At 70.5% G+C, this 56,182-nt stretch carries 52 protein-coding genes, 1 pseudogene and 1 riboswitch (1 of these 54 cut by a window edge); of the genes and pseudogenes, 26 read left to right on the top strand and 27 right to left on the bottom strand.

Going from position 1 to position 56,182, the window contains the following annotated elements:
- On the bottom strand, window positions 1-771 hold the 5' portion of the coding sequence (locus P3X83_RS17840) for a hypothetical protein (protein WP_277306234.1). 141 nt of this gene lie to the left of the window's left edge; only the first 771 of its 912 coding nucleotides appear in the window; it begins with the start codon at window positions 769-771; its stop codon lies beyond the left edge, outside the window.
- 115 nt (window positions 772-886) lie between these two features.
- On the opposite strand from P3X83_RS17840, the gene P3X83_RS17835 reads away from it, so the two are divergent.
- Complete coding sequence (locus P3X83_RS17835) at window positions 887-1,990, top strand: Glu/Leu/Phe/Val dehydrogenase dimerization domain-containing protein (protein WP_277306233.1); 1,104 nt, start codon at window positions 887-889, stop codon at window positions 1,988-1,990.
- Window positions 1,991-2,141: 151 nt separating this feature from the next.
- The gene (locus P3X83_RS17830; protein ID WP_277306232.1) at window positions 2,142-2,375 is read left to right on the top strand and encodes a DUF3073 domain-containing protein; all 234 of its coding nucleotides are present in this window, start codon (window positions 2,142-2,144) and stop codon (window positions 2,373-2,375) included.
- 190 nt (window positions 2,376-2,565) lie between these two features.
- Here P3X83_RS17830 and purM read toward each other — a convergent pair whose 3' ends face one another.
- From purM to P3X83_RS17810, 4 genes are read right to left on the bottom strand one after another with little or no spacing between them, the layout of a single operon-like run.
- The gene (purM, locus tag P3X83_RS17825) at window positions 2,566-3,591 is read right to left on the bottom strand and encodes a phosphoribosylformylglycinamidine cyclo-ligase (protein WP_277306231.1); all 1,026 of its coding nucleotides are present in this window, start codon (window positions 3,589-3,591) and stop codon (window positions 2,566-2,568) included.
- Window positions 3,591-5,030 (bottom strand): amidophosphoribosyltransferase, encoded by a 1,440-nt coding sequence (gene purF, locus P3X83_RS17820; RefSeq protein ID WP_277306230.1) that lies wholly within the window; start codon window positions 5,028-5,030, stop codon window positions 3,591-3,593. Before purF ends, purM begins: the two co-directional genes overlap by 1 nt.
- Window positions 5,031-5,073: 43 nt before the next feature.
- The gene (locus P3X83_RS17815; RefSeq protein ID WP_277306229.1) at window positions 5,074-5,853 is read right to left on the bottom strand and encodes an SDR family oxidoreductase; all 780 of its coding nucleotides are present in this window, start codon (window positions 5,851-5,853) and stop codon (window positions 5,074-5,076) included.
- A gap of 39 nt (window positions 5,854-5,892) precedes the next feature.
- Window positions 5,893-6,336 carry a MarR family transcriptional regulator gene (locus tag P3X83_RS17810; protein ID WP_277306228.1) on the bottom strand — a complete coding sequence of 148 codons (444 nt, stop codon included), beginning with the start codon at window positions 6,334-6,336 and terminating at the stop codon, window positions 5,893-5,895.
- Between the two features lie 156 nt (window positions 6,337-6,492).
- Here P3X83_RS17810 and P3X83_RS17805 point away from each other — a divergent pair, with 156 nt between their 5' ends.
- Window positions 6,493-7,599, top strand: a complete 1,107-nt coding sequence (locus P3X83_RS17805; RefSeq protein WP_277306227.1) for a hypothetical protein — start codon at window positions 6,493-6,495, stop codon at window positions 7,597-7,599.
- Between the two features lie 37 nt (window positions 7,600-7,636).
- On the opposite strand, the gene P3X83_RS17800 is transcribed toward P3X83_RS17805, so the two are convergent.
- Entirely contained in the window at window positions 7,637-8,092 is a 456-nt protein-coding gene (locus P3X83_RS17800) for a sterol carrier family protein (RefSeq protein ID WP_277306403.1), read from the bottom strand.
- Window positions 8,093-8,201: 109 nt separating this feature from the next.
- Between P3X83_RS17800 and P3X83_RS17795 the strand changes: the two genes are divergently transcribed.
- Window positions 8,202-10,310, top strand: coding sequence for a PhoX family phosphatase (locus P3X83_RS17795; protein ID WP_277306226.1), 2,109 nt, complete (start codon window positions 8,202-8,204; stop codon window positions 10,308-10,310).
- 84 nt (window positions 10,311-10,394) lie between these two features.
- Here P3X83_RS17795 and P3X83_RS17790 read toward each other — a convergent pair whose 3' ends face one another.
- The gene (locus P3X83_RS17790) at window positions 10,395-11,165 is read right to left on the bottom strand and encodes a SigB/SigF/SigG family RNA polymerase sigma factor (protein ID WP_277306225.1); all 771 of its coding nucleotides are present in this window, start codon (window positions 11,163-11,165) and stop codon (window positions 10,395-10,397) included.
- A gap of 250 nt (window positions 11,166-11,415) precedes the next feature.
- Here P3X83_RS17790 and P3X83_RS17785 point away from each other — a divergent pair, with 250 nt between their 5' ends.
- The 4 genes from P3X83_RS17785 (at window position 11,416) to P3X83_RS17770 (ending at window position 14,813) form a co-directional block, all read left to right on the top strand.
- Window positions 11,416-12,393, top strand: coding sequence for a histidine kinase (locus tag P3X83_RS17785; protein WP_277306224.1), 978 nt, complete (start codon window positions 11,416-11,418; stop codon window positions 12,391-12,393).
- The gene (locus P3X83_RS17780; RefSeq protein ID WP_277306223.1) at window positions 12,390-13,064 is read left to right on the top strand and encodes a response regulator transcription factor; all 675 of its coding nucleotides are present in this window, start codon (window positions 12,390-12,392) and stop codon (window positions 13,062-13,064) included. Before P3X83_RS17785 ends, P3X83_RS17780 begins: the two co-directional genes overlap by 4 nt.
- Before the next feature lie 100 nt (window positions 13,065-13,164).
- Entirely contained in the window at window positions 13,165-14,262 is a 1,098-nt protein-coding gene (locus P3X83_RS17775) for an XRE family transcriptional regulator (RefSeq protein WP_277306222.1), read from the top strand.
- Window positions 14,259-14,813 carry a DUF3368 domain-containing protein gene (locus P3X83_RS17770; RefSeq protein ID WP_277306221.1) on the top strand — a complete coding sequence of 185 codons (555 nt, stop codon included), beginning with the start codon at window positions 14,259-14,261 and terminating at the stop codon, window positions 14,811-14,813. The genes P3X83_RS17775 and P3X83_RS17770 overlap by 4 nt, the downstream gene beginning before the upstream one ends.
- On the opposite strand, the gene P3X83_RS17765 is transcribed toward P3X83_RS17770, so the two are convergent.
- Together P3X83_RS17765 and P3X83_RS17760 are read right to left on the bottom strand one after the other, a co-directional pair.
- Window positions 14,786-15,793, bottom strand: a complete 1,008-nt coding sequence (locus P3X83_RS17765; protein ID WP_277306220.1) for an NADP-dependent oxidoreductase — start codon at window positions 15,791-15,793, stop codon at window positions 14,786-14,788. The genes P3X83_RS17770 and P3X83_RS17765 overlap by 28 nt on opposite strands.
- A 123-nt stretch (window positions 15,794-15,916) precedes the next feature.
- A complete protein-coding gene (locus P3X83_RS17760) occupies window positions 15,917-16,381 on the bottom strand; it encodes a MarR family transcriptional regulator (RefSeq protein WP_277306219.1) in 465 nt (154 codons plus the stop codon).
- Between the two features lie 47 nt (window positions 16,382-16,428).
- Here P3X83_RS17760 and P3X83_RS17755 point away from each other — a divergent pair, with 47 nt between their 5' ends.
- From P3X83_RS17755 to P3X83_RS17745, 3 genes are all read left to right on the top strand, one after another.
- Complete coding sequence (locus tag P3X83_RS17755) at window positions 16,429-17,511, top strand: substrate-binding domain-containing protein (RefSeq protein WP_277306218.1); 1,083 nt, start codon at window positions 16,429-16,431, stop codon at window positions 17,509-17,511.
- A 153-nt stretch (window positions 17,512-17,664) separates the two neighbouring features.
- A complete protein-coding gene (locus P3X83_RS17750) occupies window positions 17,665-19,086 on the top strand; it encodes an APC family permease (protein WP_277306217.1) in 1,422 nt (473 codons plus the stop codon).
- Window positions 19,086-20,093 (top strand): acetamidase/formamidase family protein, encoded by a 1,008-nt coding sequence (locus P3X83_RS17745; RefSeq protein WP_277306216.1) that lies wholly within the window; start codon window positions 19,086-19,088, stop codon window positions 20,091-20,093. Before P3X83_RS17750 ends, P3X83_RS17745 begins: the two co-directional genes overlap by 1 nt.
- Window positions 20,094-20,113: 20 nt before the next feature.
- Here the strand turns inward: P3X83_RS17745 and P3X83_RS17740 are convergent, their stop codons facing one another.
- Window positions 20,114-21,538 (bottom strand): MFS transporter, encoded by a 1,425-nt coding sequence (locus P3X83_RS17740; protein ID WP_277306215.1) that lies wholly within the window; start codon window positions 21,536-21,538, stop codon window positions 20,114-20,116.
- 77 nt (window positions 21,539-21,615) lie between these two features.
- Here P3X83_RS17740 and P3X83_RS17735 point away from each other — a divergent pair, with 77 nt between their 5' ends.
- Complete coding sequence (locus tag P3X83_RS17735; protein ID WP_277306214.1) at window positions 21,616-22,314, top strand: TetR family transcriptional regulator; 699 nt, start codon at window positions 21,616-21,618, stop codon at window positions 22,312-22,314.
- Here P3X83_RS17735 and P3X83_RS17730 read toward each other — a convergent pair.
- The 3 genes from P3X83_RS17730 to P3X83_RS17720 all read right to left on the bottom strand — a co-directional run bounded on the left by P3X83_RS17730 (window position 22,295) and on the right by P3X83_RS17720 (window position 25,456).
- Window positions 22,295-22,837 carry a sigma-70 family RNA polymerase sigma factor gene (locus P3X83_RS17730; protein ID WP_277306213.1) on the bottom strand — a complete coding sequence of 181 codons (543 nt, stop codon included), beginning with the start codon at window positions 22,835-22,837 and terminating at the stop codon, window positions 22,295-22,297. The genes P3X83_RS17735 and P3X83_RS17730 overlap by 20 nt on opposite strands.
- Before the next feature lie 101 nt (window positions 22,838-22,938).
- Window positions 22,939-24,606, bottom strand: a complete 1,668-nt coding sequence (locus P3X83_RS17725; protein ID WP_277306212.1) for a cytochrome bc complex cytochrome b subunit — start codon at window positions 24,604-24,606, stop codon at window positions 22,939-22,941.
- A 175-nt stretch (window positions 24,607-24,781) separates the two neighbouring features.
- Window positions 24,782-25,456, bottom strand: coding sequence for a Crp/Fnr family transcriptional regulator (locus tag P3X83_RS17720; RefSeq protein WP_277306211.1), 675 nt, complete (start codon window positions 25,454-25,456; stop codon window positions 24,782-24,784).
- A gap of 183 nt (window positions 25,457-25,639) precedes the next feature.
- On the opposite strand from P3X83_RS17720, the pseudogene tnpA reads away from it, so the two are divergent.
- Both tnpA and P3X83_RS17710 read left to right on the top strand, forming a co-directional pair.
- Window positions 25,640-25,915: pseudogene (gene tnpA, locus P3X83_RS17715) on the top strand (IS200/IS605 family transposase); the annotation flags it as partial.
- Between the two features lie 8 nt (window positions 25,916-25,923).
- Window positions 25,924-27,117 (top strand): transposase, encoded by a 1,194-nt coding sequence (locus P3X83_RS17710; RefSeq protein ID WP_277306210.1) that lies wholly within the window; start codon window positions 25,924-25,926, stop codon window positions 27,115-27,117.
- A gap of 7 nt (window positions 27,118-27,124) precedes the next feature.
- Here the strand turns inward: P3X83_RS17710 and P3X83_RS17705 are convergent, their stop codons facing one another.
- The gene (locus tag P3X83_RS17705; RefSeq protein WP_277306209.1) at window positions 27,125-29,242 is read right to left on the bottom strand and encodes an adenylate/guanylate cyclase domain-containing protein; all 2,118 of its coding nucleotides are present in this window, start codon (window positions 29,240-29,242) and stop codon (window positions 27,125-27,127) included.
- 334 nt (window positions 29,243-29,576) lie between these two features.
- Here P3X83_RS17705 and P3X83_RS17700 point away from each other — a divergent pair, with 334 nt between their 5' ends.
- Window positions 29,577-30,452, top strand: coding sequence for a hypothetical protein (locus P3X83_RS17700; RefSeq protein WP_277306208.1), 876 nt, complete (start codon window positions 29,577-29,579; stop codon window positions 30,450-30,452).
- A 144-nt stretch (window positions 30,453-30,596) separates the two neighbouring features.
- On the opposite strand, the gene P3X83_RS17695 is transcribed toward P3X83_RS17700, so the two are convergent.
- A complete protein-coding gene (locus P3X83_RS17695) occupies window positions 30,597-31,862 on the bottom strand; it encodes a deoxyribodipyrimidine photo-lyase (RefSeq protein WP_277306207.1) in 1,266 nt (421 codons plus the stop codon).
- 220 nt (window positions 31,863-32,082) lie between these two features.
- Between P3X83_RS17695 and P3X83_RS17690 the strand changes: the two genes are divergently transcribed.
- Window positions 32,083-32,676 (top strand): RDD family protein, encoded by a 594-nt coding sequence (locus tag P3X83_RS17690; RefSeq protein WP_277306206.1) that lies wholly within the window; start codon window positions 32,083-32,085, stop codon window positions 32,674-32,676.
- 14 nt (window positions 32,677-32,690) lie between these two features.
- On the opposite strand, the gene P3X83_RS17685 is transcribed toward P3X83_RS17690, so the two are convergent.
- The 5 genes from P3X83_RS17685 to purS form a co-directional block, all read right to left on the bottom strand.
- Window positions 32,691-33,476, bottom strand: coding sequence for a hypothetical protein (locus tag P3X83_RS17685; protein WP_277306205.1), 786 nt, complete (start codon window positions 33,474-33,476; stop codon window positions 32,691-32,693).
- 105 nt (window positions 33,477-33,581) lie between these two features.
- On the bottom strand, window positions 33,582-35,837 hold the full coding sequence (purL, locus tag P3X83_RS17680; RefSeq protein WP_277306204.1) for a phosphoribosylformylglycinamidine synthase subunit PurL: 2,256 nt from the start codon (window positions 35,835-35,837) through the stop codon (window positions 33,582-33,584).
- Entirely contained in the window at window positions 35,834-36,514 is a 681-nt protein-coding gene (gene purQ / locus P3X83_RS17675) for a phosphoribosylformylglycinamidine synthase subunit PurQ (protein WP_277306202.1), read from the bottom strand. The genes purL and purQ overlap by 4 nt, the downstream gene beginning before the upstream one ends.
- 69 nt (window positions 36,515-36,583) lie before the next feature.
- Window positions 36,584-37,024, bottom strand: coding sequence for an ATP-binding protein (locus tag P3X83_RS17670; protein ID WP_277306201.1), 441 nt, complete (start codon window positions 37,022-37,024; stop codon window positions 36,584-36,586).
- Between the two features lie 173 nt (window positions 37,025-37,197).
- Window positions 37,198-37,443, bottom strand: coding sequence for a phosphoribosylformylglycinamidine synthase subunit PurS (purS, locus tag P3X83_RS17665; protein ID WP_277306199.1), 246 nt, complete (start codon window positions 37,441-37,443; stop codon window positions 37,198-37,200).
- Between the two features lie 327 nt (window positions 37,444-37,770).
- Here purS and pdhA point away from each other — a divergent pair, with 327 nt between their 5' ends.
- The 5 genes from pdhA (at window position 37,771) to P3X83_RS17640 (ending at window position 42,480) form a co-directional block, all read left to right on the top strand.
- Window positions 37,771-38,919 carry a pyruvate dehydrogenase (acetyl-transferring) E1 component subunit alpha gene (gene pdhA, locus P3X83_RS17660; protein WP_277306198.1) on the top strand — a complete coding sequence of 383 codons (1,149 nt, stop codon included), beginning with the start codon at window positions 37,771-37,773 and terminating at the stop codon, window positions 38,917-38,919.
- Window positions 38,916-39,896: an alpha-ketoacid dehydrogenase subunit beta gene (locus P3X83_RS17655; protein ID WP_277306196.1), complete on the top strand. Its 981-nt coding sequence runs from the start codon at window positions 38,916-38,918 to the stop codon at window positions 39,894-39,896. The genes pdhA and P3X83_RS17655 overlap by 4 nt, the downstream gene beginning before the upstream one ends.
- Before the next feature lie 13 nt (window positions 39,897-39,909).
- A complete protein-coding gene (locus P3X83_RS17650; protein ID WP_277306195.1) occupies window positions 39,910-41,304 on the top strand; it encodes a dihydrolipoamide acetyltransferase family protein in 1,395 nt (464 codons plus the stop codon).
- Between the two features lie 94 nt (window positions 41,305-41,398).
- Complete coding sequence (locus tag P3X83_RS17645; protein ID WP_277306193.1) at window positions 41,399-41,680, top strand: Dabb family protein; 282 nt, start codon at window positions 41,399-41,401, stop codon at window positions 41,678-41,680.
- A gap of 287 nt (window positions 41,681-41,967) precedes the next feature.
- Window positions 41,968-42,480 (top strand): hypothetical protein, encoded by a 513-nt coding sequence (locus P3X83_RS17640; protein WP_277306191.1) that lies wholly within the window; start codon window positions 41,968-41,970, stop codon window positions 42,478-42,480.
- A 6-nt stretch (window positions 42,481-42,486) separates the two neighbouring features.
- On the opposite strand, the gene P3X83_RS17635 is transcribed toward P3X83_RS17640, so the two are convergent.
- Together P3X83_RS17635 and P3X83_RS17630 are read right to left on the bottom strand one after the other, a co-directional pair.
- A complete protein-coding gene (locus P3X83_RS17635) occupies window positions 42,487-42,714 on the bottom strand; it encodes a DUF6458 family protein (protein WP_277306189.1) in 228 nt (75 codons plus the stop codon).
- Between the two features lie 125 nt (window positions 42,715-42,839).
- Window positions 42,840-44,651 (bottom strand): acyl-CoA dehydrogenase, encoded by a 1,812-nt coding sequence (locus P3X83_RS17630; RefSeq protein ID WP_277306188.1) that lies wholly within the window; start codon window positions 44,649-44,651, stop codon window positions 42,840-42,842.
- Between the two features lie 95 nt (window positions 44,652-44,746).
- Between P3X83_RS17630 and P3X83_RS17625 the strand changes: the two genes are divergently transcribed.
- The 3 genes from P3X83_RS17625 to P3X83_RS17615 all read left to right on the top strand — a co-directional run bounded on the left by P3X83_RS17625 (window position 44,747) and on the right by P3X83_RS17615 (window position 46,429).
- Window positions 44,747-45,553, top strand: coding sequence for a methyltransferase domain-containing protein (locus P3X83_RS17625; RefSeq protein WP_277306187.1), 807 nt, complete (start codon window positions 44,747-44,749; stop codon window positions 45,551-45,553).
- 8 nt (window positions 45,554-45,561) lie between these two features.
- Window positions 45,562-45,626: riboswitch (guanidine-III (ykkC-III) riboswitch) on the top strand.
- Between the two features lies 1 nt (window position 45,627).
- Window positions 45,628-45,981, top strand: a complete 354-nt coding sequence (locus tag P3X83_RS17620) for a multidrug efflux SMR transporter (protein ID WP_346742719.1) — start codon at window positions 45,628-45,630, stop codon at window positions 45,979-45,981.
- Between the two features lie 52 nt (window positions 45,982-46,033).
- Entirely contained in the window at window positions 46,034-46,429 is a 396-nt protein-coding gene (locus P3X83_RS17615; protein ID WP_277306186.1) for a VOC family protein, read from the top strand.
- A gap of 55 nt (window positions 46,430-46,484) precedes the next feature.
- Here the strand turns inward: P3X83_RS17615 and P3X83_RS17610 are convergent, their stop codons facing one another.
- Window positions 46,485-46,946: a hypothetical protein gene (locus P3X83_RS17610; protein WP_277306185.1), complete on the bottom strand. Its 462-nt coding sequence runs from the start codon at window positions 46,944-46,946 to the stop codon at window positions 46,485-46,487.
- 80 nt (window positions 46,947-47,026) lie between these two features.
- Between P3X83_RS17610 and P3X83_RS17605 the strand changes: the two genes are divergently transcribed.
- The gene (locus P3X83_RS17605) at window positions 47,027-47,518 is read left to right on the top strand and encodes a GNAT family N-acetyltransferase (protein ID WP_277306184.1); all 492 of its coding nucleotides are present in this window, start codon (window positions 47,027-47,029) and stop codon (window positions 47,516-47,518) included.
- Here the strand turns inward: P3X83_RS17605 and P3X83_RS17600 are convergent.
- The 3 genes from P3X83_RS17600 to P3X83_RS17590 all read right to left on the bottom strand — a co-directional run bounded on the left by P3X83_RS17600 (window position 47,505) and on the right by P3X83_RS17590 (window position 50,859).
- Window positions 47,505-49,556, bottom strand: coding sequence for a molybdopterin oxidoreductase family protein (locus P3X83_RS17600; RefSeq protein WP_277306401.1), 2,052 nt, complete (start codon window positions 49,554-49,556; stop codon window positions 47,505-47,507). The genes P3X83_RS17605 and P3X83_RS17600 overlap by 14 nt on opposite strands.
- 10 nt (window positions 49,557-49,566) lie before the next feature.
- Window positions 49,567-50,319 (bottom strand): isocitrate lyase/phosphoenolpyruvate mutase family protein, encoded by a 753-nt coding sequence (locus P3X83_RS17595; RefSeq protein WP_277306183.1) that lies wholly within the window; start codon window positions 50,317-50,319, stop codon window positions 49,567-49,569.
- Window positions 50,320-50,406: 87 nt separating this feature from the next.
- Window positions 50,407-50,859 carry an RpiB/LacA/LacB family sugar-phosphate isomerase gene (locus tag P3X83_RS17590; protein ID WP_277306182.1) on the bottom strand — a complete coding sequence of 151 codons (453 nt, stop codon included), beginning with the start codon at window positions 50,857-50,859 and terminating at the stop codon, window positions 50,407-50,409.
- A gap of 343 nt (window positions 50,860-51,202) precedes the next feature.
- Between P3X83_RS17590 and P3X83_RS17585 the strand changes: the two genes are divergently transcribed.
- Window positions 51,203-53,557 carry a lysylphosphatidylglycerol synthase transmembrane domain-containing protein gene (locus P3X83_RS17585; protein WP_277306181.1) on the top strand — a complete coding sequence of 785 codons (2,355 nt, stop codon included), beginning with the start codon at window positions 51,203-51,205 and terminating at the stop codon, window positions 53,555-53,557.
- 17 nt (window positions 53,558-53,574) lie between these two features.
- On the opposite strand, the gene P3X83_RS17580 is transcribed toward P3X83_RS17585, so the two are convergent.
- Complete coding sequence (locus tag P3X83_RS17580) at window positions 53,575-55,716, bottom strand: S9 family peptidase (RefSeq protein ID WP_277306180.1); 2,142 nt, start codon at window positions 55,714-55,716, stop codon at window positions 53,575-53,577.
- Between the last annotated feature and the right edge of the window lie 466 nt (window positions 55,717-56,182).

Raw genomic sequence — 56,182 nt, 5'->3', positions numbered from 1 at the left:
GGTGTCGTCGTCCATCAGGTGCACGAGCCCGCCGTAGTCCAGCTCGACAAGTGAGTGCGGGTGGAACTCCTCCAGCCAGCGCCCGATCTCCTCTACCTCCGTGGTGGTCGGCACCTCGCCGACGTGCTTGCGGATCACGTTGAGTGCCCGTGCGACCCTCCGCCGGGCCTGGGCCATGGACGTCACGTAGATCAGCGTCCGGGTCGGCAGGGTGGTGGGCGTGGTGGTCGAGGAGGCCGGGGCCACGCCGCTCTCCTGGCCGTTCTCCGGCGGGCTTCCGGGCGTGCCGTCCAGGACGAGCCAGCGCTCGGCCCCGTCGAAAGGCACCAGCCAGGACGTGGGAACGTGCCATGTCGAGGTGTGGATGTGAGTACGGAGCGCCTCCGAGCCGCCTCCCTTCTTGAAGCGGTCGAAGTCGTCGGCGGTCTGCTCCACGATGGCCTTGGGCACGAACCGGTCCATCAGCTTGACCGGGGTGCTCCCGCGAAAGCGCGAGAACGCCAGCCAGGAGCGCAGCCTGCTCTGCCAGGGGCAGATGTAGAGGACCTCGTCGACCCTCCGCAGGTAGGCGTTGTCGCTCTCCTGGGCGGGGGCGGGCAGCGGAGGCACGCCGAGCAGACGGCGGACCGACTCGACCTGCTCGGCGCGCAGGGCGCCCGCGCGGCGTGGGCGGTCGGGCGATGCCGCGTAGGCGTCCCAGTTGCGCCTGTCGGGCTCGGGGAACGCGCTCAGCGGCTCGTAGACGCGAAGGTACGCGGCATAGGGCAGCACGATGGCATCGTGTCATGAAGGACCCCTTGTTGTCCGGTATCACAGGCGCGCATGCGGTTACGCTGAGGGTGATCTCCGCCGCGAAGGCCGGCGGACCGGACCGGGAGTCACCACCGTGACCGACGTCTTCGGGGTGTCCCAAAAGGACACAAGCCCCACCAGTGGCCAGGCCGCGCACGAGCAGGTCGTCTTCTGCTCGGACGAGCGCAGCGGCCTGCGTGCCATCATCGCCATCTACAACACCGCACTCGGACCGAGCCTGGGCGGCACCAGGTTCTACCCCTACGAAAGCGAGCAGGCGGCCTTGGCCGACGTGCTCAACCTGTCCCGGGCGATGGCCTACAAGGCCGCGCTGGCCGGCCTCGACCTCGGGGGCGGCAAGGCCGTGATCATCGGCGATCCGTCCAGGGACAAGTCGGAGGCGTTGCTGCGCGCCTACGGCCGATTCATCGAGACGCTCAACGGGCGCTACATCACCGCTTGCGACGTCGGCACCTACAGCGAGGACATGGACGTCATCGCACGTGAGAGTCCGCACGTGACCGGCCGTACCCTCGCGTACGGCGGAGCGGGCGACTCCTCCATCCTGACGGCCTTCGGCGTGTTCCAGGGCATGCGCGCCGCCGCCCAGCACAAGTTCGGCACGCCGTCCCTGAGCGGCCGGCGGGTCGGCGTCGAGGGCGTAGGCAAGGTGGGACACCGGCTGGTCGACCACCTGGTCGAGGAGGGGGCCGAGGTCTCGATCTGCGAGCCGAGGAAGGACGCCGTCCAGCGCGTCCTGGCGCGGCATCCGCACGTGAAGGTGCTCGCCGACCAGTCCGCGATGATCGACGCGGACCTCGACATATACGCTCCGTGCGCGCTCGGCGGCTCGCTGAACGACGACACGGTGCCGCGGCTGCGCGCCGGGATCGTCTGTGGCGGCGCCAACAACCAGCTCGCCCATCTCGGCGTGGAGAAGCAACTCGCCGAGCGGGGCATCCTTTACGCGCCCGACTACCTCGTCAACTCCGGCGGGGTGATCCAGGTGGCCGACGAGATCGGCGGCTTCGACATGACGCGGGCACGGGCAAAGGCGTCCCAGATCTTCGACACGACTCTCAAGATTTTCGCGATAGCCGCAGAGGAGGGGGTCCCTCCCGCCGTCGCAGCCGATAGGCTAGCCGAGCGCAGAATGTCGGAAGTCGGGCGGATTAGGGCCATTTGGTTGGGCCACTGATGGCCCGCGCCCATACGGCGTACCGAGCTGAGCGCAAAACAGGTACGGTAATAGGCGAACGAGGAGCTGACGCCGGAAGTCAGGTGGCGTCAGTGCGTGGTGCGTTAGCGACGAGGGGTCGGGTACGACCCCGCATGAGGGGGTCGAGCCGATGGGGCGCGGCCGAGCCAAGGCCAAGCAGGTGAAGGTTGCCCGCCAGTTGAAGTACAACAGCGGCGGCACCGATCTTGATCGTCTTCGCGAGGAGCTCGTGACTAGCAACGACTCCGACCACGACGACGACGCTTTTGAGTCAAAGGACGAGGTCGACGATCGGTACGCCGATTACGCCGACGTCTACGGCGACGACGATGACCGCGACGGCGGGCCGTCTCGACGCGGCTAGACGAATCCTCAGCCCGCGAGAGTGAGGCACCCGGGAGGCGCAGCCACCGGGTGTCTTCCTCCATCGGCTGCGGTTTCTCCAGTGTCCTGCACACATACGGTAAACCGCGCTCCGGGATCTGCCAGGTCCCGGGGCGCGTTTCGCCGTTTTCGAAGCCCGGAACCTCGGCGGCCCGGACCACTACGGGGGCTCAGCCGTACGAAGCCCGGCCCTCGCCCGGCACGATCTCGCCGAGCACCCACGCGGGCACCCCGCGCTCGGCCAGCAGCTCCAGCGCCGGATCGACCGACGCGGGCGGCACGACCGCGCACATGCCGACACCGAGGTTGAACGTCTGGTCCATGTCCGCCTGGGCGACGCCGCCGCGCCCGGCGAGCACGCCGAAGATCGGCTGCGGGGTCCACGAGGAGCGGTCGAGCACGGCGTCGAGCCCGGCGGGCAGCGACCTGGCCAGGTTGGCGGTCAGTCCGCCACCGGTGATGTGCGCGTACGCGTGCACCTCATGCGCCCGCGTCAGGGCCACGCAGTCGGAGGAGTAGATCCGCGTCGGCTCCAGCAGCTCCTCGCCGAGCGTGCGGCCCAGCTCCGGAATCTCCTGCTCAAGCGTCAGCCCGGCCGCCTTCACGATGTGCCGGACCAGCGAGTAGCCGTTGGAGTGGACGCCGCTGGACGCCAGCGCCAGCACGACGTCGCCCGCCCGCACCCGCTCGGGGCCGAGCAGCGCGTCGGCCTCCACCACGCCGGTGCCCGCGCCCGCCAGGTCGTACTCGTCGGGGCCCAGGGCGCCGGGGTGCTCGGCCGTCTCGCCGCCGACCAGCGCGCACCCGGCCAGGCGGCAGCCCTCGGCGACGCCGCCCACGATGTCGGCGATCCGCTCGGGGACGACCTTGCCGCAGGCGATGTAGTCGGTCATGAACAGCGGCTCCGCGCCGCACACCACCAGGTCGTCCACGACCATGCCGACCAGGTCCTGCCCGATCGTGTCGTGCTTGCCGAGCGCCTGGGCGATCATGACCTTGGTGCCGACTCCGTCGGTGGAGGTGGCCATCAGCGGCCGGGTGTAGCCGCGCAGCGCCGAGACGTCGAACAGACCGGCGAACCCGCTCGGGTCGTCGACCACCTCGGGACGGCGCGACATCGCGACCTTCGACTTCATCAGCTGGACGGCGCGGTCGCCCGCCTCGATGTCCACGCCCGCGGCGGCGTAGGTGCTCATCAAGCGTCTACCTCCTCAAGCAGGTACTTGCCCAGGCTGTCGTCTTCGACGGGGATCGGGTAGGAGCCGTCGAAGCAGGCCCGGCACAGGCGCCCGGCGGGGATCGTGGTCGCCGCGGTCAGCTCGTCGAGCGAGATGTAGCCGAGCGAGTCGGCGCCGAGCGAGGCGCGGATCTCCTCCACCGACAGCGAGCCCGCGATCAGCTCGGCCCGGGTGGCGAAGTCGATGCCGTAGAAGCACGGCCAGGCCACGGGCGGTGAGGAGATGCGCACATGGACCTCGGTCGCGCCCGCCTCGCGGAGCATCCGCACGATCGCGCGCTGGGTGTTGCCGCGCACGATCGAGTCGTCCACGACCACCAGGCGCTTGCCCGCGATCACCTCGCGCAGCGGGTTCAGCTTCAGGCGGATGCCGAGCTGGCGGATGGTCTGGGACGGCTGGATGAAGGTGCGCCCGACGTAGGAGTTCTTCACCAGGCCCTGGCCGTACGGGATGCCGCTGGCCTCGGCGTAGCCGATCGCGGCCGGGGTGCCCGACTCGGGGGTCGGGATGACCAGGTCGGCCTCGACCGGGTGCTCGCGGGCCAGCCGGCGGCCGACCTCGACGCGGGTGGCCTGCACGCCGCGCCCGGCGATGGTGGTGTCGGGACGGGCCAGGTAGACGTACTCGAACAGGCAGCCCTTGGGGTCGGCGGGAGCGAACCGGCGCGAGCGCACGCCGCGCTCGTCGATGGTCAGCATCTCGCCGGGCTCGATCTCGCGGACGAACGCCGCGCCGACGATGTCGAGGGCGGCGGTCTCGGAGGCGACGACCCAGCCCTGCTCCAGACGGCCCAGCACCATCGGGCGGATGCCCTGCGGGTCGCGGGCCGCGTAGAGGGTCTTCTCGTCCATGAACACCAGCGAGTAGGCGCCCTTGACCTGCGGCAGCAGGCTGGCCGCGGCGTCTTCCACGGAGCGGTCGCGGTCTTGCGCGAGCAGCGCGGTCAGCACCTCGGTGTCGGAGGTCGCCTTGATCGAGCCGGGCGCCAGCCGCGCGGCCAGCTCGGCGGTGTTGATCAGGTTGCCGTTGTGGGCGAGCGCGAGCCCGCCCTCTTCGGTGGAGCTGAGGGTGGGCTGCGCGTTCTCCCACACGCTCGACCCGGTGGTGGAGTATCGGCAGTGCCCGATCGCGATGTGGCCGCGCAACGTGCTCAGCACGGACTCGTCGAAGACCTGGGCCACCAGGCCCATGTCCTTGTAGACGAGGATGCGGTGGCCCTCGCTGACGGCGATGCCCGCGGACTCCTGGCCGCGATGCTGCAACGCGTACAGCCCGTAGTAGGTGAGTTTGGAGACTTCCTCCCCCGAGGCCCAGACGCCGAAGACACCGCAGGCGTCCTGCGGAGCACGGTCTTGGGGGTCAAGGTCATGGCCCAACCGGCCGTCGCCTTTTAGCACGTGCTTCAGTCTAAGTCGGGCCGTTCTGAGCTCGCGCCAGGGGTCACATGGTGTGAACCGTGCGCCCGGCATTGGAACCGTCCCTGACCACCTCACCTGTGAGGTTTCCGTTGGCGGGGGAGCCAAGGTAAAGAATCAGGCCGGCCACGTCGTCGGTGGACGACAGGCGCCGGGACGGCGTGCGCGCGGCGATGGCGTCGAACAGTTCGTCGGCGAACGGCCGTTCGCGCTCGGTGTGGGTGAGACCGGCGGCGACGACGTTGACGAGCACGCCGTCGGGGCCTGCCTCCCAGGCGAGCGCGCGGGCCATGCCGTGCAGCGCGCTCTTGGCGGTGCCGTACGGGCCGGGGCCGGGTACGCCCTCCTCGGCGATGCCGGAGGAGACCAGGACGATGCGGCCGAAGCCCCGGGCCCGCATGCCGGGTAGGACGGCCCGCGCCAGCAGCGCGTTGCCCACCACGTTGGCGTGCATCGCCGCCGTCCACTCGGCGGCTGGCACATCCTCGAAGCGCATGCTGCCGGGCCTGATGGTGCCCCAGCGGACGGCATTGGCCACCAGGACGTCCACTGTGCCCCAGTGGCCCCTGACGGCCTCTACAGCGGCCTGAATGGTCTCGTGGCGCTCTAGGTCCAGATGGACGGTCAACGCCTCTCCACCGGCCTCCTGGACGCGTTTGGCGACCTCTGTGGCGCGCTCGGGGCCGGTGTTGTAGGTCAGCGCGACCCTGGCGCCCTCACGCCCGTAGGCGACGGCCGTGGCCGCGCCGATGCCCGCGGACGCTCCGGTGACCAGGACGACCTTGTCGGTGAGTGCAGTACGCACGTTTCCCCCGTATGGTGATTTAGTCGGCTAATTAGCCAGCTAACCACACGGACGGTGCGGATGGAAAGCCGAGAGGGAGGAGGCCATCTTCGGCAGGATCGTCGCCACGGCGGCCCGCTCCTGGTCACTGAGCCCGCTGAGCATGCGTTCCTCGGCCCCGCGCCAGACGGCCTCCACCGGCTCGCGCAGCTCGTGACCGCGCTCGGTGAGGAACACCCGGATCATGCGACGGCGGCCGGGGTCGGGCTCACGGCGCACCACTCCGGCTCGCTCCAGCCGCTGGAGGGTCTTGGTCACCGTCGGCGGTTCCACGCCCAGGCGTTCGATCAGCTCGCTCTGCGTGATGCCGTCCTCGCGCCAGAGCTGGTTGAGCAGCATCTCCTGGCCCGCGTGCAGATCGAGTTCGGCCAGCCCGCTCGCGATGAGGTTGCGGAAGGGCTTCATGACCTGCAGGAGCGCATAGGCCTGGGTCTCGTCGAGCATGCGTTCATCTTGCCCGCGAGGGGCCTTTCTCGCCCCTTTGGGGAGAGATGTCGAAGGATCGCCCGGGCTTTGCCGTGTCCGCGCGGGGTTCGGCGGGGGCGCGGGCGAAGGTGAGGGGTACCGGCATGCCTGTTCGAAGGTCGGGAGATCGAAGACGTGACAACACCAGGGGACCCCAACCGGCCGGAGTCCGAGCGGGACCCGGACCCCGACGAGCCCGGCCATGAGCGGCCGGAGCGTCCGGAGCGGCCAGAGGACTCGGAGGGCACGGACGAGACCCGCGCGTACCCCGTGCCCGGCACGAAGCCTCCGTCCTATCCCGGCTGGGAGGACGCCCCCAACGGCGACCACGAGAACGAACACGGCCAGGAGCCCCCGGTCTCGCAACAACCGTCCCGCTACGACCAGCCCCCACCCGCCACCTCGCCCCAACCGGACGAACCCGGCACCCCATGGACCCCACCGGGCCGCGCGGGAGTGTACGGCGGGCCCGGCACGGCCTCCGGCCGTTCCCACGAATACGGCGATTGGGGAGCACCCCCTGAAGGGCCCGGAGAGTACGGCGAGCGAGGCACGCCCGCAGGCCGTTCCGACGAGTACGACGAGGGCGGCGCCGCCTCCGATGGGCGCAGGGCCTACGGGGAGCAGGCCGAGCCACCTGACCAGCCCGGCGGCCCTGGTCAAGCCGGTGGTCCCGGTGAATCGGGGCAACCCGAGCAGGCGGGTCAGTACGGCTACCCAGGTCAGCCGAGCGCCGGTCAGCCCGGTGGTGCCGGTCAGCCGGGGCAGGGGGGGTATCCGGGGACGCCGGGTTATCCCGGGCAGGCTGGGGCCGAAGGGCATGGGCGGCCGCCCTCCTATCCGCCGCAACCTCCGTATGGCACCGGCGGCGGGGGTGCCGGGGGCGGCGGGGGTGAGTACGGGGCGCCCTACGGTGCGCCTCGGCGTGGGGGTGGGTTCGGTACGACCGCGCTGGTGCTAGGCATCATGAGCCTGTTCCTGCTCTTCCTGTGCGGGCTCGGCGTGATCGTCGCGATCGTCGGCATCATCTTCGGGATCATCGCGCTGACCCGCCGCGCCAACACCGGCCGGGCCTGGGTCGGGATCGCCCTGAGCGTGCTCACGCTGATCCTCGCCGTCGCCCTGTTCACCTGGTTCTACACGAACTTCAGCGAGTGCATGCGGCTGCCCACCCAGGAGCAGGCCCAGCGCTGCGTGGAGATCAAACTCGGTGTCCAGCCGGGCGAGATGTCGGGGGAGTAGGAACCGAAAGGCCGAAGCCCCAGACGAGACCGCCCGCTCAGCGCACCGGGAGGTACTCGGACAGGTCTGCCCGTGCCCCGCTGGCGTCGATCCGGCCCTGCGCCGTCGCGTCCGCCCAGGTCAGCGCGCCGGTGGCCAGTTCGAGCCAGGTACGCCCGTCCATTTCCACCACATTGGGCGGCGTGCCCCGCGTGTGGCGGGGGCCCTCCACGCACTGCACCGCCGCGTAGGGCGGCACCCGCACCTCGACGGATCGCCCCGGCGCGGTCGAGGCCAGCCGGTCGAGCAGGTGGCGGACGGCATAGCGCGCCGCCTCCCGTTCCGGCCGCAGCCCGCGCTCGTAGGCCCGCAGTACCGCGGGCACGCACGCGCCCAGCATCGTCCCGGCGTTGTCCGGCCCGTCGTAGGCGGGTTCGTCGAGGACGGCGAGCTGGGCGTCGAGCGCCGCGCGGACCTTGTCGGGGGCGGGCTTCAGCGGTGGCACGCCACCCATCATGCCCTGGTCCCAACGGTTCATCGATCGGGCAGGCATCGTTCACCCGAGGTTCGGACGGCGACCGTAGCGTCCCGGCGGGATAACTCGTGAAAAATTTGGAGGATCGGTGGCCAATCCCTCGCCGCGCGGGCTGCTGCCGCTGCTGACGACCCAGCATCAGGCCGGTCGAAGCGCGCTCACCTGCCAGTTCCGCTGCGGTAACGCCTGCTCGCACGACGTACCCAACACGACCGAGAACCGATACTTCGGTGACATCGTCGCCGAGGCCCTGTCCCGCCGGGGGGTTCTCCGGGCCGGGGCTCTCGGCGCGCTCGCCGTGGGCGCCGGCGCCACCACCCTCACGGCGGCGGCCGTCCCCGCCATGGCCTCCACGAACCCGGCGGACCCGGACGTCGCGGGGCTCGCGGGCGACCGGGGACACGGCGGCGGCAACGGCTCGCTGCGCTTCACCGCCGTTCCGCCGAACACCGACGACAAGCTGACCGTGCCCGAGGGCTACCGCTCGGCCGTCGTGGTGCGCTGGGGCGACCCGGTGCTGCCGGGCGCGCCGGAGTTCGACTTCGACAACCAGACCGCCGCGGCCCAGGCCGCGCAGTTCGGCTACAACTGCGACTTCGTGGCGATCTTCCCGCTCGGCGGCAAGGACCGCGCGCTGCTGTGGGTCAACCACGAGTACACCGACGAGGCGCTCATGTTCCGCGGTTACACCGACGGGACGGCGGCCACGGAGGAGCAGATCAGGATCGGGCTGGCCGCGCACGGCGGGTCCGTCGCGGAGATCGAGCGGGTCGGCCGTACGGGGCAGTGGCGGCTGGTCACCAAGGGCCGCCGCCGCTACAACCGCCGGATCACGGCGCAGACCCCGATGCGGTTCAGCGGCCCGGCGGCGGGTTCTGCCCTGCTGCGGACGGCGGCCGACCCGAAGGGCGTGGCCCCGATCGGCACGATCAACAACTGCGCGGGGGGCTCCACCCCGTGGGGCACGATCCTGACCGCCGAGGAGAACTTCAACCAGTACTTCGTCGGCGGCAACGGCGTGCCAGAGGCGCAGAAGCCGTACCTGCAGCGGTACGGCGTGAGCGTGACCACCGCCATCCCCAGCGGAAGCCGTCGGTTCGACCGGATCGAGGAGCGCTTCGACCTCGCCAAGCACCCGAACGAGATCAACCGCTTCGGGTGGATCGTGGAGATCGACCCCTTCGACCCGGACTCCACCCCGATCAAGCGCACCGCGCTCGGCCGGTTCGCCCACGAGGCGGCCACCACCACCCTGTCCAGGGACGGCAGGCTCGTCGCCTACATGGGCGACGACTCCCGGTTCGAGTACATCTACAAGTTCGTGTCCAAGGACCGCTACATCCCCGGCTTCGACCGGCACAACCGCACCCTCCTGGACGAGGGCACCCTCTACGTGGCGCGGTTCACCGGCGACAGCCCGAAGAGCGAGATCGACGGCTCGGGACGCCTGCCCGCCGACGGCCTGTTCGACGGCTCCGGCGAGTGGATCCCGCTGGTCAGCGGTAAGAAGTCGTTCGTCGAGGGGATGACGGCCGAGGAGGTCCTCGTCTACACGCGCACGGCCGCCGACAAGGTGGGCGCGACCAAGATGGACCGCCCGGAGGACGTCGAGCGCAACCCGGTGACCGGCGGGATCTACGTCGCGCTCACCAACAACACCAACCGCACGGCGGCCCAGGTGGACGAGGCCAACCCGCGTCCGTCGAACAAGCACGGGCACGTCCTGGAGATCGTCGAGCGCCGCGACGACGCGGCGGCGAGCGCGTTCTCCTGGTCGCTTCCGCTGGTCTGCGGCGACCCGACCGACCCGACCACCTATTTCGCCGGGTTCGACAAGACCCAGGTCTCGCCGATCTCCTGCCCGGACAACGTGGCGTTCGACCGCGAGGGCAACCTGTGGATCTCCACCGACGGCAACGCGCTGGCCAAGAACGACGGCCTGTTCGCGATGCCGGTGACCGGGCGCGAGCGCGGGCACCTGCGGCAGTTCCTCACCGTGCCGGTGGGGGCGGAGACCTGCGGCCCGCTGGTGACCTCCGACGGGCTCAGCGTGTTCGTCGCGGTCCAGCACCCTGGCGAGACGAACGGCGCGAACCCCGACAACCCGTCCAGCCGCTGGCCGGACGGCGGTGACTCCCAGCCGCGTCCGTCCGTGGCGGTCGCCTGGCACGCCAAGGGCAGGAACATCGGCGCATAGCCAGATAGAGAGCGACGAAAACGACGCCGTCCGGGCCGATGGTCAAGGCCCGGACGGCGTCTTCTCCCCGCCCCCCCGGCGTGGTCAGTTGGACAGCGTGGTGCGCAGCTTGGTGAGCACGGCCCGCAGGATGCGGGAGACGTGCATCTGGGAGATGCCGAACTCGGCGGCGATCTCGGCCTGGGTCATGTTCCCGTAGAACCGCATGAGCAGGATGTTGCGCTCGCGGACCGGCAGCGCGTCGATGAGCGGCTTGACCGAGTGCCGGTCGAGCAGGGTGTCCAGCGACTCGTCCTGCGCGGGGAGGAAGTCGCTCAGGTCGGCGGCGTCCTCGCCGGAGCCGACCGGGGCGTCCAGGGACAGCGCGCTGTAGGCGCCGGACGCCTCCAGGGCGAGCAGCACGTCCTCCTCGGAGATCTTCATCCGGGCGGCCAGCTCGGCGACGGTGGGGGAGTGGCCCAGCGTCTGGGTCAGCTCGGCGGTGATCTTGTTGATCTCCAGGCGGCGCTCCTGGTAGACGCGCGGGACCTTGACGGCCCAGGTGCGGTCCCGGAAGTGGCGCTTGACCTCGCCCATCATGGTGATCATCGCGTAGCCCCTGAACTCATGGCCGAGCGCGCCGTCGAAGCCGTTGATGGCCTTCATCAGGCCGACGTAGGCGGCCTGGCGCAGGTCCTCCATGGGCTCGCCGCGGTAGCGGTAGCGGCGGGTGACGTCGGCGACCAGACCCTCGTGCATCTCCACCAGGCGCTCGCGGACGCGGACCCGCTCCAGCTCCGAGATCTCGGGCCTGGCCATCTCGGCCAGCAGGTCTTCGGCGGTCATCTGATCGATCGTGCGGTCCAGGACGGCCATTTCGCTGCTCCAGTCAGATTGTGAGCGGCCCCGTCCATGGAAAAAAGCCCATGCAGAGGCACGCCTCATTCGCGTGAGACGAAGCCCCTCTGCTGGACTTCGAGATCAAGAATGCCCCCGGATTCGGGACTCTCACCTGATCTCACATAACGGAAAGATAACGACTCCGACTTTCGGTGGGGGCGGGTGCGGCGGATCGTCGGATGTCCGCTCCAGAAGCGCTCGATAGTGTCGAACGCGTGAGAAGCACGTGAGAAACGGTGTGTTCCTAGCGGTGATCGCGGGATCCTGCCTGGTCAACGGCCTGTACATGGACCAGCCGCCGCTGTGGCGGCAGGCCCTCTTCGGCGTGTTCGCCGTGGTGGCCTACCTGCACGGACGCCACCTGCCAGTACGCCAGGGCGTGGTGATCCTGCTCGCCGCCGCCGTGCCGGGCGCGGGCATCGCCGTGGCGGCGGACTTCTGGGCGGGCGTCACCTCGCTGGTGGTCCTCGGGGTCTTCGTAGCGCTGCCGTGGCTGGCTGGACGCTTCCGCCGTCAGCAGGCCGAACTGGTACGGGTCAGCCGCGAACGGGCGGACCGGCTCGAACGCGAACGCGAGTTCGTCGCCGAGCGCGTCCGATACCGGGAGCGCGCCAGGATCGCCCAGGACATGCACGACTCTCTCGGGCACGACCTGGCGCTGATCGCGCTGCGGGCGGGGGCGCTGGAACTGGCCTCGGACATGGGCGAGCGGAACCGGGAGGCGGCGGCCCTGCTGCGCGCCTCGGCGGTCGCGGCGACCGAACGGCTAAGCCGTACGATCGGGGTGCTGCGCGAGGAACAGGCGCCCATCGAGCCGCCGGACGAGTCCGTCGAGGCGCTCGTGGCACGGGCGCGGGAGGCGGGCATGGCGGTCGATCTGCGCCGTGACGGGCCGTCCGAGGCGCTGCCCCCGCTGCTGGACCGGGCCGTCCACCGGGTGGTGCGGGAGTCGCTGACCAACGCGGCCCGCCACGCGCCCGGCGCCGACGTGCTGGTCCGTCTCGAACGCACCGCCGGGACCGTCACCGTCTCGGTCGTCAGCACCCCGGCCCGAGCCACGCCGCTCCCGCCGGGCGGCGGCACCGGTCTCGCGGGCCTGCGCGAACGCGTCCGCCTCCTCGGCGGCACCCTGCGCGCGGGCCCGAACTCCACCGGCTTCGCGGTGACCGCCAGCCTCCCTTCAAGCCCCGAGGACCAGCCATGACGCCGCAGGGCGGACCGATTCGCGTACTGCTGGCCGACGACGAGGCCATGATCCGGGCGGGCGTGCGAGCCATCCTGGCGGCCGACTCCGGCATCGAGGTGGTCGCCGAGGCCGCCGACGGCCGCGAGGCCGTGAACCTGGCGGTCGAGCACCGGCCCGACATCGTCCTGCTGGACATCCGCATGCCCCGGCTGGACGGCCTCGCCGCCGCCGCCGAACTCCGCACCGCCGCACCGGACGTCGCCGTGGTCATGCTCACCACCTTCGGCGAGGACGAGTACGTCGCCCGGGCCCTCGACGAGGGCGCGGACGGCTTCCTCCTGAAGGCCGCCGACCCCCGCGAACTGATCTTCGGCGTCCGCGCGGTCGCCTCCGGCGCGGCCTACCTCTCCCCGGCCATCACCCGCAAGGTCATCGCCCACCTCGGCACCGGCGAACTCTCCCGCACCACCAGGGCCCGCGCCCGCGCCGACACCCTCACCCCCCGCGAACGCGAGGTCCTCACCCTCCTCGGCCGAGGCATGTCCAACCAGGACATCGGCCGCGAACTCTTCCTCTCAGAAGGTACCGTCAAATCCCACGTCAGCGCCATCCTCTTCCGCCTGTCCCTGAACAACCGCGTCCAGGCCGCCATCCTCGCCCACGAAGCCGGCCTGACCAACGACGACTAGCCCGCGCGCGGGTATAGGGAATCCGAATACCTGGTCGCGTGCAGATAACGATTGATTCGGGGATCCTGGCAGGTGAAGCGGCGTGTGCGAATATCGCACTATGAAGGATGCCGGTGAGTGGGCGGACGTCGGCGACCGGGTGCGCGAATGTCGGATCGCGGCAGACATGTCCCAGGAACAGCTCGCCTCGGCCCTCCGCCTCGATCGCACGATGATCGTGAAAATCGAGTCGGGCGTCAGGCGGGTGGACGCTCTGGAACTGGCCAAACTGTCGGCGGTCTTAAATGTCCCATTGGCCTATTTCCTGTCACCCCCGGCGAAGGTGATGTCGCGCCGGAGCGAGGTGGCCGACGACACGGCGACCGATGCGACTCGTCAGTCCTTCCGGCTTGAGGTGGCGCTCTCCACCTGGCTGTCGGACGTCCGGCAGTTGATGGAGCTGGGCGAGTTGAGCTGCCGGCCACCGGTGCGCTACCCCGACCCGGTCGAGGACGCCGAGACGGCCAGGGTCGCGGCCCGGTGGGTCAGAAAGGCGCGGAGGCTCCGGCTCGGCCCGATCAGCTCGCTGATGAGCCTGTGCGAGCGACTGGGGCAGTTGGTGGCGGTCGTCGAGACGCCCGGCGAAGGCGCGTCCATGATCGACGACGGCCTGGCCGTGGCAGTGGTCAGCTACCACTCCGATCCCGGACGGCGACGCGCGACAGCGGCCCACGAACTTGGCCATATGGTCATCGGAGACGAGTACTCCGCCGATCTCGGCCTGCACGCGTCGAGGTCCGAGCGGGAGGCCGTGATCGACGCTTTCGCGGCCGAGCTGCTGCTGCCGACCGACGCGGTGACGCAGCGCTTCGCCGCGGGGAACGCCTCCGAGCGCGAAAATCTGGTGGTGCTGGCGGCCGAGTACCGGACATCCTGGTCACTGGCCGTTCGCCAGGCCATGGTCGCCGGGGTGATCGGCAAGGAGTCGGCCACGAGCATGCGAAAGCGGAACCCGACCTACGCCGAGCTGATGGAGGCCGTGGGCTGGGCTCCCCAGCCCGACCTGGAGTCGGTGCGGGTTCCGCCGAGTTTCGCGCATGCCGTCATGAACTCGCTCAGCGGGCGACGTATCACGACGGCCCGGGCGGTGGAGCTGATGCGCAAGCAGATCAAGGAAAGCGACCTGCCGCCGCGCGACGACCCGGGCGACGAGCTGTGAGCGGTTCATCCGGTTCATTCCCGCACCGGGCCCTGGTCTTCGACGCCACCTGCCTCAGCCACTTCGCCCGGGCCGAACGCCTCGACGTACTGCGCGATCTCCTCGTCGGAGAGAACTGCCTGACCACCAGCATCATCCGGGACGAACTGCGCACAGGCCTCGACAAGCATCCGCTGCTCCGGCACATCCTGGACGCCGACTGGCTCGGGGTCGAGCGCCTGGAGTCGATCGAGGAGCTCAGGTCTCTCGTCGCATGGCAGCAGCGCATCGGGTCATCCCAGCGGAATCTGGGCGAGGCCAGCGTGTTCTGCGTCGCCGAGACGTCCGGGGCGATCGCGATCACCGATGATCGTGAGGCCGTCGCGGTGGCGAGAAGCTACGGCCTGGAGGTTCACGGGACCGTATGGCTGCTCGCCATCGCCTGCCGCGAGGGCAAACTCAGTGAGGTGGGCGCCGGCAACATCATCGACGCCCTGATCGCGACCGGCATGCGGCTGCCGTGTGACGGAACCGGCTTCCTCTCCTACGCCCGCCGCTCCGGCATCCGCTGATCGCGCAGATCGAGGACGATCTTGCCGGTGGTGTGGGCGGATTCGCCGAGGCGGTGGGCTTCGGGGGCCTCGGAGAGGGGGAGGACGGCGGCGATGGCGGGGGTGAGGCGGTGGGCGGTGGCGAGGGCCGTGAGGGCCTTGAGGGCGGCGTGGTCGGGTTCGACGAGCATGGCATGGGTGCGGACGCCGAGGGCGCGGGCCTGGGCGGGGAGGTCGTCGGCGAGGTCGGAGAGCACCAGGGAGACGTGCACGCCGCCCGGGCGGAGGGCGCGCAGGGAGCGGGGGCCGTAGTCGCCGCCGATGGTGTCGATCACGGCGTCGAGGTCCTTGGCGACCTCGGTGAAGTCCTGGGTGCGGTAGTCGATCAGCTCGTCGGCGCCCAGGCCGCGCAGGAAATCGTGTTTGGCGGCACTGGCCGTGCCGATGACGTGGGCGCCGCGCGCCTTGGCGATCTGGACGGCCAGGTGGCCGACGCCTCCGGCGGCGGCGTGGATCAGCACCCGCCGGCCGCTCGTGACCCGTGCGGTGTCCACGAGGGCCTGCCAGGCGGTGAGGGCGGCGAGGGGGAGGGCCGCCGCGTGGACGTGGTCGAGGACGGCGGGCTTGGCGGCGAACGTGCGGGCCGGGGCCGTCACGTACTCGGCGTACGCGCCGTTGCCGAACGGGTAACGGAGCATGCCGTACACCTCGTCGCCCGGCCGGTAGAGGGTGACCCCGAGGCCCACGGCCTCGACGACCCCGGAGACGTCCCAGCCGAGCACGAACGGCGGGCGGCCGAGCATGCCCCCGCCCGCGCGGTGCTTCCAGTCGGTCGGGTTGACGCCCGCGGCGTGCACACGGACCAGCACCTCGGTCGGGCCGGGCTCGGGACGCGGCAGCCGTACCGGCTTGAGCACCTCCGGGCCCCCGAAGGTGTCCTGGCTGATCGCGAGCATGGTCGCCGCCGGGCTGTCGGAGACCGGGTCACTAGGGATCGTCATGCTGGAAAGCCTGCCCGCCTCGCGGCGGGTGTCACCAGTGGCCGGAGGGCCAATACGGGAAAGGATCCGGCCAGGATGGGGCTGGCCGTACCCTCGGTCATCCCTGGGCGTCCTCGGGTGTGCCTACGCCTCCAGGTCGCGGACCAGGATCTCCAGATCGCGCATCAGCGACTCGGTGCTCTCCGCGCCGTACGCGGCCATGATCGCGCGGTGGTGCTCGCTGAGCCCGGCTTCCAGCCTGGCCAGCAGGTTCATGCCCCGGGCGCCGAGGAAGACGGCCACACGGCGGCGGTCGGAGGGGTCGTGCCCACGATAGACGAGAGCACGGTCGACCAGCCGGTCCACCGCTTTGGTGAGAGTCGGGTGCGGCATCAGCGCGGCCTCGGCGAGGTCGCCCATGGAGTGCCCGCGGCCGTCGGCGAGGGCCTGCAGGATGCGCCAGTGCTCGATGGAGACGTCTTCGTGGACGAGTGCCGCGGCCAGTCCGCGATTCACGGCGCGCTCGGCCCTGCTGAGTAGGTAGGCGAGGGAGGAGTTGAGCCCGGACGCCGGACGTTGAAGGGATGTGGCCGAGGACTCCGTCAGCACTACGGACTCCTTTCTTTCGGGAGTACCCAAAGAGGATACTCTGACATGTGGTCATCGAGCCCTTGGAAGCGCACCTGCTGAGGACCGACGCGTTCCGGATCGCCCTTGTGGCACCGGTTTCCGGGGTTCTCGGCATGCTCGGGCCCAGTGTCATCAACTGCGCGTCCCTCGCGGCCACCGAGGTCAACGACCGGGGCGGGCTACTCGGCAAACCGATCGAACTGGTGTTGGTCGACGGCGGGCGTTCCCCGGCCGAGGTCGCGCTTGAGGTGTCCGGCCTGGTCAAGGCGGACGCGGTGCAGGCCGTCGTGGGCACGCACGCGAGCGACGTGCGCCTGGCCGTCGAGCGGGCGCTCGGCGGCGCGGCCCCCTACGTCTACACGCCTCCCTACGAGGGCGGTTCGCGCACGCCCGGGGTCTACTTCATGGGCGAGCCCGCCTCTCGCCAGGTGGGTCCGGGCGTCGACTGGCTGATCACGCATCGCCGGGCGCGGCGCTGGGTGCTGCTGGGCAACGACTACGTCTGGCCGCGCCTGGTCCACGTCTCGGCCCGCGAGCACCTGCTGTCGAGATCGGCGCTGGTCGTGGGCGAGCGGCTGGTGCCGTGCGGCGCGGGCGAGACCGAGATGGCCAGGATCGTGGAGCTGCTGGCGGGGCTGCGGCCCGACGCGGTGCTGCTCAACCTGATCGGCAGCGACCTGGTCGCGTTCAACCGGGCGTTCACGGCGGCCGGGCTGCGCTGCGCGCGGCTGTGCGGGGCGCTGGAGGAGCACGGGCTCCTGGCGGTCGGCGGCGACTCCACCGGCGAGCTGTACGCCACGATGGGCTTCTTCGAGTCGGTGCCCACCGACGCCGGCCTCGCCTTCGGGGAGCGTTACGTCCGCCGGTTCGGCGTGGACGCGCCCATGCTGAGCGCGCACGGGCACGGGGGCTACGAGGGCGTGCTGATGATGTCGGCGCTGGTGGCGCGTGCCGGGGCCGCCGCCGTACCGGCGATCGAGGCGGTGGCGGACGGCACGGTGATAAGCACCGGTCGGGGGCAGCTCACGCTGAACGCCCGGCATGTACGGCAGCGCATCTACGTCGGCCGGGCCAACGGCCTGGAGTTCGACGTGCTCACCTCTGCCTGAGGGGCCCGTAGCGCCTGAGCGGCCGGGGGCTGGAGCGTCTGACCTGCTCCGGGGATACTTCAGATGAGTAAATTTTCAAGAGAAAACTTCTGCATCCGAACTCGTGGGACATATCGTACGGCTGCGCCCCCCAAGCGAGAAAGAGCCGTGAACATGTCCTCACCTTCCGAGCCCTCGGCTTCAGCGTCCTCCGAGCCAGGGATCGAACGCTTCGGCTACAAGCAGGAGCTCCGCCGATCGCTCACCTTCACCGACCTGTTGATCTATGGCCTGATCTTCATGGTCCCCATCGCCCCCTTCGGGATCTTCGGTAGCGTCTTCCAGATCTCCGGCGGCATGGTGGCCCTGGCCTACATCGTCGGCATGATCGCGATGGCCTTCACCGCCCTGTCGTACGCGCAGATGGCCCGCGCCTTCCCGATGGCGGGCTCGGTCTACACATACACCGGCCGCGGCATCGCCGCCCCCGTCGGATTCATGGCCGGATGGGTCATCCTGCTCGACTACGTGCTGGTGCCCGCGCTGCTCTACCTGGTGGCGAGCGCCGCGATGGCGGCCTCCGTGCCGGGCATCCCGATGTGGGTGTGGCTGATCGGATTCGTCGTGCTCAACACGGCGGTCAACTACTTCGGCATCAAGATGACCGCTCGGACCAACCGGATCATGCTGGTCGCCGAGCTGATCGTGCTGGCGATCTTCCTGGTGATCGGGATCGGCGCGCTGCTCCAGGGCAAGGGGCACGGCGACCTGCTGAGCCCGCTGTTCGACTCGGCGACCTTCTCCTGGGCGCTGGTGTTCGGCGCGGTGGCCACCGCGGTGCTGTCCTTCCTGGGCTTCGACGGCATCTCGATGCTCGCCGAGGAGAGCCGTGAGGACGCCCGCAAGCTCGGCCGTTCGATGATCTACGCGCTCGGCGCTGCCGGTCTGCTGTTCATCGCGCAGACCTGGGTCGCCGCGTTGCTGACCCCCGACCGGGAGAAGCTCCTGGCGGAGGGCGACCCCGCGGGCTCGGCCTTCTACGACACCGCCGCCTACGCGGGCGGTCCCTGGCTCGGCGTGCTGACCGCCGTCGCCACCGCTGTGGCCTGGGGCTTCGCCAACTCCCTGGTGGCCCAGGCGGCCACCTCCCGGCTGCTGTTCGCGATGGGCCGCGACGGCCAGCTCCCCCGCGCCCTCGCCAAGGTGCACCCCAAGCGCAAGGTGCCGGTCAACGCGACCTTCCTGGTCGCCGGGATCTCGCTGGTGCTCGGCATCTACCTCAGCACCCAGGCCAACGGCATCCCGCTGATCGCGTCGCTGGTCAACTTCGGCGCGATGAGCGCCTTCCTGATCCTGCACGTATCGGTGGTCGTGCACTACTTCGTACGGCAGCGCAGCCGCAACTACTGGGCGCACCTGATCGCCCCGGCGATCGGGTTCCTCATCCTGCTGTACGTCGTCATCAACGCGCAGGTCGCGGCCCAGGTGCTGGGCTTCATCTGGCTCGGCATCGGCGCGATCGTGCTGCTCGTGGTTTACCTGCTGGGCCGCCGCCCCACGCTGCCGGCCAGCGACAACGTCAAGGAGACCGTGTAGTGAACGTTGTGTCCTACCAGCCCACTCCGGAGGAGCTGTCCTATACCTTCGGCGGCCGCGCGGCCGTCGCACGGGTGACGCCGGGCACTGTTCTGGAGATATTCACCGAGGACTGCTTCGGCGGCCGGGTGCGCGGGCCGGGCGACCTTCCCTCGCAGGTGTGCGAGTTCCCATATCTGAACCCGGTGACCGGTCCCTTCCACGTGGAGGGGGCCGAGCCGGGCGACACGCTGGCGCTGCACTTCGTGTCCATCGAGCCCGCCCGGGACTACGGCGTCTCCACGACGTTCCCGCACTTCGGCGCGCTCACCGCCACGCACACCACGGCGATGCTGCACCAGCCGCTCGAAGAGCGGGTGTGGGTCTACGAGGTGGACGCGGCCAAGCGGACGGTCCGCTACCGCGCCTCGCGGGGCGACTTCACCGTGGAGCTGCCGCTCGACCCGATGCACGGCACCGTGGGGGTGGCCCCGGCCGCGTCGGAGTCCCGGATGACGATCGTCCCGGACGCCCACGGCGGCAACATGGACACCCCGGAGCTGCGCGCGGGCGTCACCCTCTACCTCGGCGTCAACGTCGAGGGCGGGCTGTTCTCCGTCGGTGACGGCCACGCCCGCCAGGGGCACGGCGAGGTGTGCGGCACCGGCGTGGAGGCCGCGATGAACACCGTCGTGGCGGTCGAGCTGATCAAGGGCGTGGGCACTCCGTGGCCGCGCCTGGAGGACGACGAGCACCTGATGTCCACCGGATCGGCCCGGCCCCTGGAGGACGCCTACCGGATCAGCCAGCACGACCTGGTGACCTGGTCGGCATCCCTCGTCGGCCTCGACGAGCTGGACGCCTACCAACTCGTCAGCCAGGGCGCGGAGGCCCCGGTGGGCAACGTGTGCGACGCGAACTACACGATGGTCGCCAAGCTGCCCAAGGCGTACCTGGGCGGGCCGGAGGTCTACCAGGCCGCGCACCGCCGCCTGCGTGAGCTGGGCGAGCGCTACCTGGCGCGCTGACCCGGCTCCCGCGCCGGGAGTCACACCCCGGCGCTCGCGGGCGTCCTCGGCTCCTCCTCGGGGGTGGGAGTCGTGGACGCCCGCAGGGCGACCAGGCCGATCGGCACGCCCAGCAGCACCACCACCGCGGCCAGGGCGAGCGTGAACTGGTAGCCGTCCAGGAAGGCGTCCAGCGGGGCGGCGCCGCCGGCGATCCCCGCGGCCTGACGCGCGGTGAGGATCGCGCCCATCACGGTGATGCCGAGCAGTCCGAACACCTCGCGCGAGACGTTCAGGACGCCGGAGGCGACCCCGGCGCGGCCGTCCGGCAGGGCGCCGAGGATCACGGCGGTGAGCGGCACCAGCAGGCCGCCGCCGACCGCGTAGACCAGGAACCACGGCAGGATCGCGCCGTAGTCCGCGCCCGCGCCCGGTCGGGAGAGCGCGAAGATCGCGACGGCCATCAGGGCCAGCCCGATCGCGACCGTACGGCCCGCGCCGAGCACCCCGGCGATCCGCTGCGAAAGCACCGAGACCACGCCCATGGTCAGCGCCATCGGGACGAACGACGCGCCCGCCTGGGTGGGCGTGAAGCCGAGCACGTTCTGCAGCCACAGCGCGCTGAAGAAGTAGATGCCGAAGACGCCGAACGACCACAGCCCCATCGCCAGCGCGCCGCCGCCGAACACCCGGTCGCGGAACAGCGACAGGTCGATCATCGGCTCCGTGCCGCGCCGCTCGACCACGACGAACACCGCTGCCGCGACAACCGTGACCACCATGGCGGCCAGGATCGGGGCCGAGGTCCAGCCGGTGCCCTCACCCTCGATCAGGGCGAAGGTCAGCGCGAACAGCGCGATCGCGGACGAGATCAGCCCGGGGAGGTCCAGGCTGCGCCGTACCCGGTCTCGGATGTCGGGCAGCGCCCACGTCCCCAGCGCCAGCGTGCCCACCCCGATCGGCACGTTGATCAGGAAGATCCATCCCCAGTGCCAGTTCTCGCTGATGAACCCCCCGGTCAGCGGTCCCAGGGCCATGGACAGTGCCCCCGCGGCCGTCCAGATGCCGACGGCGGTGCCGCGTTCCCGCGCGTCCGGGAAGCTGCGCGAGATCAGCGCCAGTGAGGTGGGGGTGAGCAGCGCCGCGCCGACTCCCTGCACAGCCCGGGCCGCGATCAGCGCCGCCCCGCTCCCGGCCAGCCCGGCGGCCAGCGAGGCGGCGGTGAACACCACCAGACCGATCATGAAGATCCTGCGGGCGCCGAACACGTCGGCGAGCCTGCCGCCGACCAGCATCAGCCCGGCGAAGACCAGGATGTAGCCGCTCGCGATCCACTCCAGCCCGGACAGCGTGAGCCCCATCTCCCGCTGGATGGTCGGCAGCGCCACGTTGACCACGTTGTTGTCCAGGTACGTCATGAACGTGCCGAGCGTCACCGCCGCCAGCGCCCACCATCGCTTGTTCATCGCACGCCTCTCAAAACTATACGCCGTACATGTACAGCGCATAGTGGAACTTGTACGGCGTATAGTTGTCAAGTGTGATGAGCAAGCTGAGCCGTGAGGCCGTCCTGGACCGCGCGGTCGCGCTGGCCGACGAGGAGGGCGTGGCGGCCGTCTCCGTCCGCCGCCTGGCCGCCCTGCTGGACGTCACTCCGATGGCCCTGTACTGGCACTTCAAGAGCAAGGAAGAGCTGTTCACGGCCGCCGCCGACCACCTGCTCGCCGATGTCACCCGCGCCGATCCGGCCACCGGGGCCGACCCGTCGTGGGACGCGCGGTTGCGCACCATGGTCGGCACGCTGATCGACCTGATGCGGGCCCACCCGTGTCTGGCCGAGCTGCTGCGCCGCGCCGACAAGAACCACGTGATCAACTTCACCCTGGCCACCGACACCGTGCTCGGCCTGCTGCGGGCGGAGGGGTTCACCCTCACCGAGGGTTACCACATCGCGTCGTACCTGCTCAACGGCTGTATCGGCCTGATCGCTGGCGACCCCATGTGCGACGTCTCGATGACCGCCGAGGAGGCCGCCGAGCAGCGCAGGCTGCACCGGCTGGCCGTGCAGAAGCTGCCCGCCGACCGGTTCCCCAACGTCGTCGAGCACGCGCGCACCGCGAAGGAGCCGCCCGACACCGAGGCCTACTACGCGCTCGGCCTCGACCTGCTGGTCGGCGGCGTGCGGAGCCTGGTCGCGAGCAGGCGCGCCGAGCGCCGGGCCGTCATGACGCCGGACGGCTGAGCAGCACCGACAGCCGGTGCAGCCCCCGCGTCGTGCGGGCCTTGACGGTGCCCAGCGGCACCCGCAGCCGCTCGGCGATCTCCCGCTGGGTGAACTCCCCGTAGTAGGCCAGCTCGATCGCCTGGCGCTGCGCGCGGGGCAGCCGGGCCATCGCGGCGTGCAGCTCGTCGCGCATCGCCAGCCGGTCGTCCGCCGCCGGGCCGTCGTGCGCGTGAGTGTCCGGCACGGCCTCCAGCGGCAGCGTGGGCGGACGGCGGGCGCGCAGGTGGTCCACCGCCCGCTTGTGCGCGATCCCCAGCAGCCACGCGGCCAGGCTGCGCGACGGGTCGAACCGGTGCCGCGACCGCCACGCCTCCCCGAACACGATCTGCACCACGTCGTCGAGTTCTTGTTCCTGGACGAACCTCCGCAGATAGCCGCGCACCAGGGCGGCGTTGGCCCGATAGCAGTCACCGAGCGCGTCCGCCTCCCCGGCGGCCAGGCGTGCGTTGAGCGTGTCGAGCGGGTCGACGGTGTCGTTCAAGCGAGCCCCCACCCGCGCGACGGATCCGACACCTATACCTAGCCGCCACGGACGGCCGGGAAGCCCCGCCGGGGGCATCCGTTACGCCAAGTCGGTGAAGATCAGCGGTCTCGCCGGGTGATCTCACCGGCCCTCTCCGCGCCGTGCCCGTCCCCGTGCCCGTCCCCGCGCCCGTCATCGTGTCTATCACCGTGCCCGTCGCCTTCGAGCCGCTCCGCCTCCTCGGTGATGGTCTCCTCGCCGTAGGCGCGGCTCATCCGGGCGCGCAGGCGGCCGACGCGGCGTTTGCCGCTGGCGTCGCCGTCGCCGTCGCCGAGCGTGGGAATCGCCTCCCCACCGGTGACCCGGTCCGCCATGTCCTCCGAGGGCGGCACGTCCACCTCGGTGAACTCGCCGTGCGGCAGCCGCCTGATCACCCCGGACTCGACCCCGTGCACGATCATCCGGGCGTCCTTGCGCCGCAGGCCCAGGCAGATCCGGTAGGTGAAGAAGTAGGCGAGGATCGGGCCGAGGATCACCGCCACGCGCCCGGCCCAGGTGATCGCGAACAGCGACAGGTGGAAGTGCGTGGAGATCTCGTCGTTCGCGCCGATCAGCCAGAGCACGCCGTAGAAGACGATCGCGGCGACCCCGATCGCGGTCCGGTGCGGGTTGTCGCGGGGCCGCTGGGCGATGTGGTGCTCCGCCCGGTCGCCGGTGATCCACCGCTCCACGGACGGGTAGAGCGCCAGGCCGGTGAAGATGATCAGAACGGGCACCAGGCCCGGGATGATCACGCTGAGCGGCAGCGTGTACCCGGCGAAGTTGATCTCCCAGCCCGGCATCAGCCGCAGCGCGCCGTCGAGGAACCCCAGGTAGAAGTCGGGCTGCGAGCCCGCGGAGATGTCCGCCGGGGTGTAGGGCCCGTAGCTCCAGATCGGGTTGATCTGGGCGGCCGTCCCCAGCAGGGCCAGGAACGCGAAGGTGAACATGAAGAACGCGCCGGTCTTGATGGCGAAGGCCGGGAAGAACGGCGCGCCGACCACGTTGCTGTCGGTCCGCCCCACCCCGGCCATCTGGGTGTGCTTCTGCACCCACATCAGCGTCATGTGCGCGGTGACCAGCGCCACCAGCAGCCCGGGCAGCAGCAGGATGTGGATGGTGAAGAACCTGGCGATGATGTCCTCGCCGGGGAACTCCCCGCCGAACAGGAAGAACGAGATGTAGGTGCCGACCAGCGGCAGCGACTGCGCGATGCCCTGGGCGATCCGCAGGCCGACGCCCGACAGCAGGTCGTCCGGCAGCGAGTAGCCGGTCAGGCCCTCGGCCAGGGCCAGCAGGAACATCGCCAGCCCGATGTGCCAGTTCAGCTCGCGCGGCTTGCGGTAGGCGCCGGTGAAGAACACCCGCAGCAGGTGGACGGTCAGGCCCGCGACGAACAGCAGCGCCCCCCAGTGGTGGATCTGCCGCATCAGCAGGCCGCCGCGCACGTCGAAGCTGATGTTCAGGGCCGACGCGTACGCCTCCGACACCAGCACGCCCCGCAGCGGCTCGTAAGTGCCCTCGTAGACCACCGGGGTCATCCCCGGCTTGAACCAGAACGTCAGGAACGTCCCGGTGAGCAGCAGGATGATGAAGGAGTAGAGCGCGATCTCGCCCAGCATGAACGACCAGTGGTCCGGGAAGATCTTGCGGATGTTGCGCCCGGCGAACCGGCCGATGCCGGTGCGGTCGTCCAGGTAACGCGCCGGATCGGCGATCGGCTTCGGGATCGCGCCCGGATCACTCATCGCGTACCTCCCCACGAACCGCCACGGCGTGCGGTTCGGCCCTGGCGCCAGGGGAGGAGCGGCGGCCCCGATCCGTTCCTGCGGATCAGGGCCGGACGCCGGCGCGTGCCCTCTTACCTCTTTCTTCGTGGGGGGACGCGCGGCGGTTGCATTCTCGGCGCACTCAGGCGTGGGCTCAGCGGGCGCGGCGGCGCAGGCCGTCCAGGTCGTGGATGGTCACCCGGCGCCGCCCCGTCTCGATCAGGCCCCGGTCGCGCAGCGAGCGCAGCGCCTTGCTGACCGCCTCCCTGGACGCGCCGGTCCAGCCGGCCAGCTCGTCCTGGGAGAGGGGCAGGGCCACGCGGACGCCGCCGTTGGTCGGCTCGCCGTACCGTTCGGCCAGTTCCACCAGTCGCGTCGCGACGCGGCCCGTGGTGTCGAACGCGCCGTACTCGATCCGCTTGCGGTCGGAGTCGCGCAGCCGTCCGATGATCAGTTTCATCAGCAGTACGGCGATGCGCCCGTTGGCCCGCAGGAACCCGGTGAAGTCGTCCACCACCATGGCCTCGACCGGTTCGAGCGCGGTCACCGTGCCCGAGCGCGGCCCGCCGTCGATGGCTGACATGTCGCCCAGCAGCGCCCCCGGACCGCGGACCGCGAGCACCACCTCGGTGCCGCTCGCCGTGTGCGAGGAGACCTTCACCCGGCCGGAGGTGAGCACGATCACCCAGTCCGCCGCGTCGCCCTCGCTGATCACCATCGCCCCCCGGTCCCACCGGCGTGGACGGCTGCTCGCGCGCAGGGCCTCCACCTCGTCCTCCGTCAGCAGGTCGAGGAACTCACCGGGTTCTGCCGTCGGCTTCGCGCTCATCGGATTCCTCCAGGGGACGCAGGGACGCGAATCCGATTATTTCCGTGCCCGGCGCGGCGGGCCATCGGTTTCAGGGGAGCGTGATCGAAGAGCTTGGGCGCAAACCCCCGGATTCATCCGTGGGGTTAGCCCATCCTCCATAACTTGCGATCATTAGGTGGCTCCAAGCTGCATACTCGGCGTGTGGCTGTCACCCTGCGATCGAACAGCAACGTCGTCTTCCATTGCGCGTTCCACGTCGTGTGGTGCCCGAAGTACCGGAGACGTGTGCTCGGCGGCCGGATCGAAGAACGATTGAAGGACCTCATCCGCGAGGTGCCGGACGAGAAAGGGGCATGGCCGGTGGAAATGGAGGTCATGCCCGATCACGTCCACCTGCTGGTCGAAGTCGATCCGCAGTACGGCATTCACCGGCTGGTCAAGGCCATTAAGGGCCGCTCCTCCCGCGTGCTGCGCAAGGCCGCTGAATGCTGACCGGCCGCCGCTACCCGCTGGCGTTCACACCCGAGCAGGAGGAGTTCGCCGAACTCATCGGCGACGCCTGCCGCGTGGTGTGGAACACCGCGCTGGAGCAGCGGCGCACCTACCGGCAACGTGGGGCGTTCATCGGCTACGTGGAGCAGGCCCGGCAGATGGCCGAGGCGAAGAAGGACGTCCCGTGGCTGGCCGAAGCGCCGTCCCACACGCTTCAGCAGACGCTGCGCGACCTGGACAAGGCATGTAAGAGGCATGGCACGTTCAAGGTCCGCTGGCGGTCCAAGCGAAAGAACGCGCCGACGTTCCGGTTCCCCGACCCCAGACACCTCGCGGTCGAACGTCTCTCCCGGCGGTGGGGCAGGGTCAGGCTTCCGAAGTTCGGATGGGTCCGCTTCCGGTGGACACGCCCGCTCGGTGGCGAACTTCGCAATGCGACCGTGTTGAAGGACGGCGGACGCTGGCACGTGTCGTTCTGCGTCGAAGACGGGCTGGTCGAGTCCACACCGAACGGCCGACCGGCCGTCGGCGTGGATCGTGGCGTGGCTGTTGCGGTGGCCACGTCGGACGGGCGGATGCGTGACCGGGACTTCGTCACGCCCGGCGAAGCGGCGCGGCTGCGACGGCTTCAGCGGAAGCTCGCCCGGCAGCGGAAAAGCTCCAACCGGCGCGCCGCCACCAAAGCGAAGATCGGCAGGCTGAACGCCCGAATCCGCGCACGACGCACGGACTTCGTGGCGTGGACGGCAAACCGGCTCACCCGCGACCACGGCCTGGTCGCGGTGGAGGACCTGAAGGTTCGCAACATGACCGCCTCGGTCAAAGGCACCCTCGCCGAGCCGGGCCGGAACGTCCGCCAGAAGGCCGGACTGAACCGGTCGATCCTCGCCAAGGGCTGGGGCGGCCTGCTGACCGCCCTGGAACACAAAGCGCGTCACAACGGTTCCCGCATCGTGCGGGTGCCGCCCGCGTACACGTCGCAAACCTGTGCCGCCTGCGGGCACCGCGCCCCGGAGAACCGCGAAAGCCAAGCGGTGTTCCGGTGTCGCGCCTGCGGCCACCAGGCCAACGCTGACGTCAACGCCGCGAAGAACATCCTCGCCGCAGGGCTTGCGGTGACAGGGCGTGGAGACCTCGCCGTCAGGCGGTCTGCGAAGCGCCAACCACCCAAAGGCGAGGCAGCGTGAACGCGTCTCACCCACGGGAATCCCCCGGCTTCAGCCGTGGGGAGGAAGTCAACCCATTGAGCACGAACGCGCTCACCGGCTCCTCCTTGCCCTTCAGGGTCAGCGGGCCGAGTGGTGTGACCGCCGCCGCGCGGCCGAGCAGGTCGCGTGTCGTGGAGCCGATCACCACCGTGCCCGGCTCGGCCAGCGCCTGCAGCCGGGCCGCCACGTTCACGCAGTCGCCCATCGCGTTGAATCCGCGCAGCTCCGGGCTGCCGATGTTGCCCACCAGCGCGGGGCCGGTGTTGACGCCGACACGGAACTTCGGCCACTCGACGCCGTTCATCCGGCCCGCCGCCTGCTCCCCGGCGACCTCGGCGGCCACCCGCTCGGCGGCCCGCTGCATGGCCAGGCCCGCCCGCGCCGCCGCCAGGGCGTGATCGGACTGCCGGGCAGGGGCGTTGAAGAGGGCGAGCAGGGCATCGCCGACGAACTGCACGATCGTGCCGCCGTTGTCCAGGACGCAGGGCACGGCGGCGGTGTGGTAGCGGTTCAGCATCTCCACGATCTCGCCGGGGGTGACCCGCTCGGAGAACGTGGTGAACCCCTTCAGGTCGGCGAACAGCGAGGTCAGCTCCACCAGCGAGCCGCCGAGGGCGGCCTGACCCGGATCGGCCAGCAGCGCGGCGGCCACGTCGGGCGACATGTACTGGCGGAACAGCGTGGACAGCTCCGCGTAGAGGCGGGCGTTCTCCAGGGCGATCGAGATCTGCCCGGCGAGCAGTGTGGCCAGCGGCTCGTCCTGCGGGGTACGGCCGACGGGCACGCGGATCGCCCCGGCGAGCCTGCCCTTGACGGTGAGGGGGTGAACCATCCGCTCGCCGTCCCTGATCGGCTCGCCGCCGGGGAAGTCGCGCTCGCCGTACTCGGTGCCGCCCATGGCCACCCTGCCGTCGGCGACCAGGCCGATGCGGACGTCGCCGTACGCCTGCCGTACGCGGTCCAGGGACTCGGCCAGCAGCTCGCGCTCGGCCAGGCCCACCCGCGCGCCCCGGCCGACGTCGACCAGCGCGCCCAGCCGCTCGGACAGCTCGCGCTCGTTGGCCAGCGCCTCGCCCGCGCGGTCCAGGACGGCCGCCTGCGCCTCGGTCAGCCCGAACTTGCCCGCCAGGCGGGTCGCCACCGGGACGTCCGAGACGGCCCGCCGCCGCAGGTGGCCGACCAGTTCCTCCAGCGCCTCGGCGTACTGCGTCTGCAGCCGCCGGACGGTGGCCGCCAGCGCGATCGAGTCGAACATCCCCGCGCTCGACCCCTCCCGGCGGAACTGCAGGTAGGCGCTGTAGGCGACGAACACGAAGGCCAGGGTCAGCAGCAGGTGCCATTCCCACCAGGACAGATGCCAGTTGTGCTTGCTCATCCCCGCCACCATGGCCTCGGCGAGCAGCGCGTAGGCGGTGATCAGGCTGATCAGCATCGCCGCCGGGCGCCTGCGGTGCAGGCGGAACATCATCGCCGCCGCCGCCGAGTACAAGACCACCGCGACGAGGGAGAACGCGCCGAGCCCCGCGCCGCCCTCGGGCGGCGGGCCGCTCAGCGGGGTCAGGCCGGGCACCAGCGAGGCCACGCCCCACCCGACCAGCAGGACGGCTAGCCCGGCGCGCAACGACCTCGCCGCGCCGAGCACCGCCCGCGCGGCCCGGCCGTGCAGCGGCAGGGCCGAGGCGAAGGCGAACACCGACGCGATGGTGAGCCCGACCGGCTGGTCCACGTCGAAGCCGACGCTTCCGGCCGGGAGGAGGATCTTCGGGGTGCTCAGGCCGTGCAACAGGAAGAACCCGGCGTTGGTCAGGAAGACCATCGACACCAGCAGCAGCCGGGCATCGGCGCGGCGGTCCATCGCCCGCGTGATCAGCAGGCCGAGGGCGAGGTTGATCCCCGCCACCAGGAGGATCAGCCAGAAGTGGCTGGGCTCGTGCTGCCAGACGATGTTCAGCACACCGGGGTTGGCCAGCAGCAGCCACAGCCCCGCCATCGGGATGACCATGTGGATCGTCCACACGACCGACCTGACGGGATGCGTCGCCGGAGGCAGATAGGGCTGTTCGGGCTGCTCAGGTGAGGAGATGGGGACGTCGCTGGTCGGCACGGTTGCCCTCCAGGTCAGGCGGGATCGCCCCACCGCGTAGGCGCGTCTCCCGTCGTGTTCGCCCGCACCCGCGCACGGCCTGCCCGCCGCCCGGTGCGGTTCCCCCGAACAAGACCCGATTATCCCGTTGCCCGCGAACCACGCAAACGGGGCTTCGTGATGAAGTCGTGATCGTTGGTCGGTCAACCAATGGAACGATGCACGCGTGTATCTCCATGAACATGTTCATCGCGAGAAACGTGGGTCTCCGGGGCTCCTTGTTTCTCTCGGGTCACCGGTGTGAGCGGACAACGCTCCGCCGGGTGGCCCGGAAGTTCTGAAAGAGGTATGCCCAGTGGCTGTCAAGCTGCCTGGCGGGCGTTCGATCGCCCTCACCACCGCCGGAGTCCTGGCCGGTTCCCTCGTGGCGGGTGGTTTCGCATATGCGTCGGCGACCACCACCACCGCCGCGCCCAGCATCATCTACGCGTGTGTCAACAAGTCCACACAGGTCGTCCGCATCGTCGGGGCCAAGACCAAGTGCAAGCCCACCGAGACCCGGGTCTGGTGGAACCGCCAGGGGCCGAAGGGCCTGGACGGCGACGGTGGCATGGGCCCGATGGGTGCCACCGGCCCCAAGGGTGAGAAGGGAGACAAGGGCGACAAGGGTGACCCGGGCGCCAACGGCGTCCGCGGCCCGCGCGGCATGAAGGGCGAGCCCGGCACCCAGGGCCCCAAGGGCGAGCAGGGCCAGCAGGGTCCCAAGGGCCAGGACGGCCAGGACGGCAAGCCCGGCGCCCAGGGCCCGAAGGGCGAGGACGGCAAGCCCGGCGCGCCCGGCAAGGACGGTCAGAACGGTAAGGACGGTAAGGACGGCGAGCGCGGCCCGCAGGGTCCCAAGGGCGACCCGGGCACCGGCGGCGGCGTCACCATCGACGTCCGCTCCGACAGCTTCAGCACCTCCTCCTCCAGCGCCTCGGTGAGCTGCAAGTACGGCTACACGCCGACCGGCGGCGGGTTCTCGTTCTCCTCCAGCAACGTCAACGTCCTCGGCAGCTACCCCTCCGGTGACGGCTGGACCGTGAAGTTCACCAAGAACGGCAACGGCAACAACGGCGACGACGACCGTACCGCCACCTACGGCAACGACAACAACCAGGGCAACAACAACCACCAGGGCGGCAACGGCAAGGTCTCCGGCACCGTCTACGTGCTCTGCGCCAAGAAGTAGTCGCACATCGGGCCGGCCGCCGCTTCGGAGGGGGAGCGACGGCCGCCCGCCCCGTCTTCCGCACCCCTCCGCCGATTTCCCCAAGCTCAGCAGGAACCAGCCTCGACCCCCTCCTCGCTCGGGGGCCGAGGCCTCCTGGGCCGCTCAGTCGGCGTCCGTGCCGTCGAGCCGCGCCGGATAGCCGGACGGCGGCGACTGCAGACGCCACGGTTCGTGGATCTTCGCCCCGGGCGCCTCGGCCAGCTCCGGGACGTACCGGCGGACGTAGTCACCCGACGGGTCGTACCGTTTGGCCTGCCGCAGCGGGTTGAATCCACGGTTGGGACGCGTGTCGTTGCCGGTGCCCGCCACCCACTGCCAGTTGCCCGAGTTGTCGGCCACGTCGCCGTCGAGCAGGTGCCGGAAGAAGTGCCGCTCGCCGTCGCGCCAGTCCAGGCCGAGACGCTTGACCAGGTAGGCCGCCGTGATCAGGCGCGCCCGGTTGTGCATCCAGCCCTCGGCGAGCAACTGACGCATCCCCGCGTCCACGATGGGCAGCCCGGTCATCCCCTCCCGCCAGGCCGCCAGGGCGTCCGGGTCGTGCCGCCAGCGTCGTTCGGGACGCCGGTAGTTCTCGCGGTTGATCCGGGGGAACGCGTACGTCACCTGGTGGTGGAAGTCGCGCCAGCAGAGCTGGCGGACGAAGTCCTCGCCGCGTTCGGCGCGGCCGGCCAGTTCGAGCGGGGACAGGCAGCCGAACCGCAGGTACGGGCTGAGCCGGGAGGTCCGGTCGCCCGCCAGGTCGTCGTGCCCCTCGGCGTAGCCGGACAGCCCGTCGCGCAGCCACCGGTCGGCGCGGGCCCGGGCCGCGGACTCGCCGCCGGGCATGCTCCCGCCGTCCGGCGGCCGGGGCGGCTTGCCCACCGCCAGCCCGTGCGGGATCCGGACCTCGCCCGGCGGCGGCAGTACCCGGCGGCGGGGATGCCGCCGCCAGGCGTTCCAGTAGGGGGTGAAGACCCGGTAGTGGTCGCCGCCCCCGGACGGCCGCAGCTCGTCGGGCGGGACGACGGTGACGCCGGGGAAGCGCGCGAACTCGATCCGTTCGGCCGCCAGGCGCTCCTCACGCCGCCTGGCCAGCGCGCTGACGTCGGCGCTCACGTGGACGGCCGCCGCGTCCAGCTCGGCGGCCAGCCGCATCGCCTCGGTGACCGCGTCGCCCTCGCGCACCACCAGCTCGCCCCCGCGCTCCCGGAGCGAGGCGCGCAGATCGGCCAGGCATTCCAGCAGGAAGCCGTGCCGCAGCCCCGCCGGCACGGCGGGGTCGAGCACGAACAGCGGCACCACCCGCTCGGCCCGCTCGCAGGCCGCGCTCAGCGCCGGATGGTCGTGAACCCGCAGGTCCCTGTTGAAGAGCACGATCACGGTTCTCACCGCGAACAGTCTGGGCCTGCTCGGCTTCGTTCGCACGCCGCAGCGCCGGACGGAAAGCGCGCTCGGGCCCGTCTCCTCCTGGCTGACCGGTCTGACGATCGATGTCGCGGGCGGCAAATGGATGCCGTAACGACGGGCGGGCCACCAACGCGCATATCCGGAAATTGCGATTATCGGTATTCGGCCCCCGGGGTTAGTGATCTTCGGCATACTCGCTCGGGTGGCCGACACCTTCGCTCCGCAGAGCGCCCCGCCACTCGCCCTCGCCTCCTGGTGGCACCGCTTCGCGGCGGCGCTGATCGACAGCGTGATCATGGCCGTCTTCATCGCGCCGATCCTCTACGCGAGCCCGCGGGATGAGGAGACGGGGTTCACCGAGGTGCTCGCCATCGAGGTGCGGAACCCCGCGTGGCCGAGCGAAATGGCCATCCTCGCCCTCACCACGCTGTATTTCGGGGTACAGCACGCGCTGTGGGGGCAGACACCCGGCAAACGGCTCTGCCGGGTGAAAGTGGTCGAACCCACGACAGGCCGGCCGCCGGGACCGCTCAACGCGGGAATCCGGGCCCTGATCTATCCGCTGCTGGCCTCGCTGTCGTCGCTCACCGCGCTCGTCTCCTTCGTCGACCTGCTGTGGATGCTGTTCGACCCCAGGCGGCGCTGCCTGCACGACATCGCCGCCCGGACCGTCGTGATCGACCTGGTGCCGTCAGAGAGCCGGGGAGACGGCCGGCGCGGCCTGCTGCTGCGGGTCGGCATCCTGGTCGGCTGCTTCGCCGCGCTCGCCGTGCTGCTCGTGCTGATCGCCAGATAGGCGTCAGGCAGGCGTCAGGGCAGGCTGAGCGTGACCTGCCAGGCCGGATGGTCGGTGGTGCCGGACATGCTGATCGAACGGGTGCCCACGAACGTGAACCTGGTCGAGGCGGTGACGTGCTGCACGCTGCCGTCGCCCTTGCGGAAGAAGCCGCTCGGCACGCAGTTCTGCACGTTCGGCGACCCCTGGTAGCGCATGTTCAGGTCGCCGGACATCACGGCGGGACGGCCGGCCGCGTACCGGGTGACCGGGCCGTTCATCAGCTCCCTGCACTGGTTCAGGGCGACAGAGCCGGTCGTGGACAGGTGCGTGGTGCAGGCCGCGACGGCTCCGCCGGAGACGCACGCCCACACTCGCTTCTCGCTCCCGCCGTCCTGGGCGGCGTATCGGCCGGTCTCGGTGACGGTGCCCGCGTAGGCGGAGTCCACCATGAGGGCGTTGCCGTAGTCCTGGCCGTTGACGCACTTCACGGGGCTTCCGTCGGGCCGTTCGGCGGCCTTGAAGACCACCTGGGAGGACCCCATCGCCTCGCGCAGCGGGGCCACGTCGCCGGAGCAGATCTCGTTGAGCGACAGCACGGCCGGGTCGACCGACGTGATCACCGACCGGGCCTTGGTGATCACCCGGTCTCCGGTGAAGCACGAGGTGTTCACCCCGCTGTGGCACAGGTTGAGCTGCAGGACCCGGAACTCCGTGCCGAACGTGGCGGCCGTGGCGGGCTGGGGCGTGAGCAGGGCGAGCGACGCGGCGGCCGCGGCGGCGATCACGGACCGGCGGCGGGCGATGGGGGTGTACGGCATGCGCTCACCATAGATCGCCCCCGCTCGGGCCCCGCTACCTCAGCCGCGCCGGATACGGGTGAATCCGGCGCGGAAAGGGGCACCCCCAGGACGAATTACCGCGACTCAGGCCAGCAGCGCGGGCAGCGTGCCCTCGTGCGCGGTGCGCAGGGTCTCCAGCGGGACGTCGAGGACGTCCTGCACGGACAGCGTCGTGCCGCCGGTGGTGCCGAGCGTGGTGCACGGCACCTCGTGGGCCGCGCACAGCGCCGCGAACCGGTCGAAGGACTCGGGCCTGACCACGACCAGCGCCCGGCTCGCCGACTCGCTGAACAGCGCGGTGAACGGGTCGTCGCCCATCGGCAGGCTGACGGTGCAGCCGATTCCGGCGGCCAGGCAGGATTCGGTCAGGGCGATGGCGAGCCCGCCGTCCGACAGGTCGTGCGCGCCCGCGAGCAGTTCCTGCGCGGCGGCCTCGGTCAGCACCCGGCCGAGCGCCCGCTCGGCTTCGAGGTCGAGCCTGGGCGGCAGCCCGCCCAGGTGGTCGTGCTCGACGTGGGCCCACTCCGAGCCGCCCAGCTCGTCGAAGGTCTCGCCGAGCAGCAGCACCCGCGCATCGGGGATCGCGAACCCGTACGGCACACGCCGCCGCACGTCGTCGAGCACCCCCAGCACGCCCACGACCGGCGTCGGGTGGATCGCCGCCGACCCGGTCTGGTTGTAGAAGGAGACGTTGCCGCCCGTGACCGGCACCCCGAGGACCCGGCAGGCGTCGGCGAGCCCGCGCACCGCCTCGGCGAACTGCCACATGACCTCGGGGTCCTCCGGCGAGCCGAAGTTGAGGCAGTTGGTGACGGCTAGCGGCCTGGCCCCGGTGACGGAGACGTTCCGGTAGGCCTCGGCCAGCGCGAGCTGCGCCCCCGCGTAGGGGTCGAGCCGGGCGTAACGGCCGTTGCCGTCGGTGGCCAGCGCGATGCCCCGGACGGTCTCGGTCGCGCCGGGCACCAGCTCGCCGATGCGCAGCACGCCGGCGTCGGCGGGCTGGGCGAGCACCGTGTTGCCCCGCACGTAGCGGTCGTACTGGCTGGTCACCCACTCCTTGGAGGCCAGGTTGGGGGAGGCCAGCAGGCGCAGCAGGGTGTCGCCGAGGTCGGCGGGCCTGGGCAGCCGGTCAGGGGAGTCGGAGTTGAGCGCGGACTGCCCGGCGGGCTCGCTGAACGGCCGCTCGTAGACCGGGCCGTCGTCGGCGGCGGTGCCCGGCGGGATGTCCACGATGGTCTCGCCGTGCCAGGTCATCACCAGCCGCCCGGTGTCGGTGACCTCGCCGATCACCGTCGCCGGGATGTCCCACTTGGCGCAGATCTCCATGAAGGCGGGGATGTCGTCGGGCGTGACGACCGCCATCATCCGCTCCTGGGACTCCGACATGAGGATCTCTTCGGGGCGGAGCGTGGGGTCGCGCAGCGGCACCAGGTCGAGCCGGACGTCCATGCCCCCGGTGCCCTTGGCGGCCAGCTCGGTGGTCGCGCAGGAGACGCCCGCCGCGCCGAGGTCCTGGATGCCCACGACCACGTCGGCCGCGAACAGCTCAAGGCAGCACTCGATCAGCAGCTTCTCCATGAACGGGTCGCCGACCTGCACGCTGGGCCGCTTGGCCTGCGATTCGTCCTCGAAGGTGGCAGAGGCCAGCACGGACGCGCCGCCGATGCCGTCGGGGCCGGTCAGCGCGCCGAACAGGACGACCTGGTTGCCGGGGCCCGGCGCGGTGGCCAGCTTGATCTGGTCCTTGCGCAGCAGGCCCACGCACAGCGCGTTGACCAGCGGGTTGCCGATGTAGCAGGGGTCGAAGACGACCTCGCCGCCGATGTTGGGCAGGCCCAGGCAGTTGCCGTAGGAGCTGATGCCCTCGACGACGCCCGGCAGCACCCGGCGGGTGTCGGGGGCGTCGGCCGCGCCGAACCGCAGGGAGTCCATGACCGCGACCGGGCGCGCGCCCATCGACATGATGTCGCGGACGATGCCGCCGACCCCGGTGGCCGCGCCCTGGTGGGGCTCGACGTAGGACGGGTGGTTGTGCGACTCGATCTTGAAGGTGGCGGCCCAGCCGTCGCCGATGTCGACGACGCCGGCGTTCTCGCCCATGCCGACCAGCAGGGCCTCGGACTTGGGGGCCTTCGTACCGAACTGCCGCAGGTGCACCTTGGAGGATTTGTAGGAGCAGTGCTCGCTCCACATGACGCTGTAGATGGCCAGCTCGCTGCTGGTCGGGCGGCGGCCGAGGATGTCGCGTACCCGCTGGTACTCGTCGACCTTCATGCCGAGTTCCGCGTAGGGCTGCGGCTCGTCGGGGGTCTGGCCGGCGCGGCCGACGGAGTCGATCATGCGTTCACCAGGCTCTTGAGGAGGGACGTGAAGAAACCGGCGCCGTCGGTGCCGGGCCCGCCGGTCAGTTCCTCGACGGCGTGCTCGGGATGCGGCATCAGCCCGACGACGTTGCCCGCCTCGTTGCGGATGCCCGCGATGTCGTTGAGCGAGCCGTTGGGGTTGCCCAGGTAGCGGATCACGACCTGCCCGCCGGACTCCAGCGCGGTGAGCGTGGCCTCGTCGGCGACGTAGCGGCCCTCGCCGTGCTTGATCGGGATCACCACTTCCTGGCCCTCGGTGTAGGCGGAGGTCCAGGGGGTGGTCACGGACTCGACGCGCAGCCGCTGGTCGCGGCAGACGTAGTGCAGCCCGGCGTTCCTGACCAGCGCGCCGGGCAGCAGGTGGGCCTCACAGAGGATCTGGAACCCGTTGCAGGTGCCGAGCACGGGCAGTCCGGCTCGGGCGGCGGGCAGCAGTTCGCCCATCAGCGGGGCGAACCGGGAGATGGCCCCGCACCGCAGGTAGTCGCCGTAGGAGAAGCCTCCGGGGAGGAAGACGGCGTCGACGCCGCGCAGGTCGGTGTCGGCGTGCCACAGCGGCACCGGCTCGGCGCCCGCGTGCCGTACGGCACGCGCGGCGTCCTGGTCGTCCAGCGTTCCCGGAAATGTGACCACGCCCACCCGGGCAGCACCCATCGCCGTATTTCCCCTCCGCGCACCGGAGCGCGCCGCCGACATGCGATACGACATGAAGGCTACCCGCGCTCAGACAGCGGCCAGAGCCAGGTCGCGGCGTGCGGCCGCCTCGTCGTCCCAGGAAAGGCGTTTGCGCAGGTGAACCGTGGTGCCACGGCCCGGTTGGATATCGAAGGAGATCTCGTCTACGACGGCCTGCATGATCAGAATGCCCCGGCCGTTCTCCATGTCGGCGGGCGGATAGTTCTCGGGGAGCGCGGGCAGGCCGAGCCCCCGGTCGATGATGCGCACATCGCAGCGGCCTTCGCCGATCGCGGCGAGCACCTGGTAGCGGTTGGCCGGCCCCCCGTGCCTTACCGCGTTGGCGCACGCCTCGGAGGCGGCCAGCAGAATGTCTGCGACGCAGTTCTCGGCCACGCCGAGTGAACGAAGGGCATCGCCCAACACTCGGCGGACCATCGGTATACCTACGGCATCCCGTGGAAGAGCCAGCGAGAACTCGATGTCCACCCGAGTCCCTCCCCGTCGCGGATCGTCACCTTGACAAGGCTTCCCCGAGAAATCGGGCCTAACCGCAAAATAACGCTGTTGTTATTTAGTGTTGGTCAACCTGTGGGATTGTGGCATGCCCGAAGCCCGCTTTACGCCGAGCTGTGGAAGCTTTGTGTGTCAAATGTGCTGTTTTACCCCTCGAAGCGCACGGTGAAGTCTTCGATCACCGGGTTGGCCAGGAGGGTCTCCGCGAGCTTTCGGATGTCCGCAAGTGCGGCGTCGTCGGCGGGGCCGTCGAGTTCGATCTCGAAGCGCTTGCCCTGCCGGACCGAGGCGACGCCGGAGAATCCCAGGCGGGGCAGGGCACGGGCGATCGCCTGTCCCTGAGGGTCCAGGATCTCGGGCTTCAGCATGACGTCGACGATGGCGCGCGCCACGGGGTTCCTCCAGGGCTGAGGGCTTACGGGGTAGAGCGGGTCCAGGCTACTCCAGGTGAAGGGGTGCCCCTGGGTGCACGGGCCCCGCGTGTGATGAGGCACACATCGGGCACATCGGGAGCGTGGCCGTGGGGAAGGACGAGGAGTGGACGCACAAGTCGTGGCAAAGGCGGACATGCCATCGGGTCTTGCGCTCGGTGCTGTGACCTCTGCGACCATGTCCACATACGCGGACGGACCACACCCACACGGGCCGGACGCGTTGCTAACCGGCCGCACGTGGATGGCGATCCCATCCTCCCGGCCCCGAGCGCACAGGAGCGGCACGTGACGACCGACGCCACTCGTGGATTCAGCCCGACCCGATCAGGGGGCCCCGACGAGCCTCCGGAGCTCGTTCAGCTCCTCACCCCTGAGGGAGAGCGGGTAGAGCACCCCGACTACGACATCGATCTGACCCCCGAAGAGATCAGATCCCTCTACCGTGACCTGGTCCTCGTCCGCCGGGTCGACCTGGAGGCCGTGGCCCTCCAGCGACAGGGCGAACTCGGCCTCTGGGCCTCGCTGCTCGGCCAGGAGGCCGCGCAGATCGGCTCCGCCCGGGCGCTCACCGACGCCGACATGGCCTTCCCCACCTACCGCGAGCACGGCGTCGCCTGGTGCCGTGACGTGGACCCGGTCAAGCTTCTCGGCCTGTTCCGGGGCGTCAACCACGGCGGCTGGGACCCGGCCGAGCACAACTTCCACCTCTACACCGTGGTGATCGGCAGCCAGACGCTGCACGCCGTCGGGTACGCCATGGGCATCCAGCGCGACGGGGCCGTGGGCGAGAACGGGGCCGCCGCCATCGTCTACTTCGGCGACGGCGCCACCTCCCAGGGCGACGTCAACGAGTCGTTCATCTGGGCCAGCGTGTTCAACGCGCCGGTCGTCTTCTTCTGCCAGAACAACCAGTGGGCCATCTCCGAGCCGCTGGAGAAGCAGAGCCGCATCCCCCTCTACCGGCGGGCCAGCGGATTCGGCTTCCCCGGCATCCGGGTGGACGGCAACGACGTGTTCGCCTGCCTCGCCGTCACCAGACAGGCGCTCAAGAACGCCCGCGAAGGCCAGGGGCCGACGCTCATCGAGGCGTTCACCTACCGGATGGGCGCCCACACCACCTCCGACGACCCGACCCGCTACCGGGTGGCGAGCGAGCTGGAGGCATGGAAGCTCAAGGACCCGATCGAGCGCGTCAAGGCGTACCTGTTCAGGAACCAGCTCGCCGACCAGGACTTCTTCGACGCCGTGGAGGGCGAGGCCGACACGCTCGGCCGGGACATCCGCAAACGATGTCTGGAAATGCCGGATCCCGAACCGCTGGCCATGTTCGACCACGTCTACTCGGAACCGCACGCCCTGATGTCAGAGGAGCGCGCGCAGTACGCGGCCTACCTCGCCGGATTCGAGGACCAGGCCGGAGGCGACGCCCGATGACCACGCTCACCATCGCCAAGGCGATCAACGAGGGCCTGCGCAAGGCCATGGAGGACGACCCCAAGGTCCTCATCATGGGCGAGGACGTCGGCAAGCTCGGCGGCGTCTTCCGCGTCACCGACGGCCTGCAGAAGGACTTCGGCGAGAGCCGCGTCATCGACACCCCGCTCGCCGAGTCCGGCATCATCGGCACCGCGATCGGCCTGGCGCTGCGCGGCTACCGGCCGGTCTGCGAGATCCAGTTCGACGGCTTCGTCTTCCCGGCCGCCGACCAGATCATCACCCAGCTCGCCAAGATGCCGCTGCGCTCGCTGGGCGCGCTCAAGCTGCCCGTCGTCGTCCGCATCCCCTGCGGCGGCGGCATCGGCGCGGTCGAGCACCACAGCGAGTCGCCCGAGGCGTACTTCACCCACACCGCCGGGCTGCGCGTGATGGCCTGCTCCAACTCCGCCGACGCCTACGCGATGATCCAGCAGGCGATCCGCTGCGACGACCCGATCATCTTCTTCGAGCCCAAACGGCGCTACTGGGAGAAGGGCGAGGTGGACACCTCGGGCTCGGCGCGGTGGAGCCCGCTCACGAAGTCGACCGTCGTGCGGCGCGGCGACGACCTCACGCTGCTCGCCTACGGGCCCATGGTCAAGACCTGCCTGGAGGCCGCCGCCGCGGCCGAGGAGGACGGCCGGTCGATCGAGGTCATCGACCTGCGCTCGCTCAACCCCCTCGACACCGAGACGCTCGCCGAGTCCGTCGGGCGCACCGGCCGGTGCGTCGTCGTCCACGAGGCGGCCCTGTTCAACGGGTTCGGCGCCGAGCTGGCCGCGCGGCTCACCGAGCTTTGCTTCTACCGGCTGGAGGCGCCGGTGCTGCGGGTGGGCGGATTCTCCACGCCGTACCCGCCGTCCCGGCTGGAAGACCACTACCTGCCCGACCTCGACCGCGTCCTGGACGCGGTGGACCGGTCGTTCGGCTACTGACGGGGAGCGACGCATGCGACGTGAGTTCAAGCTCCCCGACGTCGGGGAGGGGCTGACCGAGGCCGAGATCGTCCGCTGGCACGTGGCGGTGGGCGACCAGGTCAAGGTCAACCAGATCATCGTGGAGATCGAGACCGCCAAGGCCGTGGTCGAGCTGCCCTGCCCGTTCGAGGGCGTGGTGGCCGCGCTGATGGCCGAGGAGGGGCAGACGATCGACGTCGGCCTGCCCATCATCGCGGTCGACGACGGCACGGGCCCGCCCGAGGCGGCCTCGGGAGGAGGCGCGGGCGGGGGCGCTCAGCCGGAGGCGCGCACGGCCGCGCTCGCCGACGACATGGTGCCGTCCGCGCCCGCTCCGCAGAAGGAGGAACGCCAGCCGGTGCTGGTGGGCTACGGCGTGAAGATGGGCACCACCAAGCGGCGTCCCCGCAAGGGGGACTCCTCCGCCCCGCGAGGGGCGAGCGCGCAGGCTCCGGCCGTCGCGCCGCCCGCCGAGGCCCCTCCGAGGCCCGCGGCCCCGGCCGCTCCGGCCCCCAGGGCCCCCGGCGTCCTGGCCAAGCCGCCCGTGCGCAAGCTCGCCAAGGACCTCGGGGTGGACCTCGCGTCCATCGCGGGCAGCGGCCCGCACGGCACCGTCACCAGGGACGACGTCCACGCGGCGGTGTCCGCGCCCCCGGCCGTGACACCCGTCGCGGCGCGTCCGGCCGGCGGCGAGGAGCGCATCCCGGTCAAGGGCGTACGGCGGGCCACCGCGCAGGCCATGATGGCGTCGGCGTTCTCCGCGCCGCACGTCACCGAGTTCCTCCAGGTGGACATGACCGGGACCATGGAGGCGGTGCGCAAACTGCGCGCCACCCCCGACTTCGCCGAGGTCAAGGTCTCCCCGCTGCTCCTGGTGGCCAAGGCCCTGCTGGTCGCGGCCCGCCGGCACCCCATGATCAACTCCACCTGGGACGAAAGCGCCCAGGAGATCGTGGTCAAGCACTACGTCAACCTCGGCATCGCCGCCGCCACCCCGCGCGGGCTGATCGTCCCCAACGTCAAGGACGCCCACGCGCTGCCCCTCGTCGAGCTGGCACGGGCCATGAACGCCCTGGTGGAGACCGCCAGGGCGGGCCGCACCCAGCCCGCCGACATGTCGGGCGGCACGATCACCATCACCAACGTGGGCGTGTTCGGCGTGGACACCGGCACCCCGATCATCAACCCCGGCGAGTCCGCGATCCTGGCCTTCGGCCAGATCAGGGACCTGCCGTGGGTCGTGGACGGGCAGATCGTGGCACGCAAGATCTGCACGCTGGCGCTCTCCTTCGACCATCGGGTCATCGACGGCGAAGTGGGCTCCAAGGTCCTGCGCGACGTCGGCGACATCCTGGAGGACCCGCTCCGCGCCCTCGCCTGGTCGTGAACCGCCGTACGGCCGGGCCTTTCGGGGCCCGGCCGTACGGGAGGGAATAGGGTTGCGCGCAGACGCCGAGAGGGGAACGCGGATGCTCCGCCACATGGTGCTGTTGAACTGGTCCGACGAGGCCACCGACACCCAGATCACCGAGATCGCCACCCGCCTGCGGGGGCTCACGGAGGTCATCCCCGAGATCCAGGCGTACCACTGCGGCCCCGACGCCGGAATCAACTCCGGCAACCACGACTTCGCGATCGTCGCGGACTTCGCCACAGCGGACGACTACGCCGTCTACCGCGACCACCCCGCCCACCGCGAGATCATCACCGGCCTCATCGCCCCCATCGCCGCCGGCCGGGCCGCCGCCCAGTTCCACCTCTGACCTGCCGGGCCGCCGGCTGCGCTGCCGCCCGCCGCCCGGTTCCAGCGCTGCCCCTCAGGTCCGCCGCCGGCCTCTGCCCGGAGGCGGTGCTTCGGCATGTCCAGCAGACCCTTGCGGTGCCACAGCGGGCAGGACGTGGTGAAACAGGCTTCGTGAACGCCCACGATCGATCCCGGTGTCGTACCGCGGGCGCGAACCGGGCTTCTTGTGCGGCATTTCCAGCACTCCATTGGATAGCACTTCTATCCAATGTTGGGTAGTATGACTATCCAAGGAGGGTGAGTGCCATGACTCTGATCGTTCTCGTCGTGACCACGCTGTGTTTCCGCCTGCTGGGCAAGGTGTTCGGCGTGACCCGCTTCGCCGAGTGGCGCGTCAGCGCCGCGCATGGCCTGGCCGTCATGCTGGTGCTGACGGCCAGTGCCCACTTCGTCCCATCGAATGTGACCTTCATGCCCAATCATGCTGACATGGTGGCCATGGTCCCGCCGTTCGTCCCGTTCCCGGCCGCCATGGTCTACCTGACCGGCGTTCTGGAACTCGCGGGCGCTGTCGGCCTCCTCCTGTCCGCCACCCGGCGAGCGGCGGGCATCTGCCTGGCCGTGCTCTTCGTGCTCATCCTCCCGGCCAACGTCTACGCGGCCCTGACCGAAGTGACCTTCGCGGGGGAACCGGCGACGCCACTGTGGCAGCGCGTTCCCGAGCAGATCGTCTACATCGGTGTGGCACTGTGGGCCGCGGGGATCGTGGCCGACCCGGCCACCACGATCCGCCTGCGGCGGCGCGTGCGGAACACGTGACGATTCTCAGGCGTCGGGCGGGGGCTGGTTCTCGCGGTGCATCAGGCGGTCTTCGGAGGTGATCCCCCGGCGGGGGGCCAGGACCAGGCTCAGGACCACTCCGGCACCGCCGACGATCATGAAGATCAGGCCGATCGTGTCGATGCTGATGTCGTCACCGAGCACGTCGTCGCTGATGGCGAATTTCAGGATCGCACCCAGGGTGAGGAAGAAAATGCTGACCCCGACGCCCATCACTGCCTCCGGCTGGTAAACACGACGTACGGATGCCGTCATACCCGGCTATGGATAACACACCACCTACAACGGGTGTCTATCCCTTCATTTGCCTTGGGGGGCGGCGGCAGCGCCTGAATGCGTCAGAAGGCGTCTTCGTGCAGTTCCATCAGGTCGAGGCCGGTGGCGTCGAGGATCCGGCGCTCGGCGGGCAGCCGGGGCAGGACGGTCCGCGCGAAGAACGACGCGCCCGCGACCTTGCCCGAGTAGAACGCCTGGTCCTCGTCCGAATCGGCGAGCGCGGCCAGGGCCACCTCGGCCTGGCGGAGCAGCAGCCAGCCGATCACCAGGTCGCCCAGCGCGAGCAGGAAGCGGGTGGTGTTCAGGCCGACCTTGTAGACCTCCTGGGGGGTCTCCAGGGAGTTGATGGCCCAGCCCGCCATCGTGTCGCCCATGGCGGTGACCGCGGCGGTGGCCTCGGCCAGCAGCCTGCGCTCCTCCTTCAGCCGGCCGTTGCCCGCCTCGGAGGAGGCGAACGCCTCGATGTCGGCGATCAGCGCGCGCAGCGCGGTGCCCTGGTTGCGCAGGATCTTGCGGAAGAACAGGTCCATGCCCTGGATCGCCGTGGTGCCCTCGTAGAGGGAGTCGATCTTGGCGTCCCTGATGTACTGCTCGATCGGGTAGTCCTGCAGGTAGCCGGAGCCGCCCAGGGTCTGTAGCGAGCGGGAGAGCAGCTCGTAGGAGCGCTCGGAGCCGACGCCCTTCACGATGGGCAGCAGCAGGTCGTTCATGGCCGCCGCGTGCTCGTCGGCCGCGTCCATCTGGACGGCGTCCTGGAAAGTCGCGGTGTAGAGGACGAGCGCCCGCATGCCCTCGGCGTACGTCTTCTGGAGCATCAGCTCACGGCGTACGTCCGGGTGGTTGATGATGGTCACCCGGGGAGCGGTCTTGTCGGTCATGTTGACCATGTCCGAGCCCTGCACCCGCTCCTTGGCGAAGGCCAGCGCGTTGAGGTAGCCGGTGGACAGCGTGGCGATGGCCTTGGTGCCGACCATCATCCGGGCGTGTTCGATGATCATGAACATCTGCTTGATGCCCTGGTGCACGTCGCCGACCAGGGTGCCCACGGCCGGGTGCCGGTCGCCGAAGGTCAGCTCGCAGGTCGTGGAGACCTTCAGGCCCATCTTCTTCTCGACATTGGTCACGTAGACGCCGTTGCGCTCGCCCAGCTCGCCGGTCTCCAGGTCGACCAGGTACTTCGGTACCACGAACATCGACAGGCCCTTGGTGCCGGGCCCGGCGCCCTCGGGGCGGGCGAGCACCAGGTGGAAGATGTTCTCGGTGAGGTCGTGCTCGGCGCTGGTGATGAACCGCTTGACGCCCTCGATGTGCCAGGTGCCGTCGGGCTGGAGGATCGCCTTGGTACGGCCCGCGCCCACGTCCGATCCGGCGTCCGGCTCGGTGAGCACCATGGTGGAGCCCCAGCCGCGGTCGATGGCCATCTCGGCGAAGCGCTTCTGCTCCTCGGTGCCCACCGTCCACAGGGTGTGGGCGAAGCTGGCGCCCCCGGCGTACATGTAGACGGCCGGGTTCGCGCCGAGGACCATCTCCGAGGCGGCCCAGACCAGGCTCGGTGGAATGCCGGGACCGCCCAGCTCGGGGGGCAGGCCGAGCTGGCCCCAGCCGCCCTCGGTGAGCGCGCGGTACGACTTCTTGAAGCCCTCCGGCAGGGTCACGGTGGAGGCGGCCGGATCGAAGACCGGCGGGTTGCGGTCGCCCTCCTCGAAGGAGTCGGCCAGCGCGCCCGAGGCCAGGCGGCTCATCTCGTCGAGGATGCTGCGCGCGGTCTCCTCGTCGAGGTCCGCGTAGCGGCCGGCGCCCAGAAGCTCGCGCCTGCCCAGCACCTCGAACAGGTTGAACTCCAGGTCCCGCACGTTGCTCTTGTAGTGACCCATAACGGCGGCCTCCGTCCGGCATGTTACGTACTAGTCAGTAACCTACGTTAATGCTACCCGCCAGTAACAGGGGTCAAGCAGGGTAATCCGGATACATGACAGATCTCACTTCGCGGGTAGCCTCCCTCGACGCCCGCTGGCGCGCGGCCCTGGCGGCGTGGGCGATCCCCGAGGACATTCTGGCCGCGGCGCCGGTCGATCCGTGGGGGCTCCAGGTGTCGCGGTTCGCCCGCCGTACCGAGGCGCTGCTCGCCGAACCCGGCGGCGTCACCTACGAGACCGTGTGCGAGGCCCTGCCGGAGGGCGGGACGCTGCTCGACGTCGGCGCGGGCACAGGGGCCGCGAGCCTGCCCGCCGCCACCGCCCGCGACGCGCGGCTGATCGCCGTGGACGAGAACCCCGGCATGCTGGCCGACCTGCGGGAACGCGCGCCCGAAGTGGCGACCGTCGAGGGCCGCTGGCCCGACGTCGCCGAACGCACCCCCGCCGCCGACGTCGTGATGAGCGCGCACGTGGTGTTCAACGTGCCCGACCTGGCCGCCTTCCTGAGCGAACTGACGGCGCACGCCCACCACCGGGTCGTCGTGGAACTCCCCGAGCGGCATCCGACGAGCTGGACGGCCCCGCTGTGGCTGCACTTCCACGGCGTCACCAGGCCCACCGGCCCGGTCGCCGACGACGTGGCGGAGCTGGCGAGGGCGCTCGGTCAGACGGTCACGTCACGTACGCACCTCGCGCCGGACGGCGGATACGCCTCGGTGGACGAGATGGCCGCGGGCGTGTGCCGTCGCCTGTGCCTGGACCCGGCCCGTGCCGGGGAGGTCGCGCGCGCGGCGGAGGAACTGGGGGTGTGGCCGCGGGCCCGGCCGACCTGGTTCACCCTTTCCTGGGACGTTTGCTAACGTCGGTGGCGAAGGGCCTTTCCGGCTCTCCCGGACGAGACGCGCCGTACCCGGTTCGACAAGACGACGCACCCGTGACCGTCCGTGAGAGGAAGAAGATCATGGCCTGGATTCTCGTCGTCGTCGCAGGGTTGTTCGAAGTCGCGATGGCGTACTCGCTGAAGATGTCCAACGGGTTCAGCCAGATCTGGTGGGGAGTGTCCTTCCTGGTGTTCGCGGTGCTCAGCTTCGGGCTGCTGGCACTGGCGCTGAAGGACCTCCAGGTGGGCACCGCCTACGCGGTGTGGACCGGCATCGGCGCCGTCGGTACGGCCGCGCTCGGCATGATCGCGCTGGGCGACGACATCACGCCCCTGCGGAGCGGGTCCATCCTGCTCATCCTGGCCGGCGTGGTGGGCCTCAACCTCGCGAGCAACGCGGCGGCCTGACCAGGCGGGAAACGATTTGACCGGTCAGCCGTGCGGACGATTGGCTGACCAAATGATTGGCATTCACACGATCACGTTCGACTGCGAACGGCCGCATGAGCTGGCGCAGTGGTGGAGCCGTGCCACGGGCTGGCCAATCGTCGGCTACGAGCCCGGCGACGACGAGGTGCTCATCGAGTCACCCGCCGACCGGCCGCGCCAGCCCCTGCTGCTGTTCATCCGGGTTCCTGAGGGCAAGACGGTCAAGAACCGGTTGCACCTCGACGTCTGGCCGGTCGACGACGCCACCAGGGACGAGGAGATCGAGCGTCTCATCGCACTCGGGGCCGAGTCGCACGAGGACCACCGCAACGCCGACGGCACCGGGTGGATGACCTTGCTCGACCCCGAGGGCAACGAGTTCTGCGTGGTACGCGGCGAGGCGGAGCGGGCGGCGCGGGCCACCTAGCCGGTCCGGCCCAGGGGTCGGACGGGCTCGCCTGGCCGTGCTCGGGCCGCCCACCTCAGCGGCTCTGGGTGGCGCGTCCCTTGAGGGCGACGGTCAGCACGGCGGCGATCACGTAGACCACCGCGCCGCCCCACAGGGCGTCCCAGGCCGCGCCGAACATGCCTTCCCGATCGAACACGAGCTGCACCGGGTACATCAGGATCGCCGCGGCGGCGGCCGGGTAGAGCGCGAACCTGAACGGGTGCCCCAGCGACCACAGCCGCGCCTGGCGGGTCACCCGGTCGGCCGTGTTCGGCCGGGAGATCGCGCCGATCGAGGCCACCAGGGCGAACAGCGTGATGCCCAGCCCGAGCGACGTGGTGAGGTCGGCGGGGCCCGGGAGCAGCACGCCCATCAGCCAGTTGGCCGCGGCGATGACGCCACCGCTGATCGCGGCGGCCTTCCACGGGGCGCCGCGCAGGGCCGCACCGGCGAGGGACATCTCATCGCTTCGGGTCAGTTCAGTATTTTCGTTCATGTTCACAGAGTGCGTCACGGACCACCTGATTCACATCGGGGACGAACCCTGACCGTCCCCTGACCTGTTGGAGCCCTCCGATGAGTGATGTACTGATCGAACGCTTGAGCCCCGGTGAAGGCCAGCGTTTCCGGAAGATCCGCCTCAGCGCGCTCGCTGAGTCACCCCATGCCTTCGCCTCGACGTACGCCAAGGAGGCGGCCCAGTCCGACGAGGAGTGGGAGGCCCGCCTGGCCGAGGGCACGCCCGTCCGTTTCGTGGCCGTCGCCGACGGGGCCGACGTCGGGCTCGTCGGCATCTTCATGGACCGGCGTCCGGAGACCGCCCATCTGATCGCCATGTGGGTCGATCCGGCCTGCCGTGGCCGAGGCGTCGGCGCGCTCCTCGTGGACGAGGCCCTGAGCTGGGCGCGTACGGCGGGCGCCCGCCACGTCGAGCTCTGGGTGGTGGACGCCAACGCCCCCGCGTTCGCCCTCTACCGGAGCAGGGGGTTCGCCCCGACCGGGGAGACCATGGCACTGCCGTCGGACCCCACGGTGATGGAGACGCACTGCATGCTCACGCTGGACTGATCTGCACGAAGTTGTCGTGATATACGGGCCCCCGGCCGAGGTCGGCGTCACGCTCCTCGACCACGGCGTTGACGTTGCCCCCGCCGGGGCTGAGCTTCGGCCAGTGCCCCTTGGGGGCGGCCACCACGCCGGGGCGCACCCGATCGCTGATCTCCAGCTCGGCGGTGAACTCGCCGTGCGCGTTGAACACGCGCACGGTCTGGCCGTCCGTCAGCTCCCGGTCGGCCGCGTCGCGCTCGCTGACCAGCACCCTCGGGGCCTTGGCCCGGCGGCGCAGCTCGGCGTTGTTGCCGAAGGTGGTGTTCAAGAAGGTGTGCGAGGCCGGGGTTACCAGCGTCAGCGGGTACGGCCCGCGCTCGCTCACCGGCGTGCGCGCCGTCATCGACGGCACGTACCCGGCCACCCTGGGCAGCCCGGCCGCCTCCGCGCGGTCGGAGACGAACTCCAACCGCCCGCTCGGCGTCGGGAACCCGCCGGTGAACGGTACGAACGGGTCGGCCACCGCCAGCCGGGCCCAGCCCTCCTTGCGCAGCCGGTCCAGGGTGATCCCGGCCAGCGCCGGATCGTCGGAGTCGAGCAACTGCGCGGCCAGTTCGAGGTCGGAGTCGTACAGCGCGGGCTCGGTCAGCCCCATGTGCCGCGCCAGCCGCCGGAATGTCTCGGTGGTGGACAGGCACTCGCCGGGCGGGCTCACCGCCGGTTCGTTCCACATCAGGTACATGTGGCCGTAACCGGCGTGCAGGTCGATGTGCTCGATCTGGGTCGTCGCCGGCAGCACGATGTCGGCGTAGTCGACGGTGTCGGTCGGGAACTGCTCCATGACCACCGTGAACAGGTCGTCGCGGGCCATCGCGCGGCGGATGCGGTTCTGGTCGGACGTGCTGCCCAGCGGGTTGGCCCCGTAGACCCACAGGCACTTGACCGGGAGCCCGGTGTTCGAAAGGCCGTCGGCGAGGCGGGTCATGGTCAGCTTGCGCACCGGCTTGGGCAGCAGGTCGTCGCGGGTGTCGGCGTACAGCGGGAAGCTCGCGCTGGTGGAGTAGGCGACGCCGCCGCCGGGGTGACGCCAGTCGCCGGTCACACCCGGGATGCAGGCGATCGTCCGCATGGCCGAGCCGCCGCCCGAGTGACGCTGGATGCCCATGGTGGCGCGGATGCCGGTGGGGCGGGTGCGGGCCAGCCGCAGCCCGAGGGCGCGGATCGACTCCTCGGGCAGGCCGGTGATCTCCGCGACCCGCGACGGCGGGTACTTCATGATCTCGGCCTTGAACTCGTCCCAGCCGACCGTGTGGTTCTCCAGGTAGTCGCGGTCCTCCGCGCCCTCCTCGACGACCACGTGGAGCAGGCCGAGGGCGAGCGCGGCGTCGGTGCCGGGCCGGATCGGCAGGTGCTCGTCGGCCTGCTCGGCCGTCCTGGTGCGGATCGGGTCGATGGCCACGACGTGGGCGCCGCTCTTGCGGGCGTCCTGCACGAACTTCCACAGGTGGTGGCCGCTGGTCAGGGTGTTGGTGCCCCACAGCAGGATGAGCCGGGACAGCGCGAACGTCTCCGGGTCCATGCCCGAGGGGGTGCCGTTCGTGAGGCGCAGGCCGTCGTTGCCTGCCCGCGCGCAGATGTTGAGGTCGTGCCGGGACGCGCCCAGCGCGTTCCAGAGGCGCCGCCCGGACTCGCCGACCTCGCCCTGGATGTAACCGAGCGTGCCGGTGCCCTGGTACGGCCAGATCGCCTCGCCGCCGAACTCGTCGATGATCGCGGTGAGCCGGGCGGAGATCTCGTCGAGCGCTTCGTCCCAGGTGATCCGCTCGAACCGGCCGGACCCCTTGGGGCCGACCCTGCGCATCGGGTACAGGATGCGGTCGGGGGCCTCGGCGTGCTCCAGGTAACGGTTGACCTTCACGCACAGCGCGCCCCGGGTATACGGATGCTCCGGATTGCCGCGCAGTGAGACGGCCTTGCCGTCCTTCACCCGGACCACCCACGAACAGGTGTCCGGACAATCCAGGGGACACGCCCCCAGAACCTTCAACTCCCCCGACATGTCGTCGAGTCTAGCCACGCGTGTTCTCCGGCCCGTAGGGGTTGGATCCGGCCGTTATCCGGGTCGCCATCTCGCGGACCGCCCCGATCACCGCCTCGTACAGCCCGCCGCCGAAGGTGATGCGCGCCACGCCCAGTTCGGCCAGCCGGGTCAGGCTCGGGCCGCGTGCGGTGAACATCTCGTTGATCGGCCCTGGGACGCGTTCTACCAGTTCGGCGATGGCCCGCTCCTCCCTGGCGAGGATCGGGTAGACGCAGTCGGCCCCGGCGTCCAGGTACGCCAGGGCCCGCTCGACGGCCTCCGCCACCGTGCCCTTGTGCAGGAAGACGTCGACGCGCGCGTTGATCACCAGGTCGGGGGCGGCCCGCCGTACGTCGGCGAGACGGCGGGCCTGCTCCTTGACGGGGACCAGGGATGAGGTCGCGTGATCGGTGTCCTCCAGGTTGCAGCCCACCGCGCCGGTGGCGAGCAGGCGCTCGGCGAACTCGTCGGCGGGCAGGCCGTACCCGGCCTCGGCGTCCACCGTGACCGGTACGTCCACCGCGGCGGCGATCCGCGCCGCCACCGCGAACATCTCCTCGTACGGCGCGCCCTGACGGTCGGAGTAGCCCAGCGACGCGGCGATCCCGCTGCTCGGCGTGGCCAGCGCGGGGAAGCCGGCCTCGGCGAAGATCTGGGCCGTGCGGGCGTCCCAGACGTTGGGAAGTACCAGCGGGAGATCGTGGAAGTGCAGGTCACGCAGCCGTCGGGCGAGATCGTTCATGCCGACAGGCTAGGCGGCGGGCGCGCGGCGGTGTGAGGTCCACTCCCTCAGGAAAATGCGGGTCCACTTCCTGAGTACGAGCCTCGTTCAACTAAGAGATCTCGGTTGGGAGATCTCATCCACATGGGCGATGTTCGCCACATCTCCGGCGTCGGCGCTCACCGAGCCCGCGAACCACGCGTCGAGGATCTCCACGAGCACCTGCGGCGAGGTCAGGCGCAGGCTCAGCGCCAGCACGTTGGCGTCGTTCCAGGTCCGGGCGCCGTCGGCGGTGGGGGCGTCCACGCACAGGGCGGCGCGCACACCGGGTACCTTGTTGGCCGCGATGGACGCTCCGGTGCCGGTCCAGCAGCAGACCACGGCCTGGTCGGCGTGGCCGGCCGACACGTCGCGAGCAGCGGATTCGCACGACCATGCCCAATCGGCGCGCTCATCGGCCAGGGCACCGTGCAGTATCACGGTATGGCCTCTCCGTCGCAGCTCGGGCGCCACGAGGGGCGCCACACCGTCGAGACTGTCCGAGGCCAGTGATATGCGCATGAGACCGATTGTGGAGACTATTAGGGAAGATCGCACGGGGGACGTGCACGACCTGGATGGATCGAAGGATCGTGAAGCGTTGAGAGATCTTGATGGTCATGGGTAACGCGCAGCCGCCGGGAAAAGGGCAGAATCGCGGGCGGTGACACAAATACGGGATCACGACGGGGTAGAGAACCCGGAGCAGGACGAAGCGTCCTCCCCGGGGCGTCCCGACGTGCCCTCTGGGGCCGAGCCCGCTCCTGAGCCCGCTCCTGAAGCTGAGAAGGCGCCTGAGGCGTCTGAGGCGCAGGGTGAACCCGATACGCAGGGTGAGCCCGATACGGCGTCTGGAGAGCCTCCGGTGCTCGTAGTGGAGCCGTTGCTGCCGCAGCGGCTGCGCAGGCCGTCCGACGCGCTGCGCTTCCTGGCCACACTCCTGTTGCTCATCGGCGTGGTGCTGCTGGCCCTCGTCGCCAAGCAGACCCTCAACGGCATCGAACAGGACGTCGAGGTCGGCACCTCCCGCGCGCCCTGGCCGCTGGTGCTGATCGCCGGATTCGTCGGCGGCGGCGCCGTCCTGGTCATCCCCGCCGCGCTGGCCGTCGAGCGGGTGTTCCACCGCGACGGCCTGCGCGTCGCCGAGGGGCTGATCGCGGCGATCGCCGCCGTCCTGGTCTCATTCGCGCTCGGCGAGTGGCTCATCGTCGCCTCCACCGACCTGCGCCAGCTCCTCACCGGAGGCCGGGCGGGCGTCGAGCCGCTCAACACCCTGCTCACCTCCGTCGTCGCCTACATGACGGCCGTGCGCATCTCCCGCCGCCCGACCTGGCGGTCCCTGATGTGGGTCGCCATCGCGCTCGACGTGTTCGCCCTGTTCACCGGCGCCGAGGCCACCGCGCTCGGCGTCATCGTGAGCATCCTGGTCGGCCTGGCCGTCGGCTACGGCACGCTCTACGCGATCGGCAGCCCCAACACCCGCCCGCCCGGCACCGCGATGATCGGCGCCCTGCGCAGGCTCGGCTTCCGGCCCGTCCGGGCCCGCCGGATCGACGACGACGTCCAGGGCAGCCGCCGCTACGCCGTGATCCTGGACGATGACCGCCGCATCGACGTCACCGTGCTCGACCGCGACCGCCAGGTGTCCGGGCTGATCTACCGCCTGTGGCGGCGCATGCTGCTCAACTCAGAGACCCGCAGGCGAGCCATCCGCTCACTCCGCGCCGAGCTGGAGCGCGAGGCGCTGATGGCCTACGCCGCCCAGGCCGCCGGGGCGGGCGCGCCCAAGCTGCTCGGCACCAGCGAGATCGGCACCGAGGCCGCGCTGCTCGCGTACGAGCACCTGGAGACCCGCGCGCTGGAGGACGTCCCGGACGACGAGATCACCGACGACGTCCTCACCGAGATCTGGGAGCAGGTCCGCCTGCTCCAGGGGCGGCGGCTGGCCCACCGGCGCCTGGAGGGCGAGAGCATCCACCTCGACCAGGCCGGTCACGTGGTGCTGGTGGACGCCCGCAGCGGCGAGATCGCGGCCGGCGACCTGCTGCTGCGCCTCGACATCGCCCAGTTGCTGACCTACCTGGCGCTGCGCGTGGGAGCCGAGCGCTCGGTGCGGACGGCGGCGGCCGTCCTCGGCCCCGACGCCCTCGCCGGAGCCCTCCCGCTGCTCCAGCGGATCGCGCTGACCCGGGGCACCCGGGCCGCGCTGCGCGGCCAGGGCAAGCAACTGCTCTCGGCCGTCCGCGAGCAGATCGTGGAGCTGAAGCCGCCCGGCGTGGTGGCGGAGGTCCGCCTGGAGCGGGTCCGGCCGCGCACGCTCATCACGATCATCGGCAGCGCGGCGGCGGCCTACCTGCTGCTCACCCAGCTCGGTCAGGTCAACTTCCTGCGGATCGTGACCACGGCGGAGTGGGCCTGGACCGGGGTGGCCCTGGTGGCGGCCGGGCTGAGCTACCTGGCCGCGGCACTGATGATCAAGGGGTTCGTGCCGGAGTCGCTGCCGATGGGCCGCACCGTGCTGGTGCAGTTCGCCGGGTCCTTCGTCAAGCTGGTCGCGCCCGCCGCGGTGAGCAGCGTCGCGCTCAACACCCGATACCTGCAAAAGCGCGGCATCCCGCCGGGGCAGGCGGTGGCCAGCGTGGGCGCGTCCCAGCTCATCGGGCTCGCCTTCCACCTGCTGCTGCTGCTGTTCTTCGCCTACGTCACCGGCAGCGACGCCGCGGCCTCGCTCACGCCCACCCGCGGCCTGATGATCGTACTGCTCGGCGTCTCGGTCGCCGCGGTCCTGATCCTGGGCATCGCGCCGCTGCGGCGGCTCGTCAGCACCCGCATCCGGGCGCTGTTCTCCGGCGTGCTGCCCCGGCTGATGGACATCGTGCAGTCACCCCGCCGGATCACGCAGAGCGTCACCGGCACCCTGATGCTCACGCTGTCCTTCGTGATCTGCCTGGACGCCAGCGTGCGCGCGTTCGGCGGCAACCTGAACTTCGCCGCGGTGGCCGTGGTGTTCCTCGCGGGCAACGCGATCGGCTCCGCCGCGCCCACGCCGGGCGGCCTGGGCGCGGTGGAGACGGCGTTGGTGGCCGGTCTGCGGCTCTCCGGCCTCGACCTCGACGTGGCCACCTCCGCCGTGCTGCTCTTCCGGCTGCTCACCTTCTGGCTGCCGGTGCTGCCGGGCTGGGCGTCCTTCACCTGGCTGCAACGGCACCGGGCCATCTGACGGCTCCGCCCAGGGGGTCAGCGCGCCCCGGCCTCCATGGTCGGCGCCCCGGTGGCGTCGGGGACGCCGAGCCGGTCGAGGATCCAGGCCAGCGTGAACGCCTCTTCTCGCCACGAGTCGTACCGGCCGCTGCGCCCGCCGTGACCCGCTCCCATCTGCGTCTTGAGCAGGAACGGCCCGCCGCTCGCGGTCGCCCGCAGCCGCGCGACCCACTTGGCCGGCTCGTGGTAGAAGACCCGCGTGTCGTTCAGGCTGGTGATCGCGAGGATCGGCGGGTACGCCGCGTCCGCGATGTTCTCGTACGGCGAGTACGACTTCATGTAGGCGTAGACGTCGGGATCCTGTAGCGGATTTCCCCATTCGTCCCACTCGATGACGGTGAGCGGCAGCGACGGATCGAGGATCGTGTTCAGCGCGTCCACGAAGGGGACCTCCGCCACCACGCCCGCGAACTCGTCGGGGGCGAGGTTCGCCGCCGCGCCCATCAGCAGCCCGCCCGCCGACCCGCCGCGCGCCACGATCTCGCCCGACCAGCCGGACGCCTTCAGGTGCCTGGCGCACGCCACGAAGTCCGAGAACGTGTTCTTCTTGCTGGTGAGCTTGCCGTCCTCGTACCACCGGCGGCCCATCTCGCCGCCGCCCCGGATGTGCGCCACCGCGAAGATCACGCCACGGTCGAGGAGGCTGAGCCTGGCCACGGAGAACGCCGGGTCGATCGACATCTCGTAGCTGCCGTAGCCGTACAGGACGGTGGGCGCGGGCCGGGGCGTGCCCCTGCGGGTCACGATCGAGATCGGCACCCGCGTGCCGTCCTCAGCGGTGGCCCACTCACGGTGCTGCTCGTAGTCGGCCGGGTCGTAGCCACCGAGCACGGGCCGCTGCTTGAGCAGGATCAGCTCGCGCGAGGCCAGGTCGTAGTCGTAGACGGACGGCGGCGTCACCATGCTGGTGTAGCCGAGGCGCAGCCTGGCCGTGCTGAACTCGGGGTTGCCGCCCGGCTCGGCGGTGTAGAGCGGCTCGGGGAAACCGATCTCGTACGGCTCGCCGTCGGCGGGGAGGATCCTGACGCCGGTCAGGCCGTCACGGCGGAAGGCGACCACCACGTGGGTGGCGAACGCGTCCACGTCCAGCAACCGGGTGTCCTCCCGGTGCGGGATCAGCGGGGTCCAGGTGCCGGGGGCGTCCACCGTGGCGGTGGCCAGCTCGAAGTTCTCCGCGCCGTCGTTGTGCAGCACGAGGAAGCCGTCCACGCTGTGGTCGAGGCCGTACTCCACCCCGGTCTTGCGCTCCCTGACCAGCATGAACTCGCCGGCGGGGTCGGCCGCGTCGAGGATCCGCACCTCGCTCGTGATTTTGCTGCCTACGCTCAGGACGAGGTACTTCTCGCTTCGCGTCAGCCCGATCCCGACCCAGAACCGCTCGTCGGTCTCCTCATAGACCAGGACGTCGGTGTCGGCGGGGGCGCCGACCGTGTGGCGGAACAGACGGAAGGGCCGCCAGGCGTCGTCCACCACCGTGTAGAAGAAGGTCGAGCCGTCGGCCGACCAAGTGCCGCCGTAGGAGATGCCGGGGATCTCGTCGGCGAGCGTCTCGCCGGTGACGAGGTCCTTGAAGCGCAGCGTGAACCGCTCGTCGCCCTTGAAATCGGTGGAATAGGCCAGCTTGGTGCCGTCGGGGCTGACCACGGAGGTGCCGATCGCGAAGAAGTCGTGTCCTCCGGCCAGCTCGTTGCCGTCGAGGAGCACCTGCTCGCCGGGGAGGGGCCCGCCGTCCTCGCTCATCTCTGGGGGCGTCTCGCCGTCGGCGGCCACCCGGCACTGGATGCCGTACTGCCGGCCCTCGACCGTCCGCGAGTAGTACCACCACCCGCGCTTGCGCGTGGGAACCGACAGGTCGGTCTCGCGCGTCCGATTCTTGATCTCTTGGAAGACGGTCTCCCTGATCCCGTCGAGGTGCGCGGTGGCCCGCTCGGTGAAGACGTTCTCCGCCTCCAGGTAGGGGACGGTGTCCGGATCTTCCTTGTTGATCAGCCAGGCGTATTCATCCACCACCACGTCCCCGTGATGGACCCGCTCACTGGGTACCCTCTTCGCCACCGGTGGCGTGTCATTCGTCACCCGCCCGAGTCTATGTCGCCACCCCCGTGTCACCTGGCTCATTCCGCCTGTGCTCATGCCATTCGCCCCGGGCGGCTTTGGTCGCATCGCAAGGGCATGGCTCGGGGCATTGCTCGGGGCTTCGCTTTGGGCACTGCCGGGGCACTACTGGGGCTGTCGGGGGTGGCCCGGCGCGCGCCGCGCGGAGCGCTCGGACGCCGAATCCCTGTCCCACCGACGTTTGCGGCGCGATCCACGCCCAAGGGCTGATACTCTTATGGAGCAGCGCAGCTCAGCGCACACCACTCCGATCACTCCGGTGAAACCGGTATGGCTGGCGCACGAGCGGTTGCACCCCCTAGTTCGACTTGGTCTGACTGAGCCGCTTGCGGAGCAGCACAAGACCTGGTAAGTTAGAGGGGTTGCCCTGGAGACGGGGCCACAGAGACGAACTTCAAGCCCCGGCGGGCTAGAGCGACCGAGTCGGTCTGGCACAATGGTGTACGCGTCCGTTTCTTGAGAACTCAAC

It is taken from the genome of Spongiactinospora sp. TRM90649 (assembly GCF_029382225.1).
In the GTDB taxonomy this organism is placed as follows: domain Bacteria; phylum Actinomycetota; class Actinomycetes; order Streptosporangiales; family Streptosporangiaceae; genus Spongiactinospora.
This window is presented reverse-complemented; position numbering and strand designations above follow the sequence as displayed.

Bases quoted from the DNA above. Each gene is read 5' to 3' on its own strand.
- P3X83_RS17650 (WP_277306195.1), top strand. From the start codon at position 39,910: ATGCGACGTGAGTTCAAGCTCCCCGACGTCGGGGAGGGGCTGACCGAG.
- P3X83_RS17685 (WP_277306205.1), bottom strand. From the start codon at position 33,476: ATGCCGTACACCCCCATCGCCCGCCGCCGGTCCGTGATCGCCGCCGCG.
- P3X83_RS17640 (WP_277306191.1), top strand. From the start codon at position 41,968: ATGACTCTGATCGTTCTCGTCGTGACCACGCTGTGTTTCCGCCTGCTG.
- P3X83_RS17710 (WP_277306210.1), top strand. From the start codon at position 25,924: ATGCTGACCGGCCGCCGCTACCCGCTGGCGTTCACACCCGAGCAGGAG.
- P3X83_RS17810 (WP_277306228.1), bottom strand. From the start codon at position 6,336: ATGCTCGACGAGACCCAGGCCTATGCGCTCCTGCAGGTCATGAAGCCC.
- P3X83_RS17800 (WP_277306403.1), bottom strand. From the start codon at position 8,092: ATGGGTGGCGTGCCACCGCTGAAGCCCGCCCCCGACAAGGTCCGCGCG.
- P3X83_RS17590 (WP_277306182.1), bottom strand. From the start codon at position 50,859: ATGCGCATATCACTGGCCTCGGACAGTCTCGACGGTGTGGCGCCCCTC.
- P3X83_RS17625 (WP_277306187.1), top strand. From the start codon at position 44,747: ATGACAGATCTCACTTCGCGGGTAGCCTCCCTCGACGCCCGCTGGCGC.
- P3X83_RS17600 (WP_277306401.1), bottom strand. From the start codon at position 49,556: ATGTCGGGGGAGTTGAAGGTTCTGGGGGCGTGTCCCCTGGATTGTCCG.
- P3X83_RS17595 (WP_277306183.1), bottom strand. From the start codon at position 50,319: ATGAACGATCTCGCCCGACGGCTGCGTGACCTGCACTTCCACGATCTC.
- purQ (WP_277306202.1), bottom strand. From the start codon at position 36,514: ATGGGTGCTGCCCGGGTGGGCGTGGTCACATTTCCGGGAACGCTGGAC.
- P3X83_RS17735 (WP_277306214.1), top strand. From the start codon at position 21,616: ATGAGCAAGCTGAGCCGTGAGGCCGTCCTGGACCGCGCGGTCGCGCTG.
- P3X83_RS17750 (WP_277306217.1), top strand. From the start codon at position 17,665: ATGTCCTCACCTTCCGAGCCCTCGGCTTCAGCGTCCTCCGAGCCAGGG.
- P3X83_RS17725 (WP_277306212.1), bottom strand. From the start codon at position 24,606: ATGAGTGATCCGGGCGCGATCCCGAAGCCGATCGCCGATCCGGCGCGT.
- P3X83_RS17630 (WP_277306188.1), bottom strand. From the start codon at position 44,651: ATGGGTCACTACAAGAGCAACGTGCGGGACCTGGAGTTCAACCTGTTC.
- P3X83_RS17765 (WP_277306220.1), bottom strand. From the start codon at position 15,793: ATGACGATCCCTAGTGACCCGGTCTCCGACAGCCCGGCGGCGACCATG.
- purM (WP_277306231.1), bottom strand. From the start codon at position 3,591: ATGAGCACCTACGCCGCCGCGGGCGTGGACATCGAGGCGGGCGACCGC.
- P3X83_RS17635 (WP_277306189.1), bottom strand. From the start codon at position 42,714: ATGGGCGTCGGGGTCAGCATTTTCTTCCTCACCCTGGGTGCGATCCTG.
- purL (WP_277306204.1), bottom strand. From the start codon at position 35,837: ATGATCGACTCCGTCGGCCGCGCCGGCCAGACCCCCGACGAGCCGCAG.
- P3X83_RS17775 (WP_277306222.1), top strand. From the start codon at position 13,165: ATGAAGGATGCCGGTGAGTGGGCGGACGTCGGCGACCGGGTGCGCGAA.
- P3X83_RS17790 (WP_277306225.1), bottom strand. From the start codon at position 11,165: ATGGCCGTCCTGGACCGCACGATCGATCAGATGACCGCCGAAGACCTG.
- P3X83_RS17610 (WP_277306185.1), bottom strand. From the start codon at position 46,946: ATGAACGAAAATACTGAACTGACCCGAAGCGATGAGATGTCCCTCGCC.
- P3X83_RS17740 (WP_277306215.1), bottom strand. From the start codon at position 21,538: ATGAACAAGCGATGGTGGGCGCTGGCGGCGGTGACGCTCGGCACGTTC.
- P3X83_RS17720 (WP_277306211.1), bottom strand. From the start codon at position 25,456: ATGAGCGCGAAGCCGACGGCAGAACCCGGTGAGTTCCTCGACCTGCTG.
- P3X83_RS17645 (WP_277306193.1), top strand. From the start codon at position 41,399: ATGGTGCTGTTGAACTGGTCCGACGAGGCCACCGACACCCAGATCACC.
- P3X83_RS17780 (WP_277306223.1), top strand. From the start codon at position 12,390: ATGACGCCGCAGGGCGGACCGATTCGCGTACTGCTGGCCGACGACGAG.
- P3X83_RS17615 (WP_277306186.1), top strand. From the start codon at position 46,034: ATGATTGGCATTCACACGATCACGTTCGACTGCGAACGGCCGCATGAG.
- P3X83_RS17605 (WP_277306184.1), top strand. From the start codon at position 47,027: ATGAGTGATGTACTGATCGAACGCTTGAGCCCCGGTGAAGGCCAGCGT.
- P3X83_RS17655 (WP_277306196.1), top strand. From the start codon at position 38,916: ATGACCACGCTCACCATCGCCAAGGCGATCAACGAGGGCCTGCGCAAG.
- P3X83_RS17830 (WP_277306232.1), top strand. From the start codon at position 2,142: ATGGGGCGCGGCCGAGCCAAGGCCAAGCAGGTGAAGGTTGCCCGCCAG.
- P3X83_RS17580 (WP_277306180.1), bottom strand. From the start codon at position 55,716: ATGAGCCAGGTGACACGGGGGTGGCGACATAGACTCGGGCGGGTGACG.